The sequence below is a fragment of the Ruegeria sp. H6 genome, assembly GCF_056532975.1.
The window spans coordinates 1-55,699 of sequence record NZ_JBQFOA010000005.1; the positions used below are offsets into that span (position 1 = coordinate 1).

At 56.6% G+C, this 55,699-nt stretch carries 55 protein-coding genes and 1 tRNA gene; 27 read left to right on the forward strand and 29 right to left on the reverse strand.

Annotated features, from left to right (window positions below; all coding sequences use genetic code 11):
- Positions 1-286: 286 nt before the first annotated feature.
- On the reverse strand, positions 287-1,357 hold the full coding sequence (locus ACR0AG_RS10805) for a hypothetical protein (RefSeq protein ID WP_480838666.1): 1,071 nt from the start codon (positions 1,355-1,357) through the stop codon (positions 287-289).
- Positions 1,358-1,689: 332 nt separating this feature from the next.
- Between ACR0AG_RS10805 and ACR0AG_RS10810 the strand changes: the two genes are divergently transcribed.
- A complete protein-coding gene (locus tag ACR0AG_RS10810; protein ID WP_480838668.1) occupies positions 1,690-2,403 on the forward strand; it encodes an MBL fold metallo-hydrolase in 714 nt (237 codons plus the stop codon).
- 4 nt (positions 2,404-2,407) lie between these two features.
- Here ACR0AG_RS10810 and ACR0AG_RS10815 read toward each other — a convergent pair whose 3' ends face one another.
- The 3 genes from ACR0AG_RS10815 to ACR0AG_RS10825 form a co-directional block, all read right to left on the reverse strand.
- On the reverse strand, positions 2,408-3,265 hold the full coding sequence (locus ACR0AG_RS10815) for a macro domain-containing protein (protein WP_480838670.1): 858 nt from the start codon (positions 3,263-3,265) through the stop codon (positions 2,408-2,410).
- 8 nt (positions 3,266-3,273) lie between these two features.
- Entirely contained in the window at positions 3,274-4,905 is a 1,632-nt protein-coding gene (locus tag ACR0AG_RS10820; protein WP_480838672.1) for an SIR2 family NAD-dependent protein deacylase, read from the reverse strand.
- A gap of 422 nt (positions 4,906-5,327) precedes the next feature.
- Entirely contained in the window at positions 5,328-6,422 is a 1,095-nt protein-coding gene (locus ACR0AG_RS10825; RefSeq protein ID WP_480838674.1) for a tyrosine-type recombinase/integrase, read from the reverse strand.
- 358 nt (positions 6,423-6,780) lie between these two features.
- Between ACR0AG_RS10825 and ACR0AG_RS10830 the strand changes: the two genes are divergently transcribed.
- Together ACR0AG_RS10830 and ACR0AG_RS10835 are read left to right on the forward strand one after the other, a co-directional pair.
- The gene (locus ACR0AG_RS10830) at positions 6,781-7,215 is read left to right on the forward strand and encodes a helix-turn-helix domain-containing protein (protein ID WP_480838676.1); all 435 of its coding nucleotides are present in this window, start codon (positions 6,781-6,783) and stop codon (positions 7,213-7,215) included.
- A complete protein-coding gene (locus tag ACR0AG_RS10835) occupies positions 7,215-7,790 on the forward strand; it encodes a hypothetical protein (protein ID WP_480838678.1) in 576 nt (191 codons plus the stop codon). The genes ACR0AG_RS10830 and ACR0AG_RS10835 overlap by 1 nt, the downstream gene beginning before the upstream one ends.
- Before the next feature lie 341 nt (positions 7,791-8,131).
- Here the strand turns inward: ACR0AG_RS10835 and ACR0AG_RS10840 are convergent, their stop codons facing one another.
- The gene (locus ACR0AG_RS10840; RefSeq protein WP_170417773.1) at positions 8,132-8,548 is read right to left on the reverse strand and encodes a MerR family transcriptional regulator; all 417 of its coding nucleotides are present in this window, start codon (positions 8,546-8,548) and stop codon (positions 8,132-8,134) included.
- A 74-nt stretch (positions 8,549-8,622) separates the two neighbouring features.
- On the opposite strand from ACR0AG_RS10840, the gene ACR0AG_RS10845 reads away from it, so the two are divergent.
- The 4 genes from ACR0AG_RS10845 to ACR0AG_RS10860 all read left to right on the forward strand — a co-directional run bounded on the left by ACR0AG_RS10845 (position 8,623) and on the right by ACR0AG_RS10860 (position 11,903).
- Positions 8,623-9,252, forward strand: coding sequence for a cation efflux transmembrane domain-containing protein (locus tag ACR0AG_RS10845; protein ID WP_170417770.1), 630 nt, complete (start codon positions 8,623-8,625; stop codon positions 9,250-9,252).
- Positions 9,253-9,326: 74 nt separating this feature from the next.
- The gene (locus ACR0AG_RS10850; RefSeq protein ID WP_170417767.1) at positions 9,327-9,794 is read left to right on the forward strand and encodes a DUF411 domain-containing protein; all 468 of its coding nucleotides are present in this window, start codon (positions 9,327-9,329) and stop codon (positions 9,792-9,794) included.
- A gap of 245 nt (positions 9,795-10,039) precedes the next feature.
- Positions 10,040-10,378, forward strand: a complete 339-nt coding sequence (locus tag ACR0AG_RS10855; RefSeq protein ID WP_214646850.1) for a c-type cytochrome — start codon at positions 10,040-10,042, stop codon at positions 10,376-10,378.
- Positions 10,379-11,150: 772 nt separating this feature from the next.
- Entirely contained in the window at positions 11,151-11,903 is a 753-nt protein-coding gene (locus tag ACR0AG_RS10860) for a hypothetical protein (protein WP_480838681.1), read from the forward strand.
- 134 nt (positions 11,904-12,037) lie between these two features.
- Here ACR0AG_RS10860 and ACR0AG_RS10865 read toward each other — a convergent pair whose 3' ends face one another.
- The 4 genes from ACR0AG_RS10865 to ACR0AG_RS10880 all read right to left on the reverse strand — a co-directional run bounded on the left by ACR0AG_RS10865 (position 12,038) and on the right by ACR0AG_RS10880 (position 15,707).
- On the reverse strand, positions 12,038-13,279 hold the full coding sequence (locus ACR0AG_RS10865; RefSeq protein WP_480838683.1) for an adenylate/guanylate cyclase domain-containing protein: 1,242 nt from the start codon (positions 13,277-13,279) through the stop codon (positions 12,038-12,040).
- A gap of 381 nt (positions 13,280-13,660) precedes the next feature.
- Entirely contained in the window at positions 13,661-14,146 is a 486-nt protein-coding gene (locus tag ACR0AG_RS10870) for a GNAT family N-acetyltransferase (RefSeq protein ID WP_480838685.1), read from the reverse strand.
- Between the two features lie 245 nt (positions 14,147-14,391).
- Positions 14,392-14,766: a DUF4345 family protein gene (locus ACR0AG_RS10875; protein ID WP_480838687.1), complete on the reverse strand. Its 375-nt coding sequence runs from the start codon at positions 14,764-14,766 to the stop codon at positions 14,392-14,394.
- A 17-nt stretch (positions 14,767-14,783) separates the two neighbouring features.
- A complete protein-coding gene (locus ACR0AG_RS10880; RefSeq protein WP_480838689.1) occupies positions 14,784-15,707 on the reverse strand; it encodes an SDR family NAD(P)-dependent oxidoreductase in 924 nt (307 codons plus the stop codon).
- A 111-nt stretch (positions 15,708-15,818) separates the two neighbouring features.
- Here ACR0AG_RS10880 and ACR0AG_RS10885 point away from each other — a divergent pair, with 111 nt between their 5' ends.
- Entirely contained in the window at positions 15,819-16,766 is a 948-nt protein-coding gene (locus ACR0AG_RS10885; RefSeq protein ID WP_480838691.1) for a LysR family transcriptional regulator, read from the forward strand.
- Positions 16,767-16,823: 57 nt separating this feature from the next.
- Here the strand turns inward: ACR0AG_RS10885 and ACR0AG_RS10890 are convergent, their stop codons facing one another.
- The 8 genes from ACR0AG_RS10890 to ACR0AG_RS10925 all read right to left on the reverse strand — a co-directional run bounded on the left by ACR0AG_RS10890 (position 16,824) and on the right by ACR0AG_RS10925 (position 22,704).
- Positions 16,824-17,441: a mobile mystery protein B gene (locus tag ACR0AG_RS10890; protein WP_480838693.1), complete on the reverse strand. Its 618-nt coding sequence runs from the start codon at positions 17,439-17,441 to the stop codon at positions 16,824-16,826.
- Between the two features lie 2 nt (positions 17,442-17,443).
- Complete coding sequence (locus tag ACR0AG_RS10895; RefSeq protein ID WP_170417143.1) at positions 17,444-17,905, reverse strand: helix-turn-helix domain-containing protein; 462 nt, start codon at positions 17,903-17,905, stop codon at positions 17,444-17,446.
- A gap of 192 nt (positions 17,906-18,097) precedes the next feature.
- On the reverse strand, positions 18,098-18,424 hold the full coding sequence (locus tag ACR0AG_RS10900) for a hypothetical protein (protein ID WP_480591108.1): 327 nt from the start codon (positions 18,422-18,424) through the stop codon (positions 18,098-18,100).
- Positions 18,408-19,910 (reverse strand): relaxase family protein, encoded by a 1,503-nt coding sequence (locus tag ACR0AG_RS10905; RefSeq protein WP_480838696.1) that lies wholly within the window; start codon positions 19,908-19,910, stop codon positions 18,408-18,410. Before ACR0AG_RS10905 ends, ACR0AG_RS10900 begins: the two co-directional genes overlap by 17 nt.
- Before the next feature lie 53 nt (positions 19,911-19,963).
- Complete coding sequence (locus ACR0AG_RS10910; protein WP_260026622.1) at positions 19,964-20,392, reverse strand: plasmid mobilization protein; 429 nt, start codon at positions 20,390-20,392, stop codon at positions 19,964-19,966.
- Between the two features lie 192 nt (positions 20,393-20,584).
- Complete coding sequence (locus ACR0AG_RS10915) at positions 20,585-21,187, reverse strand: helix-turn-helix domain-containing protein (protein ID WP_480838698.1); 603 nt, start codon at positions 21,185-21,187, stop codon at positions 20,585-20,587.
- 222 nt (positions 21,188-21,409) lie between these two features.
- A tRNA-Pro gene (locus ACR0AG_RS10920) sits at positions 21,410-21,486 on the reverse strand.
- Between the two features lie 96 nt (positions 21,487-21,582).
- Positions 21,583-22,704 carry a THUMP domain-containing class I SAM-dependent RNA methyltransferase gene (locus ACR0AG_RS10925; protein ID WP_480838700.1) on the reverse strand — a complete coding sequence of 374 codons (1,122 nt, stop codon included), beginning with the start codon at positions 22,702-22,704 and terminating at the stop codon, positions 21,583-21,585.
- Between the two features lie 299 nt (positions 22,705-23,003).
- Between ACR0AG_RS10925 and ACR0AG_RS10930 the strand changes: the two genes are divergently transcribed.
- Genes ACR0AG_RS10930 through nqrF form a run of 6 tightly spaced genes read left to right on the forward strand, consistent with a single transcriptional unit; the run spans position 23,004 to position 28,864 of the window.
- Positions 23,004-24,347: a Na(+)-translocating NADH-quinone reductase subunit A gene (locus ACR0AG_RS10930; protein WP_480838702.1), complete on the forward strand. Its 1,344-nt coding sequence runs from the start codon at positions 23,004-23,006 to the stop codon at positions 24,345-24,347.
- A gap of 5 nt (positions 24,348-24,352) precedes the next feature.
- On the forward strand, positions 24,353-25,561 hold the full coding sequence (locus ACR0AG_RS10935; RefSeq protein WP_480838704.1) for an NADH:ubiquinone reductase (Na(+)-transporting) subunit B: 1,209 nt from the start codon (positions 24,353-24,355) through the stop codon (positions 25,559-25,561).
- Positions 25,554-26,369, forward strand: a complete 816-nt coding sequence (locus ACR0AG_RS10940) for a Na(+)-translocating NADH-quinone reductase subunit C (protein ID WP_480838706.1) — start codon at positions 25,554-25,556, stop codon at positions 26,367-26,369. Before ACR0AG_RS10935 ends, ACR0AG_RS10940 begins: the two co-directional genes overlap by 8 nt.
- The gene (locus ACR0AG_RS10945; protein WP_170710614.1) at positions 26,369-27,022 is read left to right on the forward strand and encodes an NADH:ubiquinone reductase (Na(+)-transporting) subunit D; all 654 of its coding nucleotides are present in this window, start codon (positions 26,369-26,371) and stop codon (positions 27,020-27,022) included. The genes ACR0AG_RS10940 and ACR0AG_RS10945 overlap by 1 nt, the downstream gene beginning before the upstream one ends.
- Positions 27,022-27,630, forward strand: a complete 609-nt coding sequence (gene nqrE / locus ACR0AG_RS10950; protein ID WP_170389343.1) for an NADH:ubiquinone reductase (Na(+)-transporting) subunit E — start codon at positions 27,022-27,024, stop codon at positions 27,628-27,630. The genes ACR0AG_RS10945 and nqrE overlap by 1 nt, the downstream gene beginning before the upstream one ends.
- 10 nt (positions 27,631-27,640) lie before the next feature.
- A complete protein-coding gene (nqrF, locus tag ACR0AG_RS10955; protein ID WP_480838708.1) occupies positions 27,641-28,864 on the forward strand; it encodes an NADH:ubiquinone reductase (Na(+)-transporting) subunit F in 1,224 nt (407 codons plus the stop codon).
- A 37-nt stretch (positions 28,865-28,901) separates the two neighbouring features.
- Here the strand turns inward: nqrF and ACR0AG_RS10960 are convergent, their stop codons facing one another.
- Positions 28,902-29,915, reverse strand: coding sequence for an NAD-dependent epimerase/dehydratase family protein (locus tag ACR0AG_RS10960; protein ID WP_480838710.1), 1,014 nt, complete (start codon positions 29,913-29,915; stop codon positions 28,902-28,904).
- A gap of 134 nt (positions 29,916-30,049) precedes the next feature.
- Here ACR0AG_RS10960 and ACR0AG_RS10965 point away from each other — a divergent pair, with 134 nt between their 5' ends.
- Positions 30,050-30,808 (forward strand): metallophosphoesterase, encoded by a 759-nt coding sequence (locus ACR0AG_RS10965; RefSeq protein ID WP_480838712.1) that lies wholly within the window; start codon positions 30,050-30,052, stop codon positions 30,806-30,808.
- Positions 30,809-30,810: 2 nt separating this feature from the next.
- Here the strand turns inward: ACR0AG_RS10965 and ACR0AG_RS10970 are convergent, their stop codons facing one another.
- Positions 30,811-31,335: a CBS domain-containing protein gene (locus ACR0AG_RS10970; RefSeq protein ID WP_480838714.1), complete on the reverse strand. Its 525-nt coding sequence runs from the start codon at positions 31,333-31,335 to the stop codon at positions 30,811-30,813.
- A gap of 116 nt (positions 31,336-31,451) precedes the next feature.
- Between ACR0AG_RS10970 and ACR0AG_RS10975 the strand changes: the two genes are divergently transcribed.
- From ACR0AG_RS10975 to ACR0AG_RS11005, 7 genes are all read left to right on the forward strand, one after another.
- Positions 31,452-31,643 (forward strand): hypothetical protein, encoded by a 192-nt coding sequence (locus ACR0AG_RS10975; protein WP_480838716.1) that lies wholly within the window; start codon positions 31,452-31,454, stop codon positions 31,641-31,643.
- 66 nt (positions 31,644-31,709) lie between these two features.
- A complete protein-coding gene (locus tag ACR0AG_RS10980) occupies positions 31,710-32,735 on the forward strand; it encodes an FAD:protein FMN transferase (RefSeq protein WP_480838718.1) in 1,026 nt (341 codons plus the stop codon).
- A 15-nt stretch (positions 32,736-32,750) separates the two neighbouring features.
- Positions 32,751-32,981 (forward strand): (Na+)-NQR maturation NqrM, encoded by a 231-nt coding sequence (nqrM, locus tag ACR0AG_RS10985; protein ID WP_170573522.1) that lies wholly within the window; start codon positions 32,751-32,753, stop codon positions 32,979-32,981.
- 15 nt (positions 32,982-32,996) lie between these two features.
- Positions 32,997-34,673, forward strand: coding sequence for a sulfatase-like hydrolase/transferase (locus ACR0AG_RS10990; protein WP_480838720.1), 1,677 nt, complete (start codon positions 32,997-32,999; stop codon positions 34,671-34,673).
- Positions 34,674-34,760: 87 nt separating this feature from the next.
- The gene (gene gpmI, locus ACR0AG_RS10995; protein ID WP_480838722.1) at positions 34,761-36,278 is read left to right on the forward strand and encodes a 2,3-bisphosphoglycerate-independent phosphoglycerate mutase; all 1,518 of its coding nucleotides are present in this window, start codon (positions 34,761-34,763) and stop codon (positions 36,276-36,278) included.
- Positions 36,275-37,408: a murein hydrolase activator EnvC family protein gene (locus ACR0AG_RS11000; protein ID WP_480838724.1), complete on the forward strand. Its 1,134-nt coding sequence runs from the start codon at positions 36,275-36,277 to the stop codon at positions 37,406-37,408. The genes gpmI and ACR0AG_RS11000 overlap by 4 nt, the downstream gene beginning before the upstream one ends.
- A 6-nt stretch (positions 37,409-37,414) precedes the next feature.
- Entirely contained in the window at positions 37,415-38,764 is a 1,350-nt protein-coding gene (locus tag ACR0AG_RS11005; protein WP_480838726.1) for a S41 family peptidase, read from the forward strand.
- Between the two features lie 29 nt (positions 38,765-38,793).
- Here the strand turns inward: ACR0AG_RS11005 and ACR0AG_RS11010 are convergent, their stop codons facing one another.
- The 3 genes from ACR0AG_RS11010 to ACR0AG_RS11020 all read right to left on the reverse strand — a co-directional run bounded on the left by ACR0AG_RS11010 (position 38,794) and on the right by ACR0AG_RS11020 (position 41,553).
- The gene (locus ACR0AG_RS11010; RefSeq protein WP_480838728.1) at positions 38,794-40,320 is read right to left on the reverse strand and encodes an MFS transporter; all 1,527 of its coding nucleotides are present in this window, start codon (positions 40,318-40,320) and stop codon (positions 38,794-38,796) included.
- 100 nt (positions 40,321-40,420) lie between these two features.
- A complete protein-coding gene (locus ACR0AG_RS11015) occupies positions 40,421-40,780 on the reverse strand; it encodes a hypothetical protein (RefSeq protein WP_480838730.1) in 360 nt (119 codons plus the stop codon).
- 11 nt (positions 40,781-40,791) lie between these two features.
- Positions 40,792-41,553 (reverse strand): DUF6478 family protein, encoded by a 762-nt coding sequence (locus ACR0AG_RS11020; RefSeq protein WP_480838732.1) that lies wholly within the window; start codon positions 41,551-41,553, stop codon positions 40,792-40,794.
- A gap of 241 nt (positions 41,554-41,794) precedes the next feature.
- Between ACR0AG_RS11020 and ACR0AG_RS11025 the strand changes: the two genes are divergently transcribed.
- From ACR0AG_RS11025 to ACR0AG_RS11040, 4 genes are read left to right on the forward strand one after another with little or no spacing between them, the layout of a single operon-like run.
- Positions 41,795-44,890: an ABC transporter transmembrane domain-containing protein gene (locus tag ACR0AG_RS11025; protein ID WP_480838734.1), complete on the forward strand. Its 3,096-nt coding sequence runs from the start codon at positions 41,795-41,797 to the stop codon at positions 44,888-44,890.
- Positions 44,874-45,779: a CPBP family intramembrane glutamic endopeptidase gene (locus ACR0AG_RS11030; protein ID WP_480838736.1), complete on the forward strand. Its 906-nt coding sequence runs from the start codon at positions 44,874-44,876 to the stop codon at positions 45,777-45,779. Before ACR0AG_RS11025 ends, ACR0AG_RS11030 begins: the two co-directional genes overlap by 17 nt.
- A gap of 58 nt (positions 45,780-45,837) precedes the next feature.
- Entirely contained in the window at positions 45,838-46,770 is a 933-nt protein-coding gene (accD, locus tag ACR0AG_RS11035; RefSeq protein ID WP_480838738.1) for an acetyl-CoA carboxylase, carboxyltransferase subunit beta, read from the forward strand.
- Positions 46,767-48,041, forward strand: coding sequence for a bifunctional folylpolyglutamate synthase/dihydrofolate synthase (locus ACR0AG_RS11040; RefSeq protein ID WP_480838740.1), 1,275 nt, complete (start codon positions 46,767-46,769; stop codon positions 48,039-48,041). The genes accD and ACR0AG_RS11040 overlap by 4 nt, the downstream gene beginning before the upstream one ends.
- A gap of 3 nt (positions 48,042-48,044) precedes the next feature.
- Here the strand turns inward: ACR0AG_RS11040 and ACR0AG_RS11045 are convergent, their stop codons facing one another.
- Positions 48,045-48,518 (reverse strand): phosphate-starvation-inducible PsiE family protein, encoded by a 474-nt coding sequence (locus ACR0AG_RS11045; protein ID WP_480838742.1) that lies wholly within the window; start codon positions 48,516-48,518, stop codon positions 48,045-48,047.
- A 90-nt stretch (positions 48,519-48,608) separates the two neighbouring features.
- Positions 48,609-49,667, reverse strand: coding sequence for a cell division protein ZapE (gene zapE / locus ACR0AG_RS11050; RefSeq protein WP_480838744.1), 1,059 nt, complete (start codon positions 49,665-49,667; stop codon positions 48,609-48,611).
- Between the two features lie 148 nt (positions 49,668-49,815).
- Here zapE and ACR0AG_RS11055 point away from each other — a divergent pair, with 148 nt between their 5' ends.
- Entirely contained in the window at positions 49,816-51,054 is a 1,239-nt protein-coding gene (locus tag ACR0AG_RS11055) for an MFS transporter (protein WP_480838746.1), read from the forward strand.
- 9 nt (positions 51,055-51,063) lie between these two features.
- Here the strand turns inward: ACR0AG_RS11055 and ACR0AG_RS11060 are convergent, their stop codons facing one another.
- The 5 genes from ACR0AG_RS11060 to ACR0AG_RS11080 form a co-directional block, all read right to left on the reverse strand.
- Positions 51,064-51,684, reverse strand: a complete 621-nt coding sequence (locus tag ACR0AG_RS11060; protein WP_480838748.1) for an HAD family hydrolase — start codon at positions 51,682-51,684, stop codon at positions 51,064-51,066.
- Between the two features lie 136 nt (positions 51,685-51,820).
- The gene (locus ACR0AG_RS11065; protein ID WP_480838751.1) at positions 51,821-52,276 is read right to left on the reverse strand and encodes a YaiI/YqxD family protein; all 456 of its coding nucleotides are present in this window, start codon (positions 52,274-52,276) and stop codon (positions 51,821-51,823) included.
- On the reverse strand, positions 52,273-53,730 hold the full coding sequence (gene sthA / locus ACR0AG_RS11070; RefSeq protein ID WP_480838753.1) for a Si-specific NAD(P)(+) transhydrogenase: 1,458 nt from the start codon (positions 53,728-53,730) through the stop codon (positions 52,273-52,275). Before sthA ends, ACR0AG_RS11065 begins: the two co-directional genes overlap by 4 nt.
- A 3-nt stretch (positions 53,731-53,733) precedes the next feature.
- On the reverse strand, positions 53,734-54,567 hold the full coding sequence (fghA, locus tag ACR0AG_RS11075) for an S-formylglutathione hydrolase (protein ID WP_480838755.1): 834 nt from the start codon (positions 54,565-54,567) through the stop codon (positions 53,734-53,736).
- 103 nt (positions 54,568-54,670) lie between these two features.
- The gene (locus ACR0AG_RS11080; protein ID WP_480838757.1) at positions 54,671-55,600 is read right to left on the reverse strand and encodes an AEC family transporter; all 930 of its coding nucleotides are present in this window, start codon (positions 55,598-55,600) and stop codon (positions 54,671-54,673) included.
- Positions 55,601-55,699 lie beyond the last annotated feature (99 nt).

Genomic DNA, 55,699 nt, shown 5'->3' on the forward strand with positions numbered 1-55,699 from the left:
CGCCCGCCAGCACCCGAAACCATCATCCCAATGGATAACAAGCCGACGATGCACTAACAATCAGGTTGGACCAGTCAGATGAGGCTGCTCATAGCTATCTCTGGACATAGATGGGCGAACCTGAATTGTCATATTGTAAGTAGAGGATAATAATTTCCACGGAGTTTGAGAAACTATGCATCCAAACCTAAATGGAATTTCAAATGGTTTCTCTCAACAAAGAAACAAAAAACTATATTCTTCATTCTTGGTTCTGAGACCTCTTTTCAGTTGTACCACTAGATTTCTACCTCAGTTGATCAACGAAATCGTCAATCTCTATCAAGTCCAACGCCGCGCTTTTGTAAGCATCGAATTTTTCGAATTCCTCACCTCCCAAGAAGTAGTGAATCCGAAGGAACAATAAGTCGGCAACGGTGGCCTTAGTATAGTTTACGTTTGTATTCAGAACACTGGGAGTAACTCCATCAAATGGCTTCAATCCAGCAGCCAGGAGAAGCTGTTTTGTGAAGCAAGTGTTGATGTCTTTTGGGGTCAGGTACGCGTAAGCTTTACGGAGTGAGCCTTTTTCGTATGAAAAAAATCTGCAACTCGTATCTAAAAAAAGGCCACCAGCGCCATCTTTCGTTTGTTGTCTGTTGTTTGAATTGAGCGTCGAATAGTATTCGATACCCTCGCCGTCTTTCAATCGCTGTGCTTCTGAAAACAGAAAATCACTCTCCCCAAAAACCACAATTAGGTTGGCCCCATTCAATTCTGAGGTGGCATCCAGGGAAATTTGAGCTTGTTCAAAGACCTCGTAGATATCCGAGCTAGCGGAAAATATGAATCTCAATATTTCATTGTTGTTTTGCCTACTAACTCCATAGCTAATCCTCCAACCCTTCCACAAAAAGGGATCGGGCTTACAATCATGACACCCCAACGAAGCTTTAGCGAAATCCTCCGCCAAGACTTCTTTTTTTAATAACACCGAATAGTCAATAGGGTCGTTTGGATGGCTCCTAAATCCGCGTAGTAGTTTACCCTGCTCATTTAACTCAAAGAGATTCCCCTTGAACTCCTCTACCCTTTCCTTTGAAAGAAATCTTATTTCGAAATTCGGGTGCTCCAGCGTACCTGCGGAGAGTGGTGAAACAGCCAAAACAAGCACCAATTTTGGAATAACCTTTGACCACCAAGTCATGTGGAAATTTATGAAACTAGTTCTTCCATGTAAGAAAATAAAACGGATAAAATTCACTATTTGCACAATAAATTCCCCTTGAAAGAATATCCGCCTTGCAAACATAGGCAGAGCCCTTGCACGAGAAATAGAAAGGCTCTTCAAGCGGGTAAATGTGCCTACATCCCTCACGACAGAGTGCTCTTTGCTGGTATCAAAGCCCAGTTGGCGCCTTTTCTAACAGGTGCAACGTCGGCCCCTAATCGAGAATTTCTATCATTACTATGCCCAAACAAATCGTCAAACATGTCTCGCGTTGAAAACCTTAGATTGCATATGCGTATCACTCAACAGCCATAGGCTGCATGAACAGCACAGCATGTCAACAAAAACATCATTAATATTTCGAGCGGCTTTCAAACAAGCAGTCGCCCTTCGAAATTATTTGTAGAAAAGAGCTGTTGGGCATTGGTGACCTCATAGAAACCCAGCTAAGCTACTCAAAAGTTATGGAGACTTGGCGAATGTATTCGGTTCAGTGTCTTGGAATTGGGCGTGGTGCTACGAATTTTGCCTCGGGCGAGGCAAGTTCCGCATACGTAGTTAAGAAGAACAACAAGCCACTCCTATTGCTCGATATGGGTGCTGGTGTCGGGCGTTCTGCGGTGGGTTTCCTGGGAAAAGAAATCCCTCATTCGATCTACATCTCGCATAACCATAGCGATCATACAGGGGACTTGCCTGTGTTTCTTGCAACTCAGCGCGGCGCACGTGTTCGCCTTTTGGGACATAGGTCCGTTCTTTCGATTGTTCGAAAACATAGGCTGCATGAACTGCCGAGTGTGAATGTCGACCCGGATGAAGACATCGATTGGATTGTGGGCGACACGGAAACGCCCATCGAATACGGAGATCTAAAGTTTTACCTGTTTAAGTCAGAACATGCTTATGAATGTTACGGCTTCGTTCTTTACGTCAATGGCAACCCGATATTGGGTTGGACTGCCGATAGCAGGTTCAACAAAGATGTTTATGATGCGGTTTCAAGCGCACCGATAGCCATTGTGCACGGTCGTGATAGACCGAGCGGAGACCATGCCGCATTGGACGAAATTGATGAATTTGCAAAAAGTGCTCCCGAAACACAGTTCTTTGTCTCGCACTACGGCAGCACAGATTTCCAGTTCACCTCTAGGAATGTAATCCTTTTGACCGTTGGGCAGGAAGTTTCGCTTTGAACCCTCAAGCCCATTCGCGCTGAACATTATAGAGCTTGAGTTTACCTTGTAGGTTTTTGTGAAGAACGATTGTCACTGTATGGCTGCCACCAGCGCGACGAAAAAACTCGGACACTACCGCGACAATAATATCGAGTAAATTCTCCTCCTCGAGGGCAATGCGGCCGTGTTGATCTCCAATCAACGGAACCACAAGGTTCTGTGCCTCTTCCATGGCGGTAATCTGCTCGAGCGCTTTGCTTAACGAAGAGACGAGCATTGGTAAATTTGTTGAGGTCTTACCCGTTTTTTCGTTTTCTTCAGTGATCGCAAGCAGATGAAAAAAGCCACTTTGGCCCGCCACAGCTGAAGAGCGTGGAATCGATGCAACTGTTCCGATCGGGTAAGCCGCCGTCTCTTCAGTTAGATTACCGCCGCTGATGCTCTCATACTTGGACAGCGCTGATGCTAGTGCGTCACAAAAATCCGAGGCATTCGAAAATAACTCAATCACTTGTCCATGAACGCTTCTTGGATTGACCTGCCCTTTGTGAGAACCTTTCAGCCTATGCCTGAAGTAAGGGCTCACTGGGACAACAATTGAACCTTTTTGTTTAAAAATATCACCAAAGACAATTGCAACATCGATCTTGGTCCCTCTAACTCGAAACTCGACATGTGATGTAGCCGAATACAATCGAAAGATTGCCCAAACTAAGGCAATGATCACTACCGACTCGTAGAAGTAGTAGGGGTAGTCCCTCAAATGTCCCTGGAACATAGGGGTTGCAACTAGGATCGTCACAAAAACAGCGCAAACCCCCAGTGCAGCTATGAACTGCCCCCAAAAGAATGTCTGGTGTTTACGAAAGTTCTTAAGCATATCAGCACTCAGTCAATAAATCGCTCTTCTGCAATTCGGAGGGCGTTACGCAGTTTTGCAAGACTTTCATTTAAAGACAACGAGCGTGCCCATTCCCGTTCGAAGATTGCAAGCATGTCACGGGAAAACTCTGTGTTAACTTCAAAAACATGCGCGTCAAACTCAGATGTCGTTGCTTGTGATGCATATGCTACGGCAACATCCGTTGTGAGGTTAGAGTTTAGTCGGATTAATGAGGCATAGCTCATAAGACTGCGTGACTCTGAAGTGCCCGGAATAAACCGAACTTCAATGTCCTGATGCTCAATGTCGTGAAGGTCCATACAAAGACGATACCGCGCGAGCGACACACGGTCCTTTTCCGTGCTCAACTTTTTGACTGCTGCAAGTGTATCTTCTTCAAAGCATAGAATGCGTGCTTCTGCGCCATTGTCCATTCTGTGGCGAAAAGTTGCGGCCCGCATCTTCATCTGGTCAATCACGTCATCTTTCCACTTTGCCCAATCCCCGATTCCTTCCTTGCCTTTGAATTTTTCCAAGGTTTCTGGAGATTTTTTGTCTAAAAAATCTGGTGTCGCCAAGGCATTGGTCAGAGTGGGTGTTAGAAATCTGAAACCCGTCGATCTTGCTTCAAATGCGTTTTGCATTTCAAGATATTCTGGCCGTCGCTTAACGAGGAAGAATGAGCGGTTCACAGATTCAGGTGCAATGGTCAGAGATGCGTGTCCGTCACTCTCTGGGATTTGGCTTAGAAACTGCCATAGTTCACGGTATTCATCCCCGTCGGGTGGGTTCTTGTCCAGCTCAAAGGAAAACACAGATAACCGAGACTTCCTGGACAGATCATCCAGTTCCGGAATCTTTTTCACTTCATTTTTAGGCAGCACAGCAAAGTGCGGTTGGCACTCACTGCCCAATTCTTCTCCAAGTTCCAAGATCATCTTTCGATAACTCGGGGCATCAAACGAATACCCTAAAAAGAGAATTGAGCACTGACTCATCAGTGTCTTGATGGCCGCCCTCAGAGCACGTCCAAGCTCCGTTTCCTTGTCGTAGAGACCTATTTTCTGTGCCTGACCTAGAACTATTGTAGACGGAGCCGAAAGATCACCATTCAGCTTGAACACGAAAGGGGATTCACCTGGGGCAGAGAGTTCGTCGGCCACCAACGCCTCCAAAGTCTCATGATCGCGATATGTCAAAACCTTTGGCCTGGGCCTTACAATATCATCCAACACCCAGTCGTAGTTCGTGGTCAGATATATTGGGAATTGCATCAGATTGAGCATCAAATGGTGCTGTGAAGTCTTAGGCCTCTCGATGGAAAGCCGTTTCCACATCATTTGACTAAACTGGCTTGTAGGTATGCTCGCTCGCACACTTGCCGCGGCAGCTAAGAAATCATTGGCGTCCAACGCGTCGTTCACACTCGCAGCCTGCGCGGCGTCGATCAAACCTGCTGTTAGAGCTTCCTCGCAAAGGTATTCGATTATACCGCGATATCCCGGCAACCGCCCAGCACTGCCTTGGCCCAAAATTGCACTCGACAACCCTGCACCAACCCAAGGAACCAATTTGCCTTTAGAGTATGCAGAACGAAGTAAACGTGTCGGTATCGCAGGTAGAATATCAGCACTCATAAAACTAGATCGTTTCCAGATTGAACAAAAACAGACACGCGAAACAGCCATCAAAGGAAGGCATACTGCGACCTTTCAATTCAATTTTCAACAAAGACTGTCGGTAAGTGACTAATTTCCCCCTCAATGCCGTAGTCGCCACTTAGTGCCAATGCTTCGGTTATATGATAAAATGAGCAAAACTCGTGCTACCTAGGTGCTGCCCAACATTATATGGAAAGGCAATCACCGAGCTGATTACCTTACTAACTATCTATTTTAAATGATTTTACTGGTCGGAGTGAGAGGATTCGAACCTCCGACCCCTGCCTCCCGAAGGATCAGGCCGGAGCCTAACCCCCTGTATTTATTATGATGCGTTGTCATTTGACTGCTCCTTTGTTAACGTTTGTGATGGTCTATTTCCGGAAATGATCCGGATGTCAGATGGCATCCGCCGCCCCGCGCTGATGGTCTGGGTGGTGGTGCCCGTAGTTCTTTTCGAGCGTTTCGAGGGTCATCCCCAGAAAGCCGCAGGCGTCCCACTTTGGCGCACCCTTCTGCATGAGCCAGGTTGCGCAAGTGTGCCTCAGAGTGTGCGGCACGACTTTCCGGTCTCCCTGACCTTCGAGGCCAGCCGCTACAACGGCGGATCGAAACGCACGCTTGATATTCTGCAGGGACTTGCCGCGATGGGTGACAACGAATTCGTCTTCCGGAAATCGCTTCCGCCTGCGCAACAAGTGTTTCTTCAGGCGCGCGGGCAACCTTGAGCTCGGGCGCTCTTTCTTGGTCCGTCGACGCCCGACCGGATTCCAGTAGATGATGTTGCTGTTGAAATCGATATCGGACCAACGCAAGGACAGGATCGCTTCCTTCCGCTGGCCCGTCAGTAAACCGATACGGAGAAACAGGGTCAGGTGTTCGGTTTTTGACTCCGTCGGCACACCATCTTCCAAAGGGGTATCGAAGCTTCGCGAGGCTTTTATAAGTTTTATCGCTTCATCGCACGTCAGGAACCGGATTCGACCTTCGGGCTTCGGTGGAAGTCGAACGGCTATCCTGCGCGTGATCAGCTGATCTTCTTCGGCGCGCCTGATAGCGGTCGACAACAGGCTGAGTTCTCGTCTGAGCGTGCCGTCCTTGAGACCCTTTTCACCCCGGCCCTTTCGTCGCTTCTGGCAATACTCCTTGATGAGCGCATCATTGATGTCACCAACGGCGTAGCCGTCGAAAAATCGGATGATCGGCTTGGCCGCATTGGCCAAGCGCTCCGGATCGGAGACGTAATCAAGCCGTTTTGCCAGGTAGTGCGAAATTGCGTCGGCCACATAGAATTCGTAAGGCTCGACTGCTCGATCTGGCCTAAAGCGCCTTAGCTTCCACTCTGCGAAGTAGAGTTCAGCCTGGTCGCGATCCCCAGTGCCAGTCGAGTGCTCGCGGCTGCGTCCCCCCTCGGTCCAGTAGATGTACCAGTTGCCCTCGGACGGACGCTTGCGGTCGCGCTCGAGGCGCGGCGGGGATGGCTTTCTGGGCATGTTTTCACCGTGAAATTGTCGACGTACCGCTCCCACGCGCCGGAAGGGATTTTCGGATTTCTACGCCCAGGGGCCGTATAGATGTGGTCCAGCATGTCTTCGCGGATCAGGTAGCGAATATTGGACACAGGAATGCCAACGCGCTCGGCCAGTTCTTTCGGGGTTTCCAAGAGCTTTTCCACGCTTCACCTCCTCAAACTCTTTGCTCACAAATCGAGGCAGTTAATTTCATTTTGCGTTCAGAATGAAACAAACATACGCTGATCTTACGTGAATCGAGCGTGTTGACACGATTTATGGTCATATGTGATTCATATAACCAGTATCGTGGTCAATGCAACCATTAAGAAGGTTTTCTATGACAGTTCCCGGTTTGGGACATCGCCTTGCGGCTGTGCGAAACATGGCAAGCCTCTCCCAAGAGGAGATGGCGCAGCGCCTTGGCGCCAGTCGGAGCGCATACCAGTACTATGAACGCAGCCAGCGGGATTTGACGGCTTCACTACTGTTGAAAGTCTACGAGGAATTCGACGTTGATCCGCTCTGGATGCTCGAAGGCGACTCGGAACATGGCAAGAGCCGAAGGCACGAAGAGATCGCCGCCGCCTATCGTAAGATCGGCATCGCAGTCGAGCGCCGGATCAATGAACGCGGGCTGACTGTGACCCCTGAAAAGAAGTGGGATGCCATCGATTTTCTCTTCGATGAGTTCCTGAACACCGATGCCCTGACGATTGAAGGCGGGGAACCGGACACAACAAGGATCGACAGCGTATTGAGGCTTGTAAGCTGATGTTGAATGAAGAATTTCCCGATGAAGTGCTGAAACTACGCCCGCGAAAGCTGCGGCTTGGTCAGGATACAGAGCGCCTGCTCGAAGGCGTCTGCGGGGCTGAAGAAGTCCCCGATCGCGAAGGTCAGAAGAAACACCTGCGCCCGAAAGCGGATAGTATCAATGCGGTCCGCTGCGCAGCCTGCGGACAGGTTGAGTACATCACACGCGATTATTGCCGTTGTGACCACTACATCGCTGGCCAAGTCATGGACGAATTCCTAGCATGGGAGCGCGATTTGGTCGAGATTCATGCCCGGTTGGCTGCGGAAGCCGAGGAAAAGATGAAACCAGTCAAGTGGTCAGCCTTGGCTGCCATGCCATTCTTGATTTGGCCTCTTCTCCAAACTTTGCTCTACAGTGAGCAAATGCCATTGGCGACGGGGCTTTGGTTCTTCCCGGGCATGGTAATTCTTGGCCTGTGTGCCGTGATCGAAAAGGTTATTACCCGGAAGCGCGATACCAGCGCATATGCGGTCGAAACCGCCACCTTCGAACAATTTCTAACTGAGCGCATTCCCGTTTCGAACAACTAACTTCACATGAGCAAAGCCCCACAGATCGACGAGTTCGTCGCGCACTGGAAATACACCGGTGGGAGCGAACATGCCAGACTCGAAGAATTTTGGTCAGTGCTCACCGAGTCGTCACACTATCATGTTCAGGATTTGACGGGCACGAATGCAGACTTCGGCGGTGCTCTTTTTCCTTCTGACCACAGATTTTATCCTCAGACGCGTATCATTTAGCTGGTACGGGGACTTTAACAGAGCGAGGGCCATAATCGTACACCTGCCGTTCGCTTCAACAGGAGCGAACTGGTAAGATGCGGACAAAACAGTCTTTCGCTGGGACTAAAGCAATGTCCGCTCATAGTTTAGTGATCGTGGTGACAGAGTTTATGATCGGCAAGAGACGCGAGCACATAGCAGTTCTCTGACACTCCTTCGTCATCACAGCCCTTCGAAATCCGAACCAGCTCTTTTTCAAGAGCCCGTAGTCGTTTGATCTTTGCTCTTACTTCGGAAAGTTGTGAGACGGCGATGTCCGTTGCGGCTTGGCATGAACGATCCGGGTGGCCTTGAAGCACAATCAATTCGGAGATCGCTTCAATTGAGAAACCAAGATCGCGTGCATGCTTGATGAAACTGAGACGCTCTAGCCCTGCCACATCGTAGCGCCGTTGGTTGCCTTCGGTGCGTTCTGGTGCGGCAAGCAGGCCCATTTCCTCATAGTAGCGGATAGTCGGAACTTTGACCTTCGTGCGCTTGGAAAGCTCCCCGATAGAAAACATGAAAATACCTCTTGAACCTCTAGTAACTAGAGACACTACACTATGGTCACGACAGATACAAAAAGGGCTTCCCAATGTCAGCATGTTGCGGACACAACGCCAAATTCGACGGCGTATCAGACGACTACAAAAGGAGGCTGTGGATTGTCATTGCTCTGAACGCGGTGATGTTCGTCGTCGAGATGACTGCCGGTCACTATGCAAAGTCTCAGGCACTTCAGGCCGACGCTCTAGACTTCCTTGGGGATGCTTTGACCTACGGTATCTCGCTGGCAGTGATCGGGGCTTCAATCCGTGCACGCACCAATGCCGCTCTGGCGAAAGGGGTGAGCTTGCTGCTGATGGGTCTTTGGGTGTTTGGATCGACCGTGTACCGGGTGTTCTATGTCGGAGTGCCGGAGGCCGAGATCATGGGCATCGTTGGCTTTTTCGCTCTTATGACCAATCTCGCAAGTGTTCTCTTGCTCGTCCGTTACAAGGACGGCGATGCAAATGTGCGCTCTGTCTGGCTATGTTCGCGTAATGACGCCATTGGCAATGTGGCCGTTATGTTTGCAGCTTTAGGCGTCTGGGGCACAGCTAGCGGTTGGCCTGACCTGATTGTTGCGGCGGTCATGGCAACGTTGTTTCTTTCCTCTGCTTTCCAGATCGTGCGCCAAGCGCTCGCCGAGCGTCGGGAAGTTGGCGAACATGAGCATGTTTGACGTGGATTATGACCTTTGATCTCGAATGATACGAAATCGGCTCAATTTAGTTGGAAATACCAAGGACTCTCGCCATGAACCTGAAACGCCGCCAAGTACTGACTTACGCCGCTGGCTTTGCCAGCACAGTACCATTTGCCGCGTTTGCGCAAGACACGCCTTCCGTCCGTGTTCTCAAGGATCCGAACTGCGGCTGTTGCCAGGTTTGGATCGACATCCTGCGGCAGGAAGGCTTTCGCATTACCGAGGAGCGCAGCTTTGGAACACAGCTTGTCCGCCACAAATTGGACAACGGCATTCCCGAAGAAATGATGTCCTGCCACACAGGCGAGATCGATGGCTATATGATCGAGGGGCATGTGCCGGTTGCAGACATTCGTCGTCTGCTGGAGGAGCAACCCAGTGCTGTTGGACTTGCTGTTCCTGGCATGCCCTACGGTTCCCCTGGGATGGGGCCGGAAGATCGTCGTGAGGCCTACGACGTGTTTTTGATCCTCAAGGACGGTAGCACCGAGGTGTTCAAGAGTTACGAAGCGGCCTGAGGCGACGTTCATCGAGCGGAAACAGTAAGGAGGAGAAGATGACGAAGCTTGGATTACGCACTCTTACCTTAAGCGTTCTGTCTATCACCATTGCTACAGTGGGTTGCGCACAACAACAACGAGGAGATTGGTGGGGTCACGGGCCAATGGGATCTAACCACATGAGGTCTGAGCACATGCGTGGTTGGGGGCACGGCAATATGGGGCCTGGCCAGCAGCAGCGCATGCAACGACATTGGACGTATATGAACGAGGACGTGCCCGCAGCCTACCGCGGGGCTCGGAGCACCATTCGTGCAACGCCCGAGAATGTTTCGGAGGGCAAGACGCTATATACGGAAAACTGCGCAAGCTGTCATGGAGCTGAGGGTTTGGGCGATGGTGAAGCCGGACGTTCGCTCGCGCCCTCTCCCGCTCTCCTACGATGGTTCGTTCAGATGCCGATGTCGGGGGACGAGTACCTTCTTTGGGCAATTTCCGAGGGCGGCGAACGCTTCGGAACAGACATGCCAGCCTTCAAGGAAGCGCTGAGCGAAGAAGACCTTTGGAAGATCATCGTTTATATGCGTGCGGGGTTCCCTTGATCTGTCGTCAATCTGTTGGTTTTTGATGAGTGTTTTTGCTGTCGATACTATGACGACAATTCTCAGCAGGCATAAAGCTGACAATGCGCCATTCTAGTAAGCTTCACGGAAGCGGACATATATGTAAGTCGCAGCACGAGCAGGTTAGGGCTCGATTCGGACCTTCGCTGAACTAGGTGCGAAAGACTGCTATGCGGACAAAGTAGGCATTCGAATTTTTACCTGCGCAGACGCAGCATCGGTTTGCATTCGCGGCAGGATTCCCACTGCGTCGCGATCCCATTCACCAAAGCAGCCACTCAATCGGACTAGAACCTTGCAAATCCAGGTTACCTTTTCGCCGCATGGCACTAGGGTTTGAAAAACGTGGACAAAGAGCCGTCATTCGTCTTCGCCGTAAAAAACTGCCTTTGCATTCAATCGTGAACAACTTGCTATAATCTTGGGGTGGCCGCAGAATTTAGGAGGCGTAGAGAAGCTGTGGGGAAAGTGGTGAGCAATGATAGTTAACAACAAATTCTTTATCCGGATGACCTTCGTGATATTTGGATCGATATTTTGGACCTCAGTTCAAGCTCAACAACTGTGGACAGGATCTTTTGTAAGCCGGAGCAAATGTAGTAGCCACATCGGAGTTGTCGGACCCGAGCAACACAGTAGGGTAATCAAAGGTCACAAATGGCCACATCCAAAAGGCAGCGCGATTGAATACATAGATAGAAACGCGCGCGGAATAAACGCAATTGCGGCAGGTCGTGGCGGGAGTCAGGCCATGCGCGAGCGGTTGTTGAACGCTGCGAAGAGTGGGGCATTTACCAAATTGAACTTCGAGGGATCTGGTGGTTCCAGCCCGTCGTTTGTCAGTGCCATTGTTGTAGAATCGACGGCTTACGCAGTAGCCCAGTTGCGCGTTGCGGGCGCAATTTCACCTCAAGAAATTAAGGAGATAAACGCGTGGGTTCAAAAACTCTTGAAGAACTCCACGCAGCGGGCCAACAGCCCTGATCATAAGGCGGCAATCGGAACTGCAAGGCTTATCTGGGGTGCGGCGATTGGGGACAAAAACCAGTTCTCAAAGGGCTACAATCAAATAAAACCTGTTTTGAGAAATCTGCGATCTAGGCCTGACTTTGACACCAAAATCAGAGTGAACAACGAGGTCATGCACCAAATTGTTCACGCAGGCACTGTTTTACATAGAAACGGGATTGATATCTTTTCCAAAAAATGGGGTAAAACTACCCTGCATCAGGCAATTTCATATCACGCTGTGCGGGTCACTCAGATTGGGTCCGGTAAGCTCGAAACAACGACCGGCGCAGACACTCAGGCACGCAGCATTTTCCGGGCGACTGGGTGGGGCACTCACTTGGCCTGGGTTCCACTTTATCTCAGTCATTTTCCGAGTTCGGGCGCTTCGAACGAAGTGCGTGCTTTGAATAAGGCTCTGCGTCGGGTGGATCGAAAGCCATACTACGGAACTCAAATCGGGATCCATTCAGATTGCATCTATGGACGATATTGAGGGATGGAGAAGCGCAGGCTTGGCGAGACGCCGAATGCTTGGTTCGGGCTCGTAGCCATCCATTGTAATGCGCAATAAAACGCCGGTGAACCAAGCGCGAATGTCAAGAGATCGACCCGAAGCCCGCCAGCGCTTCAATCATTACTAGGAGGGGCGTCGAACTCCACTAGATACCCGCGGGCAGTAGAAACCGCCCTTGCATCGTCCCACTTGATCCCCGGCTGATCAGAGAACTGCCGAAATCTTCCAAAGTGCTCAACGCCGTCATAGTTGTCTGGCTGATGACGAAACCAGTTTGTAAAAACAACCGGTTCGCCATTAGACCATGTCCAACCTTCGTCAGGTTCCAGAGACCGGTCACTTTGAACAAACCCTATCCATGGTCCAAAACGCTGCCATCTACTACCTTCGTCTTGCATTCGCCATACATCATCCTGTTGTGCAGCCAGATCCACTAGAAAATCGTTCTCAGCTTGCGATCCAATTGCAGCGAGGTAACCACCCATCGCACGTGCTTCTGCTTCGGCCTCCATCCATTTTATCCCCCAAGCATGCACCAGTGCATAATCGTGACCTTCAAAAGAGGCTCGCTCAAGAACATTTCTCGTCGCGGCAGACCTCGCTGCCCAATTGTCAAGGTCCTGTTGGTTGTAGGCCTCTCCAATGACCGGGGACATAGGAGTAGCCACAGGTTCTGTGGCTGGCCAATTTTTGTATGCGACACTCAGACCTGCCACTACGATAAGCGCCACTATCAGCATTGCCGAAGCCAAGCTCTGGCGGCGAACAATATTAGAGGCACTTAGCAAACTCGAAATCTTGCCGTGTTCTCCGGCAACCTTGTAGGCCGCCACAGGCTTAGGAATGTTCTTTAATCGCTGTTTACCCATTGAGACGAACTCAAGGGTCAATTTTCCATCGATCTGGTCGCGTACCTGACTCGACAGACAAATCCCGCCGGGTTCTGCCAAGGCTTCAAGCCGTGCTGCAACGTTGACACCATCTCCCAGAAGGTCGTCGCCTTGAGCGATCACATCGCCGACATTGATGCCGATCCGAAAAAGAAGAGCCTGGTCTTCCGGTACTCCTTCGTTTTTCGAGCGCAACGCTTCCTGCACCTCGACGGCACTTCGCACGGCTTCCACGGAGCTCTCGAACTCAGCTAAGACACTGTCGCCAGCAGTGTTGGCAATACGGCCACCATGTTTCGCGATAATGGCATCCATCGACCGGCGGTGGTCCGCAAGTCGTAGTAACGTGGCCTCCTCATCCAGTGCTATCAGTCGGCTGAATTCGGCGACATCAGCGGCGAATATTGCCGCGAGTTTACGGCGAATACTGGGGCCATCACCGGATTTTGGTGTATCATTTGCCATTAGACACGTCCTTGACCGAATGAGCCGGATTGCCAATACCGAGGTATGTAGTCCGCACAACCAAAGACAGTCATATTGATACCTTTGAAACCGAGAATAAACCTGCCGCACTAGAAGCAACCTAAGGCCAACAATTGACCCCTGTCAAAACCAGCGACAAAAACTCAAAATCTCGAAAGGTCGAAGAGAAGTGTCTTTCGTAACACTGATCGCGCTGTCAATTGGTCACAAATAGATGGTTAGGGCTCGAAGCGGTCATCTGATAGTTTTGGTTGGGCAATATCGCTCAAAACACGGGCTTAAGTCAGCTTTGCGGGACGAAGCAGACTATCCCATTGCAAAGCTGAATGTCTGCTTTGCGCGATTCAACTAACCAGCGGCTCAAAGTTCCATAGACATCTCATGCCAGGTCATTCCGCCATGGTCTGAGGTCGATGGATGTAGATAGTTATACCCAAATCTCTCATAGAGCGGAACGTGATGTTCTTTGCACATCAGATAGATCGTGGATTTGCCCATCTTTTTCATGCGCCCAATAAATTCGACCATCAATGCGCGTGACAGGCCTTTTCCCTGCTGCGCCGGATCAACGACTACAGACATAATAACGACATTTGGAGCGTCTGGGTCATGTCCCACAAGCTCTTTAAACTCCTCATCAGACATTTTGACATCGTACGCACAGCCGCAATTCATAAAGCCGACGATTTCGCCTTCGATCTCGAGAATGAGAAAACCATCGGGATAGACCTCTATCCTCTTGGAAATCTTTTCGAGGGTTGCCGCTTCGTCGCCTTCATAGGCGGCGGTCTCGATTTCAAAGCATCGAATAGAGTCGGAGGGTCGGGCGTTTCGAAATTCGTTCATGCACTTACACTACGCGCGATGGGTTAAGTTGCAAAGCCGCCGTTGGTTCTCTTCGCAGCATCGGTCGTTCTGGGCTCGAAGCGGTCATCTGATGGTTTTGGTTGGGCAATATCGCTCAAAATTCGGGCTAAAGGTCAGCTGTGCGGACAAAACCGAAATTGCTCGAATGTCCGCTCGTGAGCTTGATAATGCGCCGATTGGATGGCGACTTCGAACTAGCCGCCATCCATCTGTTTCAAAATCGATTAGAAGGAGAGCTGATAGTAGGCTGAGAGCAATACTGCGATGATTACAAGCTCAACGACCAGCGGTGGCAGAACAGCCTTGTCAAATCCGTCCGCCAGAATTCCGACAATACGACCGGCAGCAACAACTGCCATCAGGATCGCAACAGCCACATAGCCCAATGATTGCCCGGTGGTCATACCGATCACCAGCAAAGCCACTGAGGCTAGAAACAGCCCGCCAATCACCGAACGGATCGTGCTGAGTCCGGCGGTGCCGACCGGCTCGATGGCAAAGTTTGCTACCATACGCCGGGGCGCAAACATCGACATGATGCCGAGGCCCGATAGCATGAGGGTTGCGAGGATGACGAAGATGTTCAGTGTGGTTTCCATTTCATTTCTCCTTTGTTTCAGGCGAATTGACGCAACGCCTGGTTTGCGTTGTCTTGAGTGGTGATGTCTGACAGCCCCCCGTCGATGCTGGCTTGATCCACGACTGGCCCGGTGGGGTATCCGGTTTGACTGGCGTAAAAGTGGCCGGTCTTGAATTCCGGGTTCAGCAACCCGTCCAGATACCGTTTTGCTCCGGCCTCAACGCTGTGCATCATGCCGAACAGGGGCATCAGCACTCCGCCCACATGTTTGAAGACAATGCGTTTCATAAGTGGCAGGTCGTCAAAGCCAGCAGTTCCTGCAGTGCCTCCGGGGCTCATGGTGACAAAGCGAATATGGGGATGCTGACGCGCCATCGCCCCCATCCAGAGAGTCGCTGTTAGCTTGGCATAGCCGTAGGTCTGCATCGGGTCACCCTCTGGTCCGAACTTGCTGCCGTCGGCGATCGATTTGAATTCGTCGACGGTTCCATCGGACAGGTCGGGGCGGTGCATACCCATTTTGGGAATACCACGAGCAGCCTCGGACCCAGCGTATAGAATTGTGGATGTCACCAACTGACGCTCAAGCAACGCGTCTACCAACACCACGTGGCCCAGAACGTTTGTTGCGAAGATGTTGGTTACGCCATCGCTGGTGAGGCTGTTTGGGTTCTGCCCGCCCGTTCCACCCGCATTCAGGATTACAGCGTCAATCGGGGTGGAAAGTTCAGCCACAGCGGCGCGAACCGAAGCCGGATCGGTGACATCCATCAGCACGATTTCAAAGATCTTGCGTCCGGTTTCATGTTCCAGCGCCACTTTTGCAGCTTCGGCTTTGGTTGGGTTGCGGCAGGCCAGATAGACCTTGGAAATCCCTTTCTGAAGCGCAAGCTGCCGGGCCGCCTCGCGGCCCAGTCCGGCGTTTGTGCCGGTGATCAATACAGATTGTATCTGGTTCATCGGGTAGGGTCCTTGGGTTTAAGTTCGACAGGCCCAAGGTAGGACGGCCAATAAATGAACTGTAGGTGGGTAGTTGTGGACACCGTGCTTCAATTATGAAACACAGGATTCATGTCGATCAAGGAAAGCCGCTCTCTCAATTGGGACGACCTGAAGTACTTTCTTGCTGTTGCTCGCACCGGAACATTGCGAGGCGGCGCTGATAGCATTCAGGTCAACCACACGACACTGACCCGGCGGCTGTCGGTTATGGAGGACCGTGTCGGAAGCCGCCTTTTTGATCGTTCCAAACAAGGTCTGGTTCTGACACAGCTTGGCGAAGATCTGATGCCGCATGCAGAGCGTGTTGAGGCTGAAATGGCCGCTGCGTCTCGGGTGATTGTTGGCCGGGACGCGCAGCCAGCGGGCACGGTTTATGTTACACTACCCCACGGTCTGGCGATGACTTCACTGATGGATGATTTCACCGCCTTCGCCAATCGCTACCCGGATATTACCCTGAACATGAACTTCACCAATGATATCCGTGATCTGACACGGCGCGAAGCGGATGTCTCGCTGCGGATTGCCAGCGAGGTGACGGATGACGTGGTGGGGCGAAAGCTGGTTCAAATGTCTCAAGCCGCATATTGCAGCAGAGAATACGCCGAAAAGATCCGCGACAACGGCGGGGAAGGGATTCATTTCATCGGCTGGCACGAGCCGGAAGAGGCCACTACGGCCAAATGGATCAAAGACAGTTATTATCCGAAAGCCCAGCTCAAGCATCGTGTTTCAGAACTTGTACCTTTGATCACACTGGCGGCGTCCGGTCTCGGCATGGCTTATCTTGCGTGCAATCTAGGCGATCGCCATCCTGATCTGATCCGCGCGCCCTTCCAAAAGCCGATTCCGTACAGGAGCATCTGGCTTTTGCTGCATCGCGATCTTCGTAACACCGCACGGGTCCGGCTATTTGTTGATTTTCTAGCCGAACAGATAAAATCAAGGCGTAACGAGTTCTGGGTCTCAGGAACAGCGCGCTCAAATACCGGTCATTCGCTGCGTCTCAACAATTGAGCAGGTTGGGCTCGCAACTGACCTTCTCTGCGCACACCATGAATGGCCGTTCCGGCGCTAGCGTACTATATCGCCCCCAGCCTTAAGCGACCCCACAAACTCAATCAATGGCTCAAAATCAAACCCATCAGCAGCCCGTAGCGCCGCGATGTAACGTGTGCGGTGGTCACCGTCCGCAGTCAGTGTCCCACTGCCTGACCAGTCGAGGAATATGTCCGGATCAATCGTGGTTAGGTAGGCATCCGCCATGATCCGAGCCCAGCGTCCGTTACCGTTGGCGAAGGGGTGAACCCATACCAGTTTGTGGTGGAAGCGCGCGGTGGCTTCCAGCGGCTCGTAGGTGCCGTTGTCGCACCAGTATCGGGCGTCGTCGAGGCAGGTGCGCATCTCGGTCGAGATGTGCCAGACCGGCACGCCGATGTTCTTCTCGGTCAAGCGGTAGACGCCTGCCCAATCCCAGACTTGGCCTAACAATCGCTTGTGGACCTCTCGTGCTGCATCGTCGGTCATAACTTCAAATGACTTGGGCCGCCGATCTAGCCAGGTAAGCCCTTCGATAATGTTTTCACCCTCCAGCTCATTCAGCTCGCCGCGCGTGGTGATGTGCTTGGCCTTAAGGCCAAGCAACTCGTCCGGTGTCAGTGGTGTTGCGCCGGTGGGTTCGTGCAGTTCCAAGGTCACTTCCAGAAATCCCGCGGCTTCTCACGTGCGATTTCCTTCGCAAGCTCTTCAATCATCTCTTCCTGGCTGCGCAGGCCTTCGATCTGCTCTTCCAAGGCCATGTGCGCGCGGGTGCGTTGTATGATGCGTTTGGCCTTCTTGCGAGCCTGCGCCATGACGATCTCCTCGACCGCTCCTTTGCGCGGAATGATCGCGTAGACCAGTTTACCGCCCATCGCCTCAGCCATCTTGTCCAGCTGGTTAAGGGAGATTGTTCCAGCTTTTTCCTTTTGGATAGAGCTGTAAACGCTGTTCCTGGATACGCTTAGCCGTTCGGCTAGCGTTGGTGCGCTCATGCCAATGGCTTCCTGGAAGGTTGCGATCCAACCTCCAAGTGGCTTGGCGAAGGCCTGAGCCACTTGACTAGCCTGGTTTATCTTGCCTTCGGCTTGCCGCTGTTTTGCGCTTGATACGGACATCTGCCAACCTATGGTTTTGCATATTTACGTATATTGTAATACTTTAGTATGTCATTCTAACACGATTTGCAATACTGTAATATGCCAAGTAATTTGATTTTGCCATGCCATAGCATTGCAGAATTACCAAAAGTTTTCGTAATCGGAAACACTCAAACTCATTGATGTGCTGGGAAGGCCGAGCAGAAATCACTAAGTTTCCGCGAGGAGAAATTGCTGTCCAACGGCAATTTCCTTCGCATTGATACCCAACTCCTTGATCGGATAGCCTTTATCGCCCCACCAACGAATATTTCGCATGTAGCCATTTCCAGCAACGTCCACAAACAAGCAGCGGATGTTCTGGTAGTCGCCCCAGACACCCGCTACGGCAATAAGCGGAACCCCTTCTGGAAGGCAAGCCACCTTTTCAAAACCGCGATAGTCGATGCCGTATTCGCGGGCTTGATGATAGCTCATGGTGAAGTGGTCGTGTGCAAAACTCATTGGTTTCCCTTCTTCGCTAAAGTTCCAGACCATGGCTGCGGCCTCGTTCGATCTGCAATTCGTTCAGCTCTGCTTCAGCTTCTCTTCGGCGGCCTTCACTAAGCTCAAGCTCTCGTTCAACTTCGTGTCCAGCGCGTTGTAAGTGGCCTCTTCGTTCAGCAAGCCACGCAACGCCCTCATTGACGCGATCTGCGAGCGTATGAGCAACGTCGTGCAGGCCGCGATACCATCCAATTGGGCTTGCAGCCTCTTCGTTGAGCGTGCCTCTAATCCGCTCAATTCTTTGGCTGAGGTTTCGCAGGCCGTCACCAACCGCTCGACGCAGGCGAGCAAGTCGCGTTCCAAGGCTGTCAGGGGCGTTGTCATTCATCTCTCCTCGATCTTGATGCAAATGACCGGCCTCCCAGCCATCGTGCAGGTCTTCAGCTCGGTCTGGTCGGGGTCCAGCGTCAGCCAGGTCTGTTCCCCTTGGTCGATCCGCGTCAGGCCCAGTTCCGCCAGCTCCGAACGTGTCAGCAGAACCATCCAAAACCAGCTCGCGGCCATCATCGAGGCGATCCCCGTCACGATCAGCCCTGAGATCACCCAAGGAGAGATCGTCAGCCAGCGCCTGATCTGCTCGGTCCGTGTCTCGAACAAGCTCCTGCTCTCGTTCAGGAAGTGACGCGTATCGCTCTCGATGGTACGCCGCGCGTCGCTCACAATGGCTGTCAAATCGGTTCTGAAGCTCTCCAGCTGGGATGCCATCGAGGCGGCGTAGTCTTGGCGTATCGTGTCCAGCTCCACGTTCAGTTTCTCGCTCAGCCGCGTCGGCTTGCCAGTCTTCATGAAAAATCTCTCCTTTAAGGCGCCAGCGTTCGCCGGACGCGGGGTCTTGGGCGGTCAGATAGGATTTGCCCGCACGAGGTAGGTCGAAGCCCGCGTCGGTAAGCGCCTCGATCATGCTTGCACGATCCTCGATCAGACCCATGGAAATCTGATCGAGGATCCACGCATGCAGTTCGTCGCGGCCTTGGGCGCGGTTCGGAGCTTCGATGGTGTCACGCACTTCTTGGGTGCGCTCCAGTTCCATTGGATCGGCCCAGCCGTGGCGCTGGTTCATCAGGTCGCGCAGGCTGTCATAGGCGTCCTGGTAGCCCGGTGGCGCGATGTTAAGGCTGCGCCCGGTGGTCAGCTCCAGACGCGGGGTGCAGAAATGCAGCTCGACGCGGTCTTCGTGGCCGTGACGGACCCAGAGCATGTCATACTGCTCGCCGTCCAGCCCGGCGAAGGCTAGTTGCTCAAAGGCGTCCATTACCTCGGCCTGCCGCGCCTCGCTGGGAGCATCCTCGGCGGCAAAGCTGATCACGCCTGCACGATAGGTCCACTGGTGACGGCTCGCATCGATCAGGGCCTCGGTGCGGCTGGGATCGCCACGCAGCACCTCGGGCAAGGGATCGCGCGTCACCGTCAGCGGCTGGCCGTCTGCATCGCGGATCAGGTCACGGTTGCCATCGTAGGCCAGCACGCGCTCAGCCACGAGGTAGCCGACCGGCCCGGCGCCCGCGCCCTTGCCGTTGGGAAAGAACTTGATCAGCACCGCCGCGCCTCGTCGAGGAGCTGGGCAAGCTGGCGTTCGATCACCAACAGGCGGCGAGCAACCGCCAGGCTGTCGAGGTCGGTGCGACCCACCAGCATCGCCCGGTTCAGCCAACGCGCGATCTGGTTGAGGTTGCCGCCGATACGCCCCACGGCCAGCACCAGCGCCGGATCGACGCGCGGCACGGGCTTGCGACGGCGGGCCTCGGTCAGGCCAAGTGCCTCCCGCAGGAGCGTCGCGGCGGGCAGGCCAGCGGCCTCGGCTCTGGCGCGCAGCTCGGCCTTCTCGGTCGCCGTGCAACGGAAGACGAAGGTCTCTGTCAGCGGCTCCTTCGCGCGGGGCTTGCCCGCGCCGGTGGGGTTCGAAGGGGAGGCTTGCCGCCCCTCGCAAGGTCCCATGTCATCCGCGCCAGCGTATGACATGGGTCGCCTTGCTGTTTGCTCAGACCGCATGGCGGTGCTCCGCGTTTTCTGACGTCTCGCGGATCAAATCTCTGAGCAATTGGAGCTGGTCCTGCCACTCAGCGCTGCCCAACGGGGCCGGTGTTCTCGCTGGAAGCCAGAATCCCAGGTGATGTTCATGCGGGGACAGGGGAAGGCTGCGTTCCAGCGTGGTCATACCCTCCCTGGCCAGCCTCTCGTTCCAGTCCCGGACAAAGCAGATGCCCCTCGGGACGAAGACCAGGTGCTGGCCATCCGGGCTCGTTTTGAGCGTGTTCCGCCGGATTGCCCTTCATCGAGCAAATCCGGCGCGGACGCGTGCCCTCGTTCTATTCTAAGTTCTTGTTCTCTGTTCGGGGGGCGATCCTGTCCCCCTTTCCCGGACAGGTCTGTCCCGCTTTGTGGACAGGATTGTCCCCCTTTGGTGCGGCTAAGCGGGACAACCTTGTCCCGCTCCCGGCGGCGATCCGTGGCTCGTTTCAGAGCCGCGTCGGTCGGGCGATAACGGGACGCGTTCCCCTTGTTGGTCCCGCGCTCGATGGTCATGTAACCCGCCGCCTCGACTTTGTTCAGCGCTCGCTTGACCGACTTGGCGTGCTTGCCGATTGCCGCGCCGATGGTCTCGAAAGACGGGCGGCTCTCGCCGGTCTCATGATTGGCATGTGCCAGTGCCAGATAGAGCGCCACGCGCAGGGCGTTGTCGTCCAGTTCGTGGTCGGTGACCATCTCCAGCATGTATTGCAGCTTGATCTTGCAGAAGGGCAGAAGCTCAGACATCGGCCCCTCCCGCGATTGCGATCACGCCCGCGATCTGGTATCCATTCTGTGCAAACTTTTCGATTTGGCCGTTGTCGCGGGTGCCAGCCCAGTCAGCGGCCTTTCGATTTCTGAGGGGGCTGGACTCACCGAAACCCGCCTCAAAAGCCGCATAATCCGGATCAAATCCGGACCGAGCCTTAACAAGGGTAATGACAAAACCGACTAAGTATCTGGATTTATTGGTCGGAGTGAGAGGATTCGAACCTCCGACCCCTGCCTCCCGAAGACAGTGCTCTACCAGGCTGAGCTACACTCCGACCGTGGCGGGTGATCTATACCTGAGGTTTTGGATGTGCAAGGGGGATTTTGACGTGCGCGCCTGAAACCGATGGTCCCGCGGACGCGCGCGGATTTCACGCCTTGGGCAGCGCATCAGTTTTGTAGAGGCGGATTTTGGTGCCGCCATGATCGACCACCGGGCCGGGCGGCTCAAGCGGCAGTCGGGTGGCGCGCGCCAAGCCCGGGACGCTTGTGATGATCCCGACGCGCCAACCCGAAAACCTTGTCATCAGAACCTTGCCAAGACTTCCGTACAAAGATCGCAGACGCTTTTCATCACCGATCCGCGCCCCATAGGGCGGGTTGACGATCACCAGGCCGGGTGGGCCTGCGGGTGGTTTGATCTCGCTCACGGATCGGGTTTGAAACCGGGTCACGGTCTCTAACCCGGCCCGTGTTGCATTCGCCTCGGAGGCTTCGATCGCGCCTGCGTTGCGATCCGATCCCCAAAAGGTGAGGTCCGTTTCGCGCACCGTTTCCGCGCCGCGCATTTCTTGCCACTTGGCGTCGTCAAAACCCGCCAAAGACTCGAAGGCAAAACTGCGGGCGCGGCCGGGGCGCAGACCGGTAGCGATCTCGGCCGCTTCGATCACGAAGGTTCCCGAGCCGCACATCGGATCCAGCACCGGCTCGGACCCGTCATAGCCGCATTCGCGCAGGAACATGGCCGCCATGGTTTCCCGCATCGGCGCTTTGGCCATGGCCTCTTTGTGGCCGCGCTTGTGCAAGGGCTCGCCAGAGCTGTCGATCGAGAAGGTGCAGATGTCTTTTTCGATCCGCAGCAGAACCCGCACAGACGCATCCGCCGAGATCGGCGCACCCAGCGTTTCGGAAATCGCGCGCTCGACCCGCTGTCGCGCGGCACCGGCGTGATAGATGCGGGACTTGCGGCTGGTGGCTTCGACCTTGACGGGGATGCCCCGCCTGAGGACATCGCCCCAGGGAAACTTGTGGGCGCGCTTGTCCAACTGGGCAAGATGCACCGCGGGAAAGCCGCCGATCCGCACAAGCACCTTGTTCGCCCCGCGCAGCATCAAGTTGGCGCGCCAGACCTCGGACCAGTTTCCCCGACAGACCGCACCGCCCGCGACACGATGAGCATCGGCAAAGCCCAGTTCTTGAGCCTCAGCGCAAAGAGGTGCCTCAAGGCCCGGCGTGGCGATCAGAAAGATCTCAAAGGAGGTGTCAGAATTCATCTGTGCTGCTTACACCGGCTGCTCGCCCGGTACGATAGGAAAATGAAGCGTGCATGTCGGATACAATTCGTTCAAATTCGTTTGAAACTGCTGCTTATCTGTCGAATTGAGCGGTAACAGGTTTGCGTTTATGATCATCCCCGCGTAAAGGGGCCGTGATCAGAAGAACGCCCGCGGATTCTATACGGTTCAAACCAGGTGGATAGCCTGTGACTTTGAGGGAATTCGCGTTGTGGACCCCCGCGTGGTCGGGGCAGACACAGCCGGCGCAATAGAGAGGCTTGGAAGAACAAAGCGACATGCAGACTTTCAAACTGAAAAAAGGGCTGGACCTTCCGGTTGAGGGCGCACCCGAACAAAAGATCCAGCCGGGCCCCGAGTTCTCCTCGGTCGCTGTGCTGGGTGGGGACTATATCGGCCTCAAACCCAAGATGCTGGTGCAGGAAGGGGATGAGGTTCAGCGCGGAACACCGCTGCTCTGTCACAAGGACGCACCGAAGGCGATGATGGTCGCCCCGCTGAGCGGCAAGGTCGTCGCGATTAACCGCGGCGCGCGCCGGGTGTTGCAAAGCGTTGTGGTTCAGGTGTCTGACCCGAACGATGCCGGTGTTGACTTTTCCGGCGTCGGAGATGCCGACACGGCCGAAGGCGTGACGGCCAAGCTGTGCGCCGCCGGTCTGTGGACCGCATTCCGCACCCGGCCTTATTCCAAGATGCCTGAACCCGGCACCAAGCCCGCGGCAATATTTGTCACCGCCATGGACAGCGATCCGCTGGCCCCCGATGCGGCCCTGATCATCTCCGATGCGGGTGACGCGTTTGCTGCAGGACTGGCGGCGGTGTCCAACCTGACGGAAGGTACAACTTATCTGTGCCATCAGGACGGCGCGTCGGTGCCGGGCGGTGATGTGCCAGGCGTTGAGGCCGCATCCTTCTCGGGCCCTCACCCCGCTGGTCTGGCTGGAACACATATCCATTTTCTTGAGCCACTGGCGGGCGACAAACAGGTCTGGACCATTGGATATCAAGACGTCATTGCCATCGGGCGCCTGATGCAAACCGGTCACCTGGATGCAAACATCGTTGTGGCCCTGTCCGGCCCCGGGGCGCGTCAACCGCGGCTGATCCGCACTGTGATGGGGGCCTCGATCGAGGACCTGACCCGTGACGAGGTCAATGTCGACGGCACCGCGCGGATTATCTCGGGCTCGATCCTGTCGGGCCGTCACGCCGAGGGTCCGACCGCTTATCTGGGGCGTTTTGCGCGCCAAATCTCGATCATCCGCGAAGATCACGACCAGAACACGCTGGGCTGGATCCTTCCGATGCCATCGAAATACGCCGTACAGCCGGTTCTGGGCTCGGCCTTTGCCAAAAAGCTCTATGCATTCACCTCGAACCTCAACGGTGGCCGCCGCGCCATGGTGCCGACCGGCACCTTCGAAGAGCTGATGCCGCAGGACTATCTGCCCACTCAGCTGCTGCGCGCGTTGCTGGTGATGGACACCGACACGGCGCAGGCACTGGGTGCGCTGGAGTTGGACGAAGAGGATTTGGGCCTTGTGGGCTTTGCCTGTCCGGCGAAATATGAATACGGGCTGGCGCTGCGCGACTGCCTGACCAAGATTGAAAAGGAGGGCTGATCCACATGGGTTTGCGCAGCTTCTTCGATCGGATCGAGCCAAACTTTACCAAGGGCGGCAAGTACGAGAAGTATTTCCCCATCTACGAGATGGTCGAAAGCTTCATCTACACTCCGAAAACCGTCACTACTGCCGCACCGCATGCGCGGTCCTACGTGGATATGAAGCGGATCATGACCTATGTCGTGATCGCGACGATCCCCTGCATTCTGTGGGGGATGTACAATACCGGCTATCAGGCGAACTCAGCCATTGCCACGCTTGGGCCGGATGCGGCGACCGGCTGGCGGATTGCGATTTTGCAGACATTCGGCATTTCGCTGAATCCTGACAGCCTTTTTGCCTGTGTCATGCACGGCCTGATGTACTTTTTGCCGATCTACATCGTCACGCTGGTTGCCGGTGGTATCTTCGAGGTGATCTTTGCCACTGTGCGCGGTCACGAAGTGAACGAAGGTTTCCTCGTAACCTCAATGCTTTATACCCTGATCATGCCAGCTTCGGCACCTCTGTGGCAGGTGGCGCTGGGGATCATCTTTGGCGTCGTGATCGGCAAAGAGGTGTTTGGCGGCACGGGCAAGAACTTTCTCAACCCCGCACTGGTGGGTCGGGCGTTTTTGTATTTCGCCTATCCGGCCAGCATGTCGGGTGACACGGTCTGGACCCCGGTTGACGGCTTTTCGGGTGCTACAGCGTTGTCGGTCTCAGCATCGCAAGGCTATCAGGCACTGGCCACCGACGGCATCACCTGGTGGAATGCCTTCTTCGGCACGATTCAGGGCAGTTTTGGTGAGACCTCGACGCTGGCCTGTATGATCGGCCTGGCGTTCCTGTTGACCACCAAAATCGCCAACTACCGCCTGATCCTCGGCTGTCTGGCCGGGACTATCGGCTTTACCCTGTTGCTGAACCTGATTGGCTCGGACACCAACCCGATGTTTGCCATGCCCTGGTACTGGCACATCGTCATCGGCGGATACGCCTTTGGCCTGGCCTTCATGGTGACCGAGCCGGTTTCGGCCAGCCACACCAATCTGGGCCGCTATATCTACGGCGCGCTGATCGGTGTCATGGTTGTGATGATCCGCGTGATCAATCCGGCTTTCCCCGAAGGCATGATGCTGGCAATCCTGTTCGGGAACGTCTTTGCACCGCTGATCGACTATTTCGTCGTTCAGGCCAACATCAAACGGAGGGCGCGTCGCCATGTCTGATCCGCAACCTCAAGAACCCAAAGGCGCGATTGCCCGGTTCCTGGCTGCCTCGCCAGATACGGTTGGCAAGACGATTTTCGTTGCGGTCGCCGTCTGTCTGGTCGCCTCGATGGTCGTGTCCGCTGCCGCAGTCAGCCTGCGCCCGGTGCAGGATGCCAACCGCCTCAAGGACAAGCAGGTCAACGTTCTGCAAGTTGCTGGCGTCTATGAGCCCGGCATCGACGTGACCGAAGCCTTCGCCGCGTTCGAGCCGCATGTGCTGGAACTGTCGACCGGTGCGTTTGTCGATGATCGCTTCGACCCGACCACGTTTGACGATATCGCCGCCGCCAATGACCCGGAACTCAGCGTCGCGCTGGAGGATGACCCGGCCGGAATTGGACGCAAATCGCTCTACCGTGTTATCTACCTGCTGCGCGATGATGCGGGCGACCTGGACAAGGTGATCCTGCCGCTGCACGGCTATGGCCTCTGGTCGACGCTCTATGGCTTTATCGCGCTGGAAAACAACGGCAACGACATCTACGGCCTGCAATTCTATCAGCACGGTGAAACCCCGGGCTTGGGCGCCGAGGTGGACAACCCCCGTTGGAAAGCCCTGTGGAGCGGCAAGAAGCTGCGTGATGACAATGGTGATCTGCAGATCACGGTCGCCAAATCACAACCCGCCGCAGGCCCCGATTTCTATGTCGATGCGCTGGCGGGGGCGACGCTGACTTCGGTTGGTGTCGACAACCTGGTGAAATTCTGGATGGGCGATGCGGGCTACGCCCCGTTCCTGGCCAAACTGCAAGCAGGAGAGATTTGATGTCCCAGACCAAAAAAGAGATGCTGGTCGACCCGCTTGTCGACAACAACCCGATCACCTTGCAGGTGCTGGGCATCTGTTCGGCACTGGCGGTGACCTCGTCGCTGCAGGTGTCGATGGTAATGGCGCTGGCGGTGATCTTCGTGACCTCGTTCTCGTCCTTCTTCATCTCGTGCCTGCGCAACCAGATCCCCGGCTCGATCCGGATCATCGTGCAGATGGTCATCATCGCCTCGCTGGTGATCCTGGTGGACCAGATCCTCAAAGCCTACGCGTTTGAGATTTCGAAAACGCTGTCCGTGTTCGTGGGCCTGATCATCACCAACTGTATCGTGATGGGTCGGGCCGAGGCGTTTGCCATGAAGAACCCACCCGTTGCGTCCTTCATCGACGGGATGGGCAATGGCATGGGCTATGGTCTGATCCTGCTGCTGGTCGGTTTCATTCGTGAGCTGTTTGGCGCCGGGTCACTGTTTGGCGTCACTATCCTGCAGACGGTCAATAATGGTGGCTGGTACGTGCCCAACGGCATGCTGCTGCTACCGCCCTCGGCGTTTTTCATCATCGGTCTGATCATCTGGGCCTTCCGCACGTGGAAGCCAAATCAAGTCGAGGAACGTGAATACAAAATCCAGCAGGTAGAGGCGCACTGATGGAAGGTCTGATTTCTCTGGCCGTAAAGGCCATCTTTGTCGAAAACCTTGCGCTCAGCTTCTTTCTGGGGATGTGTACCTTCATCGCCGTATCCAAGAAGATTTCGACCGCGCTGGGTTTGGGCATCTCGGTCATGGTGGTGCAGGCCATTACCGTGCCCACCAACAACCTGCTGCTGAACTACCTGCTGAAACCGGGCGCGCTGTCCTGGGCCGGGTTCCCTGATGTGGATCTGACCTTTCTTGGCCTGATTTCCTATATCGGCGTGATCGCGGCGATGGTTCAGATCCTTGAGATGATCCTCGATAAATACTTCCCGCCGCTCTACAACGCGCTGGGGATCTTCCTGCCGCTGATCACGGTGAACTGCGCGATCCTGGGTGGTTCGCTGTTCATGGTAGAACGCGACTATAACTTTGCCGAGGCGGCGACCTATGGTCTGTCTTCGGGCTTTGGTTGGGCGCTGGCGATCACCGCGATGGCAGGTGTTCGGGAAAAGCTGAAATACTCGGACATTCCCGATGGTCTGCAGGGTCTTGGCATCACCTTCATCACCGCAGGACTGATGGCGATGGCCTTCATGTCCTTCTCGGGCGTGAAACTGTAAGGGGCCGGCAATGGAAACTTTTACCTTAGGCGTCGCACTCTTTACCGTGATCGTGATCGCGTTGGTCGCGATCATCATGGCCGCCCGCTCGCGGCTGGTGTCGACGGGCAACGTGAACATCACCATTAACGGCGAAAAGACCGTCTCGGTCCCGGCAGGCGGCAAATTGCTGCAAACGCTGGCGGCAGAAAAGCTGTTCGTACCATCGGCCTGTGGCGGTGGTGGCACCTGCGCACAGTGCCGCGTGCGTGTGCATTCGGGCGGCGGATCGATCCTGCCCACCGAGGAAAGCCACATCACCAAGCGTGAGGCTGCTTGTGGTGACCGCCTGTCCTGTCAGGTGGCCGTGAAGCAGGACATGGATATCGAGGTTCCCGAAGAGGTCTTTGGCGTCAAAAAGTGGGAATGCACGGTCCGCTCGAACGAGAACGTGGCGACCTTCATCAAGGCACTGACGCTGGACCTGCCCGAAGGCGAAGACGTGAACTTCCGCGCTGGTGGTTATATCCAGATTGAAGCCCCTGCCCACCAGTTGAAATACACCGATTTCGACGTTGAGGAGGAATACCGCGAGGACTGGGACCGCTTCAATCTATGGCAATACGATTCTGTCGTGAGCGAGCCGATCGAACGCGCCTATTCGATGGCCAACTATCCGGATGAGAAAGGCATGATCATGCTGAACGTCCGGGTCGCTTCGCCGCCTCCGGGCTCCGAAGGCATTCCTGCGGGTCAGATGTCATCTTACATCTTCAACCTGAAACCGGGCGACAAAGTCACAATATCCGGTCCGTTTGGCGAGTTTTTTGCCCGTGAGACGGAAAAAGAGATGGTGTTCATCGGCGGTGGTGCAGGTATGGCGCCCATGCGTAGCCACATCTTTGATCAGCTCAAGCGCCTTGAGAACCGCAACCGCAAGATCAGCTTCTGGTATGGTGCGCGGTCCAAGAAAGAGATGTTCTTTGTCGAGGATTTCGACACGCTGGCCGAAGAGTTCGACAATTTCGACTGGCATGTGGCGCTTTCGGATGCGCAGCCCGAGGATGACTGGAAGGGCTATACCGGCTTCATCCACAACGTTCTGTTCGAAGAATACCTCAAGAACCACCCCGCGCCCGAAGATTGCGAATACTATATGTGTGGCCCACCAATCATGAACCAGTCGGTCATCAACATGCTGCTGGATCTGGGCGTGGACCGTGAAGACATCATGCTCGACGATTTCGGCGGGTAAGAGATACAGAAAACCGGCGCCACCTGCGCCGGTTTTTTTATTTTCCGTAGTAGTCGCGATACCACGCAACGAATTGTGCGATACCATCCTTGAGTTCGGTCTGCGGTTTATATCCCGTCAATCGCTGCAGCAGGCTGTTATCAGCCCATGTGGCAGGTACATCACCCATTTGCATCGGCATGTAGTTCCGAACGGCTTTTTGCCCCACAGCTTCTTCGATGGCTTCGATGAAATCCAGCAGCCGGACCTTGTCGCCATTGCCGATATTCACAACACGATACGGCGCCACCGGCGACAGACTGTCGCCCTCTTCGATCTCATCTGCGCTTTCGGGGCGCACGGGCGGCACGTCGATCAGCAACCGGATACCACGCACCAGATCCTCTACATGGGTGAAGTCGCGATACATGTCGCCGTGATTATAAACGTCTATCGGTTTGTCGTTCAGGATCAGATCGACAAACTTGAAATAAGCCAGATCGGGTCGACCCCAGGTGCCGTAGACCGTGAAGAACCGAAACATCGTTGTCGGCAAGTCCCACAGATGCGCATAGGAATGGCCCATCGCCTCGTTGGCCTTTTTCGTCGCCGCGTAGATGGTCAGCTGGTTGTCGGCCTTGTCGACTTCGGTGAACGGCATATCCTCGTTCGCGCCGTAGATGGATGAGGTCGAGGCCATCAGCAGATGTTCCACTTTGTGCTGACGTGCGACTTCCATCACGTTGAATGTGCCCAACACGTTCGACTCGACATAGCTACGCGGGTTCTCAAGGCTATAGCGCACCCCGGCCTGTGCCGCGAGGTGGATGATCACATCGGGATTGAAGTCATCGGCCACCTGAACCAGGCGATCATAATCCTCCAGCATCCCTTCGGTGGCCGCAAAGCCCGGGTTCTGCATAAGCATCTGATGGCGCCTCTGCTTGAGCGTGACATCGTAATAATCGGTCAGCCCGTCATAGCCGTGAACGTGGAACCCTTCGGCCAGCAGCAGTTTTGCCAGATGAAATCCAATAAACCCGGCCGTCCCGGTGATCAAAACTCGTTTCATATGCAACCACCGTTCAATGCCTCAGTGCTTTCAAGGAAACCTTCCGGGCGGGATCGTCAAGCGAATTTTGACCCGGGCAGGTCCGGAAAATTCGCGATTGTCGCGCGATGAAACGCGCGCTAGGGAAGAACCCCATGGTTGTTCGGCTCATCAAGAAGCTCTTTTCGCAAAGGCCCGCGTTTGATCTGTCCACAATCTCTCCGGATGAACGCTTCTATGTCATCGGGGATATTCACGGGCGGTTCGACCTATTGCAGATGCTGCTGCCCGCGCTTGACACAGACCGGACGCTTGTCTTTGTCGGAGACTGCGTTGACCGCGGCCAGGACAGCGCGCAGGTGTTGCACCATTTGCACGCGCTCAGCCAGGAAGCCGACCGACAGGTGATCTGCCTCAAGGGCAATCACGAAGACATGCTGCTGCAATTCCTGGACAACCCGACCCAGATGGCGCGCATGTGGCTGTTCAACGGCGGTGACAGGACATTGGAGTCCTTTGGCGTCGACACCCGCCAATCGGATGTCGTTCAGATGGCGCAGGAATTGCGACAGGCGATGGGCCAGCCATTGCTGGACTGGATTTCAAACCTCCCGTTGATCTGGACCAGCGGAAACGTCACAGCAGTCCACGCAGCCCTCGATCCTGCCAAATCGGTCGCACATCAATCGGACAAGGTTTGCCTTTGGGGGCATCCCCGTTTTCGTGACCGGTTGCGAACGGATGGGCAATGGGTTGCTCATGGGCATACCATTGTCACAGACCCCCGGGCTGCGAACGGGGTTATTTCGGTGGATACCGGGGCCTTCGTCACAGACCACCTGACCGCGGCAGATGTCTCTGACGGACAGGTTCAGTTCATTTCGACCAGTTCAAAGGGTCTTACGCGGCTGTAGCGCTAGCCGACGATCATCTGCTTCATACGCAGCGCTTCGTATTCCAGCTCTTTCAGGCGGAAATGGACCACGTCGCCAATGGTGATCACCCCACGCAACCCGCTGTCATTGACCACGGGCATATGACGAAAGCGGCCTTCGGTCATGGTTTTCAGCACATCGTTCAAGGTATCTTCCGGCGCGCATGTTTTGACGTCTTTTGTCATCAGATCCTCGACCGATTGCGGCAAGGTCTGGCCGGGTGTGTCAGCCATGCGGCGCACAATATCCCGTTCCGAGAGGATGCCCTGTAGCGCCCCATTCTGATCTGTGACAACCACAGCCCCGATACGTTTGTCGCGCAGGATGTCGACCACCGCGTGGATCGTATCATTGGGCCGCACCGCAATAACCGCGTCTCCCTTTCCTTCCAGCAGCTTGGCAACAGTCGTATTGGTCTGGGACAGGTTGGACTCGACCGATTGACTGCGGGTGGTCTTGCCGGCCTTGTCGCCGCGTGTCGGGGGCTGGTAAGAGCTTGGGGCCATGGGCGGTCTCCTCGGTCTTTCGAAATTGGCTGTCCTTCTACCTTATCGCAGAGATTTGGACTGTATAGGGTGCAAATTGAGAATCGGGGCAACTGCGCTGCGGGAAAGGGAAAATCATGTCAGACGGCCAGCTCTATCTGACCCCGCCAGTGGCCGCTTTGATCTTTCTGGGCGTGGTAGTCTGTGGCCACAATTTCCGAAGGGTCTGGAAACAGCAGACACCAGGCTGGCAGAAACGCGCCTGGCTGTTTGGCGTCCCTGCAGCGATCGGCCTTTTGGCGCTGGGTTTTCTGCCGTTGAAAATATGACAGAGGTTTGACTCTGATCTGGGGCGCTGTCATACGCCGGGCACAGATTTTTCAGGAGGTCGCTTTATGCGCCATTTGACAGCACTGGCCCTGACATGCCTTGTTTCCGGCTGCCTGTTCGACAGCGAGCCCGACGTCGTCAGCTTGTCCGGTGAGACGATGGGAACCACGTTCAACATCACGGCCATTGGCGACGATCTGGATGAAAACGCGCTGGCCTCTGCCGTCGAAGCAACCCTGGCGGATGTCAACGCCAAGATGTCAAACTGGGACCCCAATTCCGAGGTCTCGACCTTCTCTGCATCAACGTCGACCGACCCGGTATCCGTTTCGCCCGAATTTGCCACCGTCATCGCCGCTGCAAATGATGTGCATGACAAATCCGGCGGCACGTTCGATGTCACGCTCGGCCCGCTGATCGAGCTGTGGGGCTTTGGCCCGCGCAAACCCGAAGATCCTGTGCCCTCGGATGCGGATATCCAGGCGGCGCTGGATGCGGTCGGGCAGTCCCGCCTGCTGGCGCTGGACACGCAGACCGGCACATTGTCCAAATCTGATCCCGGCGTGGGCATCAACCTGTCGGCCATTGCCAAAGGTTATGGCATTGACGCGGTCGCCGAAACGCTGGCCGGGACAGGGATCGAGAACTACCTGGTCGAGATTGGCGGCGACGTTGTTGCCAAAGGCGAAAACGACAAGGGCGAAAGCTGGCGCATCGGCGTTGAGAAACCCGATGCCGGGTCGCAGGACCTGCAACTGATCGTGCCGCTGGACAATCGGGGCATGGCGACCTCGGGCGACTACAAGAATTTCTTCGAGCAGGATGGCGTGCGCTATTCGCATATCATTGATCCCACGACCGGGCGTCCGATCACGCACCATACCACATCGGTGACGGTTCTGGCGGAAAACGCGATGATGGCGGATGCCTGGGCCACCGCGATGCTGGCCCTGGGTCAGGATGCGGGTATGAAGCTGGCCGAAGAACATAAACTTGCCGTGTTCTTCATCTCACGGGATGTGACAAGCGGCGATGATGCCTATATCACTGTTCAAAGCAGCGCGTTCAAAGACGCCCTTGGCACCAACTGACCGGTAGGACCCATCATGACGACTTTCATTCTGGCATTTGGTCTTCTTCTGATCATCATGGTTGGCATGTCGCTGGGCGTTATGCTGATGGGCAAAACCATCAAGGGCAGCTGCGGTGGTTTGAACGCGATCTCTGGTGCCGACAAATGCGTTGTGTGCCAGAAGGATATCGACCCCGACAGCCCGCTGCGTGATCAGCTTCAATGCAAGCGCGCGAAAAAAATGCTGCAGCGGATGGAAGGCTAGGCTACCACTCTTGGCATGACCAAAGCCAAGAACGTCCTTTTCATCATGTTCGATCAGCTGCGCTGGGATTACCTCAGCTGTTACGGACATCCGCATCTGCATACCCCCAATATCGACCGTCTGGCCGCCAAAGGCATGCGGTTCACCCGGGCCTATATCCAGTCGCCGATCTGCGGCAGCTCTCGCATGTCGACCTATACGGGCCGGTACGTGCATTCGCATGGGGCCTCGTGGAACAACATTCCGCTGAAGGTCGGCGAGATCACTCTGGGCGATCACCTGCGCAAGGCGGGGATGGAGTGCTGGCTAGTCGGCAAAACCCACATGGCCGCCGATGCCGAGGGCATGGCCCGGCTGGGGCTGGAGCCTGACAGCGTGATCGGCGCCCGCGTGGCCGAATGCGGGTTTGACGTGTTCGAACGCGACGATGGGCTACGGGCCGAAGGGCCGGATGGATTCTACGATCCAGGTGGGGCCTTGAAATACAATGAACACCTGAAGGCCAAAGGCTATGACAGCGACAACCCCTGGCATGATTTCGCGAACTCCGGTCTGGATGCGGACGGGAACGTTCTGTCGGGCTGGTTCCTCAAGAACTCTTCCGAGCCCGCAAATATCGCCGAAGAAGACAGCGAGACGCCCTATCTGACCACCCGCGGCATCGAGTTCATGGAAGGCCGCGAAGGCCCGTGGTGCTGCCATCTGAGTTACATCAAGCCGCACTGGCCTTATATCGTACCTGAACCCTATGCCTCAATGTACGGACCTCAGCATGTCCTGCCAGTGGTGCGATCTGACGCCGAACGTCAAAACGCGCACCCGGTGCTCAAGGCGTTCATGGATACCAAGATCGGCGAAACCTTCTCGCGTCAGGATGTGCGCGACGCGGTGATCCCGGCCTATATGGGGCTGATCAAACAGGCCGACGATCAGATGGGGCGGCTGTTTGACTGGATGGAACAGACGGGCCGGATGCAGGATACGATGATCGTACTGACCTCGGATCACGGGGACTTTCTGGGCGATCATTGGATGGGGGAAAAGACGTTCTTCCACGATGCCTCGACCAAAATGCCGCTGATCATATATGACCCCTCGCCCGAGGCAGACGCGACGCGCGGCACCACCTGCGATGCGCTGGTGGAATCCATCGATCTGGCACCGACCTTTGTGAACATAGCAGGAGGTGAACCCGGGGATCATATCCTCGAAGGCCATTCCCTATTGCCAATCCTGCATGGGCAGGCCGACCGAACGCCGCGCGATTTTGCTATCTGCGAATACGACTATTCGGCCTCGCCTATCGCGGCGCGGTTGGGTGTGTCGGTGCGCGAGGCGGTCATGTTCATGGTCGCCACCGAAAAGTGGAAACTGATCCATAGCGAAGGTGGGTTCCGCCCCATCCTGTTCGATCTTGAGAACGATCCGAACGAGTTGGTCGATCTGGGCGACAGCGCCGAACATGCCGAAATCATCGCCCAGATGTACGATCACCTGTTCGCATGGGCCCGCAGACCGTCACAGCGCACCACCCGGTCGTCCGAGCAGTTGTTGAACATGCGCGGCAACAGCGGCGGCACCGGCATCATGATCGGAATCTATGATGAAAACGACGCGCCGCTGGAGCTGACCGTGAAGTACCGCGACCGCAAGGCACGGCCTTTTGCGGACTACAAAACCACGTCGGATTAATTCTTCCTGAACCGCCCCAAAAGGCGGTTCAACCCGAGGCGGCCAAAGGGTAGAAGAAAACCCAAGAGCCGTAACCGGAGAGCTATCATGCCTGCCCCCAAGCCCGTTGTCCTATGTATTCTTGACGGATGGGGCTTGTCCGACGACACATCAGCCAACGCGCCATATTTGGCCGACACGCCGACCTTTGACGCAATCATGTCAAAGGGACCGCATGCGCAGCTGATCACGCATGGGCCGGATGTGGGCCTGCCCAGTGGCCAGATGGGCAATTCCGAGGTCGGGCACACCAATATCGGCGCCGGCCGCGTGGTTGCTATGGATCTGGGTCAGATTGATCTGGCAATCGAGGATGGCTCATTCTTCGACAACGCCGCGCTGCAGGACTTCATCGCCAAGGTGAAAGCCGCAGGCGGCGCCGCGCATCTTATGGGGCTGGTGTCCGACGGCGGAGTACACGGGCATCTCAACCATATCATCGCCGCAGCCAAGGCGGTCACCGATGCGGGTGTTCCGGTGGTGTTGCACGCTGTAACTGACGGGCGTGACGTGGCCCCCAAATCTGCATCCGAGTTCATCGCCGAATTGGAAGATCGCCTGCCCGACGGGGCCAATGTGGTCACCGTTTGCGGGCGATACTATGCCATGGACCGCGACAATCGCTGGGAACGGGTGAGCCTGGCCTTTGCCGCCATGATCCACGGTCAGGGCCGCCACAAACCCTCTGCGTCTGCGGCGGTTGAATATGCCTACGGGCAATCGGAAACCGATGAATTCATCATCCCCACCGTGGTCGGTGACTATGCCGGACTGCGGGATGGCGACGGGTTCTTTTGCCTCAACTTCCGCGCCGACCGGGCCCGTGAAATCCTGCGCGCGATTGGCGAACCCGGATTTGCCGATTTTGACACCGGTCCCCGCCCCACCCTGTCGGCATTGATGGGCATGGTCGAATACTCGGACGGCCACAACGCCTACATGACCACCGTTTTCCCGAAGCGCGACATCGTGAACACGCTGGGCGAATGGGTGGCCAAGCAAGGCCTGCGTCAGTTCCGCTTAGCCGAGACCGAGAAATATCCGCATGTCACCTTCTTCCTCAACGGTGGGAAAGAGGCCCCCGAGCCCGGCGAAGACCGGTTCATGCCGAAATCGCCCAAAGTGGCCACCTATGACATGCAGCCCGAAATGTCGTCAGGCGAAGTAACTGAGAAATTCGTCGAAGCCATCGAGGCCGGGTACGATCTGATCGTCACCAATTATGCCAACCCCGACATGGTGGGCCATTCCGGTGATCTGCAGGCCGCCATCAAAGCGTGCGAAGCGGTGGATCGCGGTCTTACGCAGGTTGTTGCCGCGTTGGAGAAGGCAGGCGGTGCGATGATTGTGACAGCAGATCATGGCAATTGCGAGGTGATGGTGGACCCCGAGACCGGTGGACCGCACACGGCGCACACGCTGAACCCGGTACCGGTTGCACTTGTTGGCGGTCCTGAAGGGGCCAAACTCCGGCAGGGGCGCCTGTCCGATCTGGCACCAACGATTCTGGATCTGATGACCCTGCCCAAGCCGCCGGAAATGACCGGCGAAAGCCTGATTTCATGAAGGCACGCGTGCTCATAGCGGTGGTTTTGTTTTGGGCTGGCCCGGCGCTGGCCCAGAACGCAGCTTCCGATGCCGCGTTGGCTGCCGCAGAACAGCTGGAACGGGCATCGATTGCACTGAACGAGGCGGAAGGTGCGCGCGATCGGGTCAAGGCACTAACGGACACCATTCAGGCCTATGAGGCAGGTCTAAGCGCCATGCGCGACAGCCTGCGCCGGGCCGCGCTGCGCGAGGCGCAACTGACCGCAGAATTGCGCGCGCGCGAAAACGACGTGGCGCAGTTGCTGGGTGTTTTGCAGACCATCGAAACCACGGCACCGCCCGTCTTGATGCTACACCCCTCCGGCCCGCTGGGCGCGGCGCGCACCGGCATGATGCTGTCCGAGGTTACACCCGGCCTGAACGCCCGCGCGCAAGCGCTCGAAAACGACCTGCGAGAAGTTCAAACCCTGCGTCAGCTGCAGCAAAACGCAACGGAAACCCTGACACAGGGCCTGACCGGTGTGCAGGACGCCCGCACACAGCTGAGCACGGCCATCGCGGACCGCACCAACCTGCCCCGCCGATTTGTCGAAGATCCGGTGCGCACGGCGATCCTGATCTCTTCGACAGAAACGTTGGAAGGGTTCGCAAGCGGGCTGTCTGAAATCTCGGAAGGGGAAATCCCAGACATTGACGCCGACATCTCGGATCAAAAGGGTGACATCGCCTTGCCGACCCGCGGGATCGTGCTGCACCGCGCAGGTGAAACCGACGCCGCTGGCGTGACCCGCCCCGGTGTGGTGCTGGGCACGCGGGCACGGGCGCTTGTGGTATCGCCCACCGCCGCGACGATCCGATACCGGGGGCCCCTGCTGGATCTGGGCAATCTGATCATTCTTGAGCCCCAACCCGGTCTTCTGTTCGTGTTCTCGGGTCTGCAGGAAGTTTACGGACAAGCCGGCGAGGTCATCCCCCAGGGCACTCCGGTCGGGTTGATGCCGGGTGAATCGCCCGAAATCGGCGCTATAATGTCAACAAGCGGTGATGGCACTGGAACTGACCGTTCAGAAACGCTCTATATAGAGGTAAGACAAGACAACAGCCCCGTGGATCCGGAATCATGGTTCCGGACTGACAAGGATGGATAAACGAGTATGAAAAAATTTGTTGTGGCCGCATTGGCGGGAACCGTGGCAGGGATCGCTGCAACCACTCAGGTCGCTGGACCTTTGCTTGCGCAAGAGGCGGAAAACAAGGCCAGCGTTTACCAGCAACTGGATCTGTTTGGTGACATTTTCGAACGCATCCGCGCACAATATGTCGAAGAGGTCGAAACCGATGAGCTGATCGAAGCGGCGATTGACGGCATGTTGACCTCGCTTGATCCGCATTCCAGCTATCTGTCGCCCGACGACGCCGAACAGATGCGCGTGCAGACGCGCGGTGAATTTGGCGGGCTGGGAATCGAAGTCACACAGGAAGAAGGCTTCGTCAAAGTCGTCTCACCCATTGACGAAACCCCCGCGGATGAAGCCGGGATCGAGGCGGGGGACTTCATCACCCATGTGGATGGCGAAAGCATTCTGGGTCTGACGCTTGATAGTGCGGTTGAACTGATGCGCGGCCCGGTAGGCTCTGAGATTGTCATTACCGTTGTTCGCGAAGGCGAGCCCGAGCCCTTCGACGTCACGATCATCCGCGACACCATCAAACTGACCGCCGTCCGGGCCCGTACCGAAGGTACCAGCGTCGTGCTGCGTGTGACCACTTTCAACGATCAGACCTTCCCGAACCTCAAAGAGGGGCTGGAAGAGCAGATCGAAGAAGCGGGCGGTATCGACAAGGTGAACGGCGTTGTTCTGGACCTGCGCAACAACCCCGGCGGTCTGCTGACGCAGGCCATCAAGGTGTCGGATGCGTTCCTGGATGAGGGCGAGATTGTCTCGACCCGGGGCCGCGACCCGGCAGACGGAGAGCGGTTCAACGCAACAGCGGGCGATCTGACCCAGGGCAAGCCGATTGTCGTTCTGATCAATGGCGGCTCTGCCTCGGCATCGGAAATCGTGGCCGGTGCGCTGCAGGATCACAACCGCGCCATCATCGTGGGCACCAAGAGCTTTGGCAAAGGCTCGGTCCAGACGGTCATGCCGTTGCGGGGCGATGGCGCGATGCGCCTGACGACCTCGCGGTATTACACGCCGTCGGGACGTTCGATCCAGGCGCTGGGTGTCAGCCCTGATATCATCGTCGAACAGCCGCGCCCTGCGCCTGCGACCGAAGAGGAAGAAGAATCCAACGTCCGCACCCGGTCCGAGGCCAATTTGCGCGGCAGTCTGAACAATGACAGCCTGAGCGATGACGAGATCCGGCAGATCGAGGAAGATCGCGCCAAGGCCGAAGCCACAGCAGAGCTGCGCGAGCAGGACTATCAGTTGGCCTACGCCATCGACATCCTGAAAGGACTGTCAGCGTTCCGCCCGACCGAACCTGTGAAGTCTCAGTAATGTTGCGGGTCGCGCCCGGCGCGGCCCACCTAACTTTCTATCTTGTGCAGTTTGTTTTCGTCCAGCATCAGCGCGAGAACGATACCGATCGCCACTGAGAACATGGCAAACACAAAGGCCATGTTCATCCCGGAATCAAAGGCCGCCGATAGCGCGGCCTTTATCTTTTCCGCCTCTTGCGCGTTGAAATGCTGCATCACGGCTTTGGCCGAGTCGGTGGTCAGCGACCCGCCATTGATCACCTTCTGATCTGCCGTCGTCATGGTGATCCCGTCTGCCGCCAGCTGTTTGCCCAATGACGCCAGACTGGTGACATACATGATGGCCGTGGCACAGGCGACCGCGATAGCGCCATAGCACAGATGCGTCATAAAGCTGAGCCCACCGACCAGCCCGGCGCGTTCGGGTTTGACGGCGCAAACCGCCGCAGTGCCCGACGGGCCAACCGTCAGGGTCGCCCCCAGCCCAATCATCGCCATACCCGGCAAGATCTGGAAATACCCCCACGATGCTGGCAACACCACAACCGTAGCGGCCCCGATAGTGGCCACAGTATAGCCCCAGAACAAAAGTCGTTTGGGGCCAAAGTCGTTATAGAGAGTGCCCGAAACGATAGAGCCAACCGCCAGCAGAACGGTCAGCGGTGCCAGGCCCAGCGCGGATTGAAACACTGACCAGCCCAGAACCTTTTGCATGTATTGTGGAAAATACAAAAGACCCACAAACGCGGCTGAAACGTTGAACATGTTCAAGCCCAGCGTGATCATGAACTCGCGGTTCTGCATCAGTTGCGGCAGCAACAAAGGTTCCTGGACGCGTTTTTCCACCCGTGGAAAGGCCACGAACAACACGGCGCTAACAAAGAACATCAGCAGAAGCGGGACCGAGGTCCATCCCCAATCCGCCCCGACATCCAGCCCGTAAAGCAGCAGCAACACCGCGAAAGACAGGATGCCCATTCCGGCGAAATCGATATGCTCGCCCTTTTTGTGCTCGGTCTCTTTCTCCATCACAAGAACAGCTGTCGCCATCGAGATCGACGAAAAGACAATATTGGCCAGGAAAAACAGCCGCCATTCGCCAAAATTCACCGCAGCACCGCTGATCATCGGGCCAAAGACGTTGCCGGTCGTGACACCGGCCAGGATCATCCCCATCACCATTGCCCGATGTTCGGGCCTGGACACTTTGGTGGCGCCGAAGGCCAGCGTGCAGGGCCAGACGCAACCTGCCCCGATCCCCTGCAGGGCGCGCGCGCCGATCAGATAGTCCAGACCGGGTGAGACGAAACACAGGATCGAGGCGAACAGAAAGATCGCCAACCCGACAATCATGATCTTTCGGTGCCCATACATGTCGCCCAGCCGCCCTCCGGCAACCATTGTCATGGCAAAGAACAGGGCATAGATGTTCAGCACCCACTGCGTGCTGGTGATATCGGCGTCAAAACTGGCTTCGATCGCCGGGACCAGCATCAGCGCGCCGGTAAAGTCGATACCGATACCAAAGCCGGTCACCATCAACGCGATGACCATCACGATGCTTTTGCGTTCCATATCCCCACCTGGTTTGGACCCGTTACCTTATTGAAACACGGAAACGGCAGGATCAGGTAGAAAAATCACAGATTTAGGCGCAAAGACGCCGCTGTTGGTGTTACGTGTCCGAGCTCAACGCGCGGCGCACGACTTGTTTCAGCATGTCCAATTCCGCCCGTAGCAGAGCGACTTCGGCCAGAAGTCCCGCAGCCGCAGGGGACCCGGCAATGATGGTGAAATCACCCAGCTTTTGGCGCGTCTGAGTGTCCATGATGAGGATTGTATGCACCCCATCCGACAGCGCAGCCATCGGAACCGGAACGCGCAGAGACCAGCCTTCGGTGGTATGTTCCACAGCAACGTCAGGCAAAGGCTCGGCCAGATACAATGCCTCGACCTGCGGTTCGGCCTGGGCCGAAATCAGACCTTCCCAAAGTCCGTTCTGAAACCGCGTCGGGGTCAGGGTGATCTCTGTCATGGCATATTTCCTTACAGATCGGCGCGGTGGTGACGGCAGAATGTCAGGTCGCGAATGACAACCCGGTTCATGGCGGGGCGATCAAAGATCAAATCCAGCCACAGTTTTTCGATCCGCTTTTCGTTCAGGTTCAGATGCGCCAAATCAAAATCAACGGTCGAGCCGAGGTCAGAACAATCGAACCCGCGCAGAACCTGTTCTGTGTTGGGACCATGCTGGATGTTGAGGCGGGCGATTATACCGGCGGGCTGTTCGCTTTCGATCTGCGCCCCGACCCGGATCAGATGTTGCCGGGTCAGACCCTCGGTGCCCTCGGCGGGCAGTTCGATTGCGACCGACAGAAAGGAACCGGCAAACTCGAAAACCTCAATCGCCAGGCTGAACGGGGCAAGATCCCGGTCGCGCCGGTTGCGCAGTTGCCGCAGCCCGATCTGGGCCAGATCGCAATTGTGAAACAGCGTAACCTGCCGATCCAAACCGGCCTTGCGCGGTGCCGGGGCCAATCCCGGCTGGGCCAAAGGCTCTCGCCAGACATCCGGCCGCCAGCTCCAATCTGTTCCGATGGGTTTGGCAATCTGGGTCGAGCCGACCAAGGGGCGCACAAGGCGACCGTCGGCCTTTTGGATCAGCCGGTCCAGTCGCTGACGCAGCTGCCGCGCATCATCGCGCTGTTTTCGCAATGCAGACAGCGGCGTCGTATCAACCTGCCGCCCCAGTCGCTGCCAGCGCGCCAGGATTTTCTGGTTGATAAAACGGTCCAGCATTCTTCCCATTGCGTCTTGTACCTCAGCTTGCCCCTCTTTAGTCAAAGTCGGCGACCGGCATAACCCTTGTTGCACGATTGCTGATGAAATTTCCCTGAATCCGGTAAACCTTTGTTCAGCGGATTGCATTTTCCTTGCCATCAGCCGGGCAATTCTTGCAATAGCGCTGGTCGGGGCTTAACTTCGACGCTCTGACAGAGCAGAGATTTCGCCAAACCTGAAATACAATTTATTGGGGCAATATCTGGGTATGGAACGCACCCTGTTTTCCTTTATTTGGAAGTACTCGCGCAAACAGCAGATGGTCCTGCTGGTTCTGACGGTATTGTCCTTTCCCTTCCTCTACGCGTCGCTTGAGCTGCCCAAACAGATCATCAACGACGCCATCGGTGCACCCACAAGCACGGTGACCTTCTTCGGGATAACCGTGACGCAGATTCAGTATCTACTGATCCTGTGCTTCGCCTTTCTGGCCACAGTGATCGCCAGCGGCCTGATGAAGATGAAAATCAACACGATGAAGGGCATTCTTGCCGAGCGGATGCTGCGCCGGTTGCGGTTCACCCTGATCAGCCGGTCTATGCGGTTTCCCCGATCCTACTTCGCGGCCACCAGCCAGGGTGAGCTGGTATCGATGATCACGTCCGAGGCCGAACCGATGGGCGGTTTGATGGGCGATGCCATCGCCCAGCCCGTGTTCCAGTTTGGCCAGATGATGACCATCGTGACGTTCCTGTTCATGCAAAGCGTCTGGTTCGGGCTGGCCAGCATCGCATTGATCCCACTGCAGGCCTGGATCATCCCCAAGCTGCAACGCCAAATCAACCTGCTGAACAAAGACCGCATTCAAGAGGTTCGGGCGCTCAGCTCGGAAATCGGGGAAAGCGCCGCGGGGATCAGCGACCTGCGCACCAATGGCGGCTGGCGCTATCGGCTGGCGCAGTTCAGCCATCGTTTGGGAACCTTGTTCGAGATCCGGTTCAAGATCTACAACAAGAAATTCTTCATGAAATTCCTCAACAACCTGATCACCCAGATCACGCCGTTCCTGTTCTATTCGGTCGGCGGGTATCTGGCGATCACCGGTGAGGTCACCGTCGGAGCCCTCGTCGCGGCGTTGGGGGCTTACAAAGATCTCAGCGGGCCGTGGAAGGACCTGTTGACCTATTACAACCAGGTGCAGGACATGTCGCTGCGGTGGGAAATCGTGACCGAGCGTTTCGCGCCGTCGAATATGATCCCCGAAGCCCTTTTCGACGGTGAACCCGAAAGCATCCCGCGCCTGAACGGGGATATCCAGCTTCAGAACGTCACCGTGCGTGACGATGACGGCAAAACGATCCTTGAGGATATCGACCTGACCATCCCGCAAGGCGCCCGCGTGGCGATCAAGTCCACCCATGCCTCGGAACGCAGCGCGCTGGCTCAGGTCCTGACACGTGAGCTTTTGCCTGCCCAGGGCGATGTAATTCTGGCGGGGCATAACCTTAACGACCTGCATCAAAAGGTCATCGCCGCGCGGATCGGTTATGCCTATTCGCGGCCCTACCTGTTCGATGGTACGCTGGGGGACAACCTGCTGATGCCGCTGCGCACGCACCCGCAGCACGAAACCGACGCGATCAAGCTGCCGTCGCGCCGTCAGATCGAAGCCGTGCGCGCGGGCAACCCGCCCGATTCCCTCAGCGATGAATGGGTTGACCCCGGTTTGGCCGGTCTGGACGATATCGAAGACATCCGCGACTGGTGGTTCAAACTGGTCGAAGCGATGGGCATTGATGAGTTCATGTTCCGCCGTACCCTGCGATCGCAATTCGACCCCGGACTGCATCCGAATCTGGCGCAGGAGGTGGTCAACCTTCGCGACACCATTGCCACGCGCCTCGGGGAAAAAGATCTGGATCAGTACGTCTACCGCTTCGATCCGGGCCAATTCAATCCGGCGGTTCCGCTGGGTGGCAACCTTCTGTTCTCGGCCCCTTCGCGGGACATTTCGCCAGACCTTCTGGCCGGTGACGGTCGTTTCCTTTCGATGCTCAGAACGCATGCGCTGGATGATGACGCAATGAACATCTCACAGGCGGTTCTGGAAACACTGAACCAAACCTTTGGTCGGGATGGCGCGGATCACCCGCTGTTTCTGCGGCTGGGCATGTCCAAGGATATGTATCACCGCCTGCTCGACATCGAAGAGCGCAGGCAAAGCAAAGGGGACGCCGACCTGAGCGACCGGGAACGTTCACTGTTGTTGACCGTGCCCTTCATGCTGACGGCCGAACAGATCGGACCCAGCTTTCCGGATGAGTACAAGGACAAGATCCTGTCCATCCGTCAAAACCAGGCCGAACAACTGCGCAAGGCCATGAACGGGATGTTTGTACCGGTCACGCCGGATGTCTATTTGCCGCGCCTGACGGTCATGGAAAATGCACTCTATGGCCGGGTGTCCATTCTGGCGGGTGCAAAAGCCGAAGAGATCGAAGATCTTGTTGCCGAGGTCCTGAACGAGGCCGGGTTGCGCCGTCAACTGGCCGCGATCATCTATGACCTGCCCTCGGGCCTGGGCGGGAACAACTTGCCGACGGTGTTCCAGGAACGCGTTGCCTTCTCGCGGGCCGGGATCAAACGGCCTGACATCCTGATCCTCGACAAGGCACTGGCCAGCCACGATTCCGAAAGCCGGCTGCGCACACGGCTGAAGCTGCGCGAATTGCTACCGGAATCGATCATGATCTTCATGGAAGATCACTTTGCGCATCCCGAAGCCTATGACCTGTTTGTCGAGATCAAAGATGGCCGGATTGACGGTGTCTCCCGCACGCATGTCGACGCCGAGGATGCCGCACCGGATGACCTGAGCCGCAAGCTCAAGATCATCTCCTCGACCGAGCTGTTTTCGCGTCTGGATGGCCGCAACCAGCGCCTCCTGGCTTTTTCCGCCCAATGGTACGAAGCCGCAGCCGATCAGGTGATCTTTGCCCGCGGGCAGGCACCGGATGCGGCGTATCTGTGCATTAGCGGTCAGGCCAAACTCAACTGGCAGGACGACAATGGTGAGGTCAACACGATCTCTATCATCGAACCCGGCCGGCTGATCGGCGATCTGGCCATTATCACCAAGGAATCCAGGCAGTTGGACCTGGTCGCCGACACGGACTGCGCCTTCCTGCGGATCGGCGCCGAGGAACTGCGCGCCGTGATCGAAAGCGACGCGGGCGTTGCCGTCCAACTGCTGGAAACCGTTGCGGGTTATCTGACTGCGTTGTCCGTGCGACTGCAAAGCTCGAACAAAGCCATTCGTGATCCGTCCATCGAAGAAGAGGTGCGGCGTGACACAGCCGGATGATCGGTGGGACCAGGTTTATGCCGCCCATCAGATGCTGTTGGCAGAAGCCCGGAAAAAACCCGAATTCTGGCGGTTGCTGGTGGGGTTTGGCACGATAATCGTGCTGGTACTGGCAGCAAATGCAGTGATGTTTGCATTGGTGTCCGGACTATCCTCGCCGCAAGATGCAATTGAGATGCTGTCCGGGTCTGATCCCTTGTCTCTGTTTGTCATCTTAGGCAGCTTTGCCTTCATCACCGCAGGCATCGCGATTGCAGCGCGGCTGTTTCAACACAGATCTCTGTGGTCGATCATCGGACAGAGATCGCTTGCCCTTGCGCAGTTCTGGCGTGTCCTGTTCGCGCTTTTCGCGCTAGGTATCCTGCTGTTGATCCTGCCGCCTTACAGCTTCGGCAATCCGTTGATGCGCAATCTCGCGTTTTCGACGTGGATACTATTGCTGCCGCTGTCGGCACTGGCTGTTCTGATTCAAACCAGTGCCGAAGAGATTCTGTTTCGCGGATACCTGCAACAAGGTCTTGCCGCCCGTTTCCGTTCGCCGGTTGTCTGGATGGGGTTGCCAGCGATCCTGTTCGCTCTGGGCCATTATGCCCCCGGAACAGCGGGGGACAACGCCTTGGTGATCACGGTTTGGGCCTGCGTATTTGGCCTGATTACTGCCGACCTGACGGCACGATCCGGAACCTTGGGCCCCGCTATCGCGTTGCATTTCTTCAACAATGCGTCCGCGCTGCTGGTCATTTCGTTGCCCGACAACCTGGGTGGGTTGGCACTGTACCACCTGCCTTACAACATGGACGATACAGGTGTTGTCCGCCAATGGCTTTACGTTGACTTCGCGTTGATGATCGTCGGCTGGTTGACAGCGCGGCTTGTACTCAGGCGTTGATTGCAATTCCTGTCGTAGCGTCTTATTTGACGACAACGCCGAATTACAAGGTTCCGACATGAACTGGATCACAAACTACGTCCGCCCCCGGATCAACTCGATCTTCTCGCGCCGCGAAGTGCCTGAAAACCTGTGGCACAAGTGCGGTGAATGCGGAACAATGCTGTTTCATCGCGAACTGGCCGAGAACCAGAATGTCTGCACCCAATGCGACCACCACATGGCGATCACGCCGCGGGACCGGTTCACTCACCTGTTCGATGGCGGCATCTTTACCGAGATCGACGTCCCGGCGCCTCAGGATGATCCGCTGCATTTCCGCGATCAAAAGAAATATCCCGACCGAATGAAAGCGGCCCAGAAAAAGACCGGCGAGAAAGAAGCCATGCTGGTTGTCTCGGGCGAGATCGGACGCACACCCATCATTGCCGCGGCTCAGGACTTTTCCTTCATGGGCGGCTCGATGGGGATGTATGTCGGCAACGCGATCATCGCCGCCGCGCAAGAGGCCGTGAAGCTCAAGCGCCCTCTGATCCTGTTTTCCGCAGCGGGTGGCGCACGGATGCAGGAAGGCATCCTGAGCCTGATGCAGATGCCGCGCACGACCGTGGCGGTCGAGATGCTGAAAGAGGCGAACCTGCCCTATATCGTTGTCCTGACCCACCCAACAACGGGTGGTGTGACCGCGTCTTATGCGATGCTGGGCGACGTTCATATCTCGGAACCCAACGCGCTGATCTGTTTTGCCGGTCCGCGCGTGATTGAACAAACGATCCGCGAAAAGCTGCCCGAAGGGTTTCAGCGTGCCGAGTATCTGCTGGATCACGGAATGCTGGACCGCGTCACCAAACGCACCGAAATGCGCGAAGAGCTGATCACGATCACCCGGATGCTGATGAACCAGCCGCCAGCGATCAAGGGTGATCTGCCTGCGCCAACGCCCGAAGACACCACCGAGGAGTCTGAGCCCGACGCCAAGGCCGAGGAATGAGCACGCAGAACTCTGACGTCATCCTTGACCGGATGATGGCGCTGCATCCTAAGATCATCGACCTGACCCTGGATCGCGTCTGGCGTCTGCTGGGTGCGTTGGACAATCCCCAACTGAGCCTGCCCCCGGTCATTCACATCGCCGGCACAAACGGCAAAGGATCGACACAGGCGATGATCCGCGCGGGGCTTGAAGGGGCGGGGAAACGCGTCCACGCCTATACCTCGCCGCATCTGGCCCGGTTTCACGAACGTATCCGCCTCGCGGGCGCGCTGATCTCGGAGCCCGACCTGACGGCGGTGCTGGATGAGTGCTACGCCGCGAATGACGGTGAAAACATCACCTATTTCGAAATCACCACCTGCGCTGCCTTGCTGGCTTTTGCGCGCACTCAGGCGGATTTCACCCTGCTTGAAGTCGGTCTGGGTGGCCGGTTGGACGCCACCAATGTGATCGAGCAACCGGCTGTCACCGTGATCACGCCTGTATCGATCGACCACGAACAGTTTCTGGGCAACACCCTGGGCAAGATTGCGGCCGAAAAGGCCGGTATCATCAAACCCGGTATACCCTGCATCGTTGGCCCGCAACAGGACGAAGCGTTGGAGGTGATTGAATACACCGCCGCCCGCCTTGGCGCGCCGCTTTTCGTTCATGGCCAACACTGGCATGTGCACCAAGAAAACGGCCGCCTGATCTATCAGGATGAGGTCGGGCTGCGCGATCTGCCGCTGCCCAACCTGCTGGGCGCGCACCAGATCCAGAACGCGGGCGCAGCCCTAGCGGTCCTACGTCATCTTGAGATGGGTGACGATGCCTATGAGGCCGCTGTCAGCAAGGCAGAATGGCCCGCCCGAATGCAGCGCCTAAAGACCGGCCCCTTGATCGAACAGGCCCCACAGGCGGAGCTGTGGCTGGATGGCGGTCACAACGCCGCCGCCGGAGAAGCCCTGCGGGATGTGCTCGCCACCCTGCCTGAACGTCCGACACACGCGATCTGCGGCATGTTGAACACCAAGGATGTGACAGGGTACCTCGCGCCGCTGGCCGAACAGGTCCGGACGCTGACCGCCGTTTCTATTCCGGGCGAGGCAAACACGCTGAGCGCCGACGACACCGCGGAGGCCGCGGGTCGCGTCGATCTGCCTGCGGAAACCGCAAATTCCGCCTCAGACGCGCTTGGCAAGATCATCGCCAATGATCCGCAGGCGCGGGTTCTGATCTGCGGCTCGCTCTATCTGGCGGGCCATATCTTGCGTGAAAACGGATAGGCTCTAGCGCGATTTCTTTTTGTCTACGGGCTTGCCTGACAGCCAATAGGCAATTCCCAAAGCCAGTGCCATGAAGGCATAGGCAAAGATGTATTCCGCATCCATGCTCTTGTAATCAAAGGTAATGACCTTTCGCGCCACGGCCATGAGGCCGGTCGCGATCACCAGCCGGACATGGATGATGTTCGAGGTCAGATAGAGGGCCGCGTTGGTATAGACCTCCATCGCAATCAAAACCGACAGCACAGCCCCCAGAACCAAAAGCAGATCCTCACCTTCGATCAGGAAAACCGGCTTTTCGAACAGATGGGCGACAAAGGTGTAACCTGCGTCGATAATCGTCCAGGCAATCACGAAAACCATCAGAATGGACAGCACACGCGCCATCTGACGGATCATGATATTCGCTATCCGAATGACCGGGTCTTCGTGATCCGGGTCAAGCTCGACATGAATTTCCTGATCGTCATCTGCCATGTAGTCTGCCCCGCGCCCTTATCCGGTTGAAACGATGTTTCACATTCCATACCGCAGGATTTGGGGCTGCGTCCATGTTTCAATCTGATCCTAAGATCCCCAGCCCTTGGCCTGCATCTCGCGCAGGCGCGAGGCCGTGCGTTCGAACTCGAAGGTGCCTTCGCCCTCGACATAGAGCATTTCTGGCTCAGCCGCGGCAGAGCAGATCAGCCGAACCCGCGCTTCGTACAGGGCATCGATCAGTGTGACAAAGCGCTTGGCTTCATTGAAATTGTTGCGCGACAGGCGCGGGATATCTTCAAGCACCAGAACCTTGACCGCTTCGGCAATCGCCAGGTAATCGCCGGGGCCCAACATCCGTCCGCACAGATCGTAAAAGGATGCCCGCGCGATACCGTTTCTGAACGCCGGCAGAACAACGTCGCGCCCTTTGACCTGCAAGGTCAGCGGGTCCGCCGGACCGCCCGAGAGGTCATCCCAGACCTGTCGGATCTTTGCGCGCGCCTCTGGCCCGATTGGCGTGAAATAGACAGGTGATCCCTCCAGACGGTTCTGGCGATAATCGGTGGGCGAGACCAATTCCCACACCTGCAGCTGCTCTTTGATATGCGCAATGAACGGAAGGAACAGCTGACGGTTCAACCCGTCCTTGTACAACTCGTCCGGGTGCCGGTTCGAAGTGGTGACCACCACGACACCCCCGGCATGCAACAGATCGAACAGGCGACCGACAATCATCGCATCCGTGATATCGGTGATCTGCATTTCATCAAAGGCCAGCAGGCGGACCGCATCGATCACTTTTTGCGCCACGGGGGCCAAGGCGTCTTCGGCGCCTTCCTCTCGGGCCTTGTGCAGACCGGCATGGATTTCCTGCATGAAGGCGTGGAAATGAACGCGCCGCGACGGGATATCCTGCAGGGTTTCCACGAACATATCCATCAGCATGGATTTGCCGCGCCCGACACCGCCCCACAGGTACAGGCCCTGCGGCGGTTCCGGAGCTTTGCGAAAAAAGCCCCGTTTCACCGGTTGCGCCAATGCCGCGCGGATACGTTCGAAATGCGGCAAGACCGCCTCTTGCGCGTCATCCCGGGTCAGCGTGCCCTCCGCAACGCGGGTTTCATAAAGCGAGATCAGATCCGTCATGACCCGAGCCATAGCGCCCGGTCTGGCTCTTGAAAAGCAACGTTTTCCGGAACGCATCAAATTTGGTTAACTCAGGGCGCAAAACTCCTGAATTGACGCCGTGGGCCATGCGGCTAAGCTTTGCCGCTACCAGAACACCGGAACACTCATGCCCCAGTATGACCGCCTGATGAACCCGATCCTGATAGTCGCGTGCATCATCATCACCGTAAGCTTTGCCGTGCGCGCCTCATTTGGTGTGTTCCAGATCCCGATTGCGGATGAGTTCGGGTGGCTGCGCACCGATTTCTCGATGGCGATTGCCATCCAGAACCTGGCCTGGGGCATCGGCCAGCCAATCTTTGGCGCTATCGCCGAAAAGATCGGCGACAGGCGAGCCATAATAATCGGTGCAATAACCTATGCGGCTGGGATGGTGCTGTCGGCGTGGTCGGTCACACCGTTTGAGCATCAGATGTACGCCTGGCTTGTGGGTTTTGGCATTGCGGGCACAGGGTTCGGCGTGGTGCTGGCCGTGGTGGGCCGCGCGTCATCGGATGAAAACCGCTCCATGTCGCTGGCCATGGTCACGGCCGCTGGCAGCTTTGGTCAGGTGCTGGGCGCACCCACGGCGGAATGGCTGCTAAGCTTTCTGCCCTGGCAACAGGTTTTCATAGTCTTTGCCGTCGCGATCCTTGCGCTCATCCTTGCATTGCCCTTCATGCGCTCACCGCAAGCCGCCACCAAAGCCGAACTGCAAGAAAGTATGGGGCAGATTCTGAACCGCGCCTTTCGCGATCCGTCCTACGCGTTGATCTTCATTGGGTTTTTCAGCTGTGGCTACCAACTGGGCTTCGTCACAGCGCATTTCCCCGCCTTCGTGACCGAGCTGTGCGGCCCCATCCAGCCCGGCGGCGTTTTGCATTCGCTGGGGGTCACCACAACCTCGGCGTTGGGGGCCATCTCCATCTCGCTGATCGGCCTGGCCAATATCGGCGGAACCCTGATCGCGGGCTGGGCCGGCAGCCGGTATCCCAAGAAATACCTACTGGCAGGGGTCTATACAGGTCGAACACTGGCTGCAGCCCTGTTCATCCTGTTCCCGATCACACCGATGACGGTGATCGTCTTCTCGCTCGTGATGGGGTCGCTTTGGCTGGCCACTGTTCCGTTGACATCGGGATTGGTCGCACATCTCTACGGTCTGCGCTATATGGGCACGCTTTACGGGATTATCTTCTTCAGCCACCAGTTGGGCAGTTTCCTGGGCATCTGGCTGGGCGGGCGGATGTATGATCAGTTCGGTGACTACACTCTGGTCTGGTGGGTCGGCGTCGGGATCGGAGCGTTCAGCGCCATCGTCCACCTGCCGATCCGCGAAAATCGCACCGCACCAGTCGCCGTCTAGTTTCGCAGCTTAGATCGCGTTTTCTGCGGCCAACAAGCCTTCGGCCACCAGCCGATCCGCCCAGTCTTGCGGATCGCGGAAATGATGTGTCTGCCACCCTCGCGCACGCGCGGTTTCGATGTTTTCCAACCGATCATCGGTGAACAGCAGCGCTTCGGGGGGCACGCCGCAATCGGCCTCAACCATCTCATAAATCGGGACATGCGGCTTTACCGTCTTCATCCGGCCCGACACATATTGGCGATCAAACTCGTTCAGGAACGGGTAGACGGTGGTGGCATAGTCAAAGTTCTGTACACCGAAATTGGTCAGCGCGAAAACAGGCACGCCATTGGCTCTCAACGCCCGCAACAATCGCACAGAGTGCGGAATTTCCGGGGCCGCCAACTCGATCCACTTGTCGTGCCACATGCGAATCTCTTCGCGCCATTCAGGGTATTTCTCGGCCCATTCATAGATCGTGTCGGTAAAATGATGCCCCTGATCGACCAGATCGTTCATACCGTGCAAGTCCACTTCGGCGAACATCGCTCGCCGCCTGTCTTCCCCAATCGCCTGATCATAGTAGCGTTCCGGCTGCCATTCGATCAGAACGTTGCCAATGTCGAAAATGACGGCTTTGACGGTCATGTCCGGCCCCTTTCCAGTTTGTCGCGACTGAACCAATCTGCACCGCAAGATGCAAGCACCAACCGCAGCGCGGAACGCGCTGCCTGGCCCAACGGGAAGAGGCGCATCTATGATGCGTCGATGACGGGCGGGAGGGTCAGCCCTTTATGGCCGCTCTGAGTTCCCGCTCCAATGCATCCAGAAACCGGGATCTGTCGGCCTTGCTGAACGGTTTGCCACCGCCACCGGCACCCAAGGGGTTTGCCGCACGCAGGTCAGCCATCAGGTCTCGCATGGCCAGTTGCTGCCCTATATTGGCAGCTGTGAACGCCTCGCCGTTTGGGCGTAGCACCCGCGCGCCGGCCTCAACACATTTCGCCGCAAGCGGGATGTCCGACGTCACGACCACATCGCCCTCTCCGCAGCGTTCGGCGATCCATTTGTCCGCCTCATCCGCGCCTTCCGAGACGACCACGACCTGCACAAGGGGATTGGCCGAGGGTCGAAGCCCACCGTTTGACACCAGTGCCATTGGCACCTTGTGGCGGGTGGCGACCCGTTCGGCCTCGGCTTTCACCGGGCAGGCATCGCCATCGACATAGAGCGTGGTCACTCGGATTTCGCCTTTGTTTTGGCAGACCCGGCTGATTTCTTGCGTACTTTGAATTCTTCCGGAATGGGCATCCGGTTGAACGCGTCGAGCCCTGCGATTTTGTACGCCTCGGCCAGGGTCGGATAGTTGAACGTGTTCTGCACGAAATAATCCACGGTGCCTTTCAGGTTCAGCACCGCCTGCGCGATGTGGATCAGTTCGGTCGCGCCCTCGCCCACGATCTGCACGCCCAGCACCCGTCGGGTTTTGAGCGAGAACAGCATCTTCAGCATCCCATGCTCCAACCCCATGATATGCCCGCGCGAGGTTTCGCGGAATCGTGCGACACCCACCTCATAAGGAATGCCGCGTTCCTGCAACTCTTCCTCGGACATGCCGCAGGTGGACATCTCGGGTACCGAGTAAATGCCATAGGGATACCAAGGGCTTTCCGGCAGGGTCGGTGTCTCAAGCGCATGACAGGCCGCAACGCGTCCCTGCTGCAATGATGTCGACGCCAGCGAGGGATGCCCGATCACGTCACCCGTCGCGTAGATATGCGGGGCCGAGGTCTGATAAGTCTTGCGGTTTACGGTGATGCGGTTGCGGTGATCGGTTTCGATACCCACCGCATCAAGGTTCAAGCTCGCCGTGGCACCCATCCGACCGGCTGCAAACAGCAGCATCTCGGCGCGCACATGACGGCCATTTTCCAGCGTGACCTCGACATGACTACCGGCATCTTCGATCTTTTCAACGGCGGACCCCAGGCGCAGGTCGACGCCATTTTCCCGGATCTGATGAGTGAATTCATGGATCAACCGGCTGTCGATGAAATCCAGAAACGTGTCGCGCGGCTCGATCAATGTCACACGTACATCCAGGGCCGAGAACATGGTAGCATATTCCACGCCGATCACGCCCGCGCCGATCACCACGAGTGAGCGCGGGATTTCGGCCATCTCAAGAAAATCATCGCCATCCACAACAGTCTTGCCATTGAAGGGCACATAGTCCGGCCGATAGGTCCTGGTTCCGGTGGCAATCAGGAATTTGGCTGCCGTCAGACACGTGGTCTCACCTGCATCGGTGGCCACCTCGACCTCGTGTGGGCCCGTGAACCGCGCCAGACCGTTCAGGGTTTCGACGTGGTTGCGGTTGAACTGGTGCTCAAGCACATCGACCTCGTGATCCAGCGTCATGTGCAGACGTGCCTTGAGGTCATCGGCACGGATCTGATCCTTCACCCGGTACGATCGGCCATAGAAACTGCGTTCACGCCAGCCCGACAGGTTCAGAACCGTTTCCCGCAGGGTTTTGGACGGGATCGTCCCGGTGTGAACCGAAACGCCGCCCAGCCGATCCTTGCGGTCGATCACCAGAACCCGGCGTTGCAGCTTGCCTGCCTGGATTGCAGCCGATCGGCCCGAGGGGCCCGAGCCGATGATGATCAGATCATAGTCGTATTCGCTCATGCCTCAGTCTCCGTACAATGCCTCGGCGTGAAAGGTGATGTGGTCTTCCATGAAAGTGGAGACAAAGAAATAGGAATGGTCATACCCGGGCTGCAGCCGGTAGATCGCCTGCTGACGGCGTTCTGCGATGGCTTGCGCCAGGGCCTCGGGGCGCAGCAGGTCGATGAATTGATCGCTGGCGCCTGTGTCGATCAAAATCGGCCCGTCAAACCCCTTTTCCTTCATCAGCAGCGAGGCATCGTGCTTGGCCCATGCCGCCTGATCATCGCCCATATACGCGCCCAATTGCTTGCGACCCCAGTCCGCCCCGGTCGGGTTCGAGATCGGCGCAAAGGCCGACACAGACCGAAACCGCCCCGGCAGGTTCATCGCAAGCGTCAGCGCGCCATGCCCGCCCATCGAGTGGCCAGTGATGGCCTGCCGATTCGCGTCGATAGCAAAGTTTTCGACCAGCAATGCGGGGAGTTCTTCGGCGACATAACCCCACATGTTGAAATGCGGGGCCCAGGGTTCCTGCGTGGCGTTGACATAGAAGCCAGCGCCTTGACCCAGGTCATAATCCTCGTGATCAGCGACACCTTCGCCACGCGGCGAGGTATCGGGGAAGACAATTGCGATGCCCTGCTCGGTCGCCCAGGCCTGCGCACCGGCTTTGGTCATGGCATTCTCGTGCGTGCAGGTCAGCCCCGACAGGTACCACAAGACCGGCACTGGCCCGTCCTTGGCCTCGGCCGGCAGGAACAGGCCAAAGATCATGTCACACTGGCAGGCCGAAGATGCATGGCGATACACGCCCTGCACACCACCAAAACAAGCATTTTCCGAAAGCGTTTCCATCAGGCATCTTCCTTACGTTGGGTTTCAGCCATGGCTAACGACCCGCAGCGCTGGCGTAAAGTGCAGGAGCCTCCGGCGGGAGTATTTTTCGAAAAGGTGAAGGTCACAGCGCGCTGACCCAGGCGATTACGACCGGTACCGTCAGGATGCTGACCATCGTCGATAGCAGGATCGCGGCCGAGGCCCGATGCGGGGCCACGTTGTAATGCGCCGCCAGCATGTAGACGTTTCCGGCGACAGGCAAGGCAGCGGCAGAAATAGCGACGGCAGCCGGGAATGCTGCGATTGGGACCAGCCAGATCAGGGACACAGCAACAAATGCCGGGTGCGCGACCAGTTTGCAGAAACTCAGCCAGGCTGCGATCTGAACGCGTTCAGCGGACTTGCCCGCCAGCGACGCGCCAATAGCAAAAAGCGCGCCAGGTGTAGCAGCCCCACCCAGAATTGAGAGAAAGTCGTTTACCGGCTCGGGGACGGGCGCTTGCAGGGCAGACCACAACAGACCCAATGAGATCGAAACAATCATCGGGTTCTTCAAAAGCCCAAGTCCGATCAGGCGGAAGGTCGAAGCCGTCAATCGGCCATCCCTTCCGCTATTGATCAAAATTACAATCAGCGACGAGAAGATAACCAGATCGGTGGCCAGCACCAGCATAACGGGGCCGATGGCGGCTTCGGTGAACAGGATGGCCAGCATGGGCAGACCCATGAAGCCGACATTACCGATGGCGGCACATTGCGCCTCGACTGCGGCTGTCGGGATATCGAGACGCCGGAAATAGGCGACCGCCGTGGCCATCACATAGACCGCAAGCGTGCCGATCAAATATCCGATCACCAGCCGGATATTGAAGATTTCGGCAAAAGGCAGATTGGCTGCAAACCGAACCAGCTCGGCCGGGAGGGCAAAGTAGAAAACGAATTTGGTCAGATATGATGTCGCATCTTCGGTAAAAAACCGGCTGCGCCCAGCCCAGTAGCCCAGACCGATAATGGCGAAAAAGGGCAATGTACGCAGAAAGATATCGACCATGCGCCAAGTCGTATCACGGTTTTTGTTGCCCGCAAGTCTCGGCGCTGTGTCAACTTCTAAAATCCCAGCGAATGTAGCAATCGCAAGGCAAATGCCGAG

Excerpts from the sequence above, each read along its gene's own strand:
- ACR0AG_RS11015 (WP_480838730.1), bottom strand. The coding sequence starts at position 40,780 with ATGACAGAGATCACCCTGACCCCGACGCGGTTTCAGAACGGACTTTGG.
- ACR0AG_RS10885 (WP_480838691.1), top strand. The coding sequence starts at position 15,819 with ATGTCGATCAAGGAAAGCCGCTCTCTCAATTGGGACGACCTGAAGTAC.
- ACR0AG_RS10870 (WP_480838685.1), bottom strand. The coding sequence starts at position 14,146 with ATGAACGAATTTCGAAACGCCCGACCCTCCGACTCTATTCGATGCTTT.
- ACR0AG_RS10980 (WP_480838718.1), top strand. The coding sequence starts at position 31,710 with ATGCGCCATTTGACAGCACTGGCCCTGACATGCCTTGTTTCCGGCTGC.
- accD (WP_480838738.1), top strand. The coding sequence starts at position 45,838 with ATGAACTGGATCACAAACTACGTCCGCCCCCGGATCAACTCGATCTTC.
- ACR0AG_RS10810 (WP_480838668.1), top strand. The coding sequence starts at position 1,690 with ATGTATTCGGTTCAGTGTCTTGGAATTGGGCGTGGTGCTACGAATTTT.
- fghA (WP_480838755.1), bottom strand. The coding sequence starts at position 54,567 with ATGGAAACGCTTTCGGAAAATGCTTGTTTTGGTGGTGTGCAGGGCGTG.
- ACR0AG_RS10970 (WP_480838714.1), bottom strand. The coding sequence starts at position 31,335 with ATGGCCCCAAGCTCTTACCAGCCCCCGACACGCGGCGACAAGGCCGGC.
- ACR0AG_RS11025 (WP_480838734.1), top strand. The coding sequence starts at position 41,795 with ATGGAACGCACCCTGTTTTCCTTTATTTGGAAGTACTCGCGCAAACAG.
- ACR0AG_RS10825 (WP_480838674.1), bottom strand. The coding sequence starts at position 6,422 with ATGCCCAGAAAGCCATCCCCGCCGCGCCTCGAGCGCGACCGCAAGCGT.
- ACR0AG_RS10915 (WP_480838698.1), bottom strand. The coding sequence starts at position 21,187 with ATGTCTGAGCTTCTGCCCTTCTGCAAGATCAAGCTGCAATACATGCTG.
- ACR0AG_RS10820 (WP_480838672.1), bottom strand. The coding sequence starts at position 4,905 with ATGAGTGCTGATATTCTACCTGCGATACCGACACGTTTACTTCGTTCT.
- ACR0AG_RS10965 (WP_480838712.1), top strand. The coding sequence starts at position 30,050 with ATGGTTGTTCGGCTCATCAAGAAGCTCTTTTCGCAAAGGCCCGCGTTT.
- ACR0AG_RS10855 (WP_214646850.1), top strand. The coding sequence starts at position 10,040 with ATGAACGAGGACGTGCCCGCAGCCTACCGCGGGGCTCGGAGCACCATT.
- ACR0AG_RS10865 (WP_480838683.1), bottom strand. The coding sequence starts at position 13,279 with ATGGCAAATGATACACCAAAATCCGGTGATGGCCCCAGTATTCGCCGT.
- ACR0AG_RS10840 (WP_170417773.1), bottom strand. The coding sequence starts at position 8,548 with ATGTTTTCTATCGGGGAGCTTTCCAAGCGCACGAAGGTCAAAGTTCCG.
- ACR0AG_RS11010 (WP_480838728.1), bottom strand. The coding sequence starts at position 40,320 with ATGGAACGCAAAAGCATCGTGATGGTCATCGCGTTGATGGTGACCGGC.
- ACR0AG_RS10880 (WP_480838689.1), bottom strand. The coding sequence starts at position 15,707 with ATGAACCAGATACAATCTGTATTGATCACCGGCACAAACGCCGGACTG.
- ACR0AG_RS11005 (WP_480838726.1), top strand. The coding sequence starts at position 37,415 with ATGAAAAAATTTGTTGTGGCCGCATTGGCGGGAACCGTGGCAGGGATC.
- ACR0AG_RS11080 (WP_480838757.1), bottom strand. The coding sequence starts at position 55,600 with ATGGTCGATATCTTTCTGCGTACATTGCCCTTTTTCGCCATTATCGGT.
- ACR0AG_RS10925 (WP_480838700.1), bottom strand. The coding sequence starts at position 22,704 with ATGAATTCTGACACCTCCTTTGAGATCTTTCTGATCGCCACGCCGGGC.
- ACR0AG_RS10910 (WP_260026622.1), bottom strand. The coding sequence starts at position 20,392 with ATGTCATACGCTGGCGCGGATGACATGGGACCTTGCGAGGGGCGGCAA.
- ACR0AG_RS11045 (WP_480838742.1), bottom strand. The coding sequence starts at position 48,518 with ATGGCAGATGACGATCAGGAAATTCATGTCGAGCTTGACCCGGATCAC.
- ACR0AG_RS10935 (WP_480838704.1), top strand. The coding sequence starts at position 24,353 with ATGGGTTTGCGCAGCTTCTTCGATCGGATCGAGCCAAACTTTACCAAG.
- ACR0AG_RS10990 (WP_480838720.1), top strand. The coding sequence starts at position 32,997 with ATGACCAAAGCCAAGAACGTCCTTTTCATCATGTTCGATCAGCTGCGC.
- ACR0AG_RS11040 (WP_480838740.1), top strand. The coding sequence starts at position 46,767 with ATGAGCACGCAGAACTCTGACGTCATCCTTGACCGGATGATGGCGCTG.
- ACR0AG_RS11020 (WP_480838732.1), bottom strand. The coding sequence starts at position 41,553 with ATGGGAAGAATGCTGGACCGTTTTATCAACCAGAAAATCCTGGCGCGC.
- ACR0AG_RS10930 (WP_480838702.1), top strand. The coding sequence starts at position 23,004 with ATGCAGACTTTCAAACTGAAAAAAGGGCTGGACCTTCCGGTTGAGGGC.
- ACR0AG_RS10895 (WP_170417143.1), bottom strand. The coding sequence starts at position 17,905 with ATGTCCGTATCAAGCGCAAAACAGCGGCAAGCCGAAGGCAAGATAAAC.
- ACR0AG_RS10900 (WP_480591108.1), bottom strand. The coding sequence starts at position 18,424 with ATGGTCTGGAACTTTAGCGAAGAAGGGAAACCAATGAGTTTTGCACAC.
- ACR0AG_RS10960 (WP_480838710.1), bottom strand. The coding sequence starts at position 29,915 with ATGAAACGAGTTTTGATCACCGGGACGGCCGGGTTTATTGGATTTCAT.
- gpmI (WP_480838722.1), top strand. The coding sequence starts at position 34,761 with ATGCCTGCCCCCAAGCCCGTTGTCCTATGTATTCTTGACGGATGGGGC.
- ACR0AG_RS11000 (WP_480838724.1), top strand. The coding sequence starts at position 36,275 with ATGAAGGCACGCGTGCTCATAGCGGTGGTTTTGTTTTGGGCTGGCCCG.
- ACR0AG_RS10845 (WP_170417770.1), top strand. The coding sequence starts at position 8,623 with ATGTCAGCATGTTGCGGACACAACGCCAAATTCGACGGCGTATCAGAC.
- ACR0AG_RS10940 (WP_480838706.1), top strand. The coding sequence starts at position 25,554 with ATGTCTGATCCGCAACCTCAAGAACCCAAAGGCGCGATTGCCCGGTTC.
- ACR0AG_RS10860 (WP_480838681.1), top strand. The coding sequence starts at position 11,151 with ATGCGCGAGCGGTTGTTGAACGCTGCGAAGAGTGGGGCATTTACCAAA.
- ACR0AG_RS10945 (WP_170710614.1), top strand. The coding sequence starts at position 26,369 with ATGTCCCAGACCAAAAAAGAGATGCTGGTCGACCCGCTTGTCGACAAC.
- nqrM (WP_170573522.1), top strand. The coding sequence starts at position 32,751 with ATGACGACTTTCATTCTGGCATTTGGTCTTCTTCTGATCATCATGGTT.
- ACR0AG_RS10875 (WP_480838687.1), bottom strand. The coding sequence starts at position 14,766 with ATGGAAACCACACTGAACATCTTCGTCATCCTCGCAACCCTCATGCTA.
- ACR0AG_RS11055 (WP_480838746.1), top strand. The coding sequence starts at position 49,816 with ATGCCCCAGTATGACCGCCTGATGAACCCGATCCTGATAGTCGCGTGC.
- ACR0AG_RS10850 (WP_170417767.1), top strand. The coding sequence starts at position 9,327 with ATGAACCTGAAACGCCGCCAAGTACTGACTTACGCCGCTGGCTTTGCC.
- sthA (WP_480838753.1), bottom strand. The coding sequence starts at position 53,730 with ATGAGCGAATACGACTATGATCTGATCATCATCGGCTCGGGCCCCTCG.
- zapE (WP_480838744.1), bottom strand. The coding sequence starts at position 49,667 with ATGACGGATCTGATCTCGCTTTATGAAACCCGCGTTGCGGAGGGCACG.
- nqrF (WP_480838708.1), top strand. The coding sequence starts at position 27,641 with ATGGAAACTTTTACCTTAGGCGTCGCACTCTTTACCGTGATCGTGATC.
- ACR0AG_RS10975 (WP_480838716.1), top strand. The coding sequence starts at position 31,452 with ATGTCAGACGGCCAGCTCTATCTGACCCCGCCAGTGGCCGCTTTGATC.
- ACR0AG_RS10815 (WP_480838670.1), bottom strand. The coding sequence starts at position 3,265 with ATGCTTAAGAACTTTCGTAAACACCAGACATTCTTTTGGGGGCAGTTC.
- ACR0AG_RS11060 (WP_480838748.1), bottom strand. The coding sequence starts at position 51,684 with ATGACCGTCAAAGCCGTCATTTTCGACATTGGCAACGTTCTGATCGAA.
- nqrE (WP_170389343.1), top strand. The coding sequence starts at position 27,022 with ATGGAAGGTCTGATTTCTCTGGCCGTAAAGGCCATCTTTGTCGAAAAC.
- ACR0AG_RS10830 (WP_480838676.1), top strand. The coding sequence starts at position 6,781 with ATGACAGTTCCCGGTTTGGGACATCGCCTTGCGGCTGTGCGAAACATG.
- ACR0AG_RS10835 (WP_480838678.1), top strand. The coding sequence starts at position 7,215 with ATGTTGAATGAAGAATTTCCCGATGAAGTGCTGAAACTACGCCCGCGA.